This window comes from Streptomyces prunicolor NBRC 13075, from assembly GCF_000367365.1.
GTDB classification, from domain to species: domain Bacteria; phylum Actinomycetota; class Actinomycetes; order Streptomycetales; family Streptomycetaceae; genus Streptomyces; species Streptomyces prunicolor.
Genome location: NZ_BARF01000055.1, coordinates 1 through 56,397, shown reverse-complemented (window position 1 = coordinate 56,397; position 56,397 = coordinate 1). Strand labels below are relative to the sequence as shown.

Here is a 56,397-nt window from a genome sequence, read left to right as displayed (position 1 = left end):
CCCGATGGTCATCTTCCTGGCCGGGCTCAAGCAGGTACCGAGGGAGCTGTACGAAGCCGCCGCGATGGACGGGGCCGGGCCCTTCCGCCGGTTCTGGAACATCACGCTGCCGATGATCTCTCCGGTGCTGTTCTTCAACGTGCTGCTGGAGACCATCCACTCCTTCCAGATCTTCGGCTCCGCGTACGTCGTCTCCAACTCCCAGTGCGGACCGGCCGACGCCACGCTCGTCTACACCTGTTACCTCTACCAACAGGGCTTCAAGAACGCCCAGATGGGCTTCGCGTCCGCGATGGCCTGGATGCTGCTGCTCGCCGTGGCGCTCGTGACGGCCGTCCTCTTCTGGTCGCAGAAGAAGTGGGTGCACTACGAGGAGGACGCGCAATGAGTCACTCGATGAGGCGCCCGATGAGTGTCACCACTGCCAAGAAGTCACCGGGGCTGGGCCGCAGGCGCACCGGCTCGCTCGTCTGGCACGTCGGGGCGCTGGCCGTGCTCGCCGTCGTCCTGTACCCGGTCGTCTGGGTGATCGGCGCCTCGTTCAAGCCGAGCAAGGACGTCATCAACAGCCTGCAACTCTTCCCGGGCCACCCGATCCTCGCCAACTTCAAGGGCCTGGCCAAGGGCATCGCCGACATCTCGATCTGGACCTTCTTCCAGAACTCCCTTTTCTACGCGCTCGGTTCGGTCGCCGGCATCCTCATCTCCTGCTCCCTGACGGCCTACGCCTTCGCCCGCATCCGGTTCGCCGGCCGCAACCTGCTCTTCTCCCTCATGATCGGCACACTCCTGCTGCCGTACCACGTGCTGCTGATCCCGCAGTACGTGATGTTCCAGAAGCTCCAACTGGTCAACACCTACGTCCCGTTGCTGATCGGCAAGTACCTGGCGACCGAGGCCTTCTTCGTCTTCCTCATGGTGCAGTTCATGCGCAACCTGCCGAAGGAACTGGACGAGGCCGCCCGGCTCGACGGCTGCGGGCATCTGCGGATCTACTGGTCGATCGTGCTGCCGCTGTGCCGGCCGGCACTCATCACCAGCGCGATCTTCACCTTTATCAACGCCTGGAACGACTTCATGGGCCCGCTGATCTACCTCAACGAGCCCGGAAAATACACCGTTTCGCTGGGCCTGATGATGTTCCGCGACTCCGACGGCGTGGCCGCGAACTACGGCGGCATGATCGCCATGTCCCTCGTCGCGCTGCTGCCGGTGCTGCTGTTCTTCCTCGCCTTCCAGCGGTACCTGATCGACGGTATGGCGACCTCCGGACTGAAGGGCTGAGACGGTGGCCGAAGCACGCGTGAAGGCACGCAGGGAGTCGGTCTTCGCCGAGCGGTTCGGCGTGTTCGCCGAATGTCTCCTCACCGGGGTGTGGATCGCCGTCGCGTCGGCGGGAGTTGTCACGTACCCCGCCGCATTCGCCGCCGGAGCACGGCACTTGAGGCGCCGTACCGGTCATGTGGGCGGTGGCTGGCGGGAGTTCGTCGCGGACTTCCGGGTGGCGGTGCGCGGTGGGTGGGTCGTCGGGGTTGCCGGGTGGGGTGCGGCGGCCGCCGTATGGGTGGACGTCCAAGCCGTGCGCGCTGGGCTGCCGGGCGGGCAACTCGTAGGTGCCGTCGGGGTGTTCGCGTTGCTCGGGATCGTCGTCGCCGGGATGCGCGCGGCGGCAGTGTGGGCGCCGGGGGACACCTGGCGGGTACTGCTCGCCGAGGCCGGTCGCCGTACGGTGCTCGACCCCGCCGGTTCCTTCCTGCTCGTCGGCGGGCTGGTCCTCGTCGGCTGTTCCGCCCTGCTCATCGCACCGTTGGCGGTCCCCGTGCTGGGGGCCGTGGCCGCGGCGGCCGTCGCTGTGGAGGAGCGGTACCGGCACCGCTGACGGGCGAAGTCGGCGGGGCTGTCCGGAGCGCCGCGCCTCTATCTGTCATGCCCCTGATCAGACGGACTTGAAGAAAGCTTCCCGCACGGAAAGGAAAGGTGGAAACGTCATGTCTCCCATTCCCCGTAGGTCTCTGCTCAAGGCGGCGGCCGTCGCCGGAGCCGCCGCGCAGTTCAGCTGGGTGCTGGGCGCGAAGGATGCCCAGGCCGCGCCGAGAGCCGCGGCGGCCGACGCCGATCCGGTGACCCTCGACTGGCTGGAGGACGGCGGGCTCGGCGCCGCGCCCGGTTCGACGGTCGGGGTGCCGTGGCCGATGGGCACCTACCAGGAGGACCAGACCTTCGCGCTGACGGACGCCCAGGGTGCGGCCGTGCCGGTGCAGTCCTGGCCGATCGCCTACTGGCCCGACGGATCGCTCAAGTGGACGGCCCACGCGGTGAGTTCGGGCTCCGGCAAGCTCACCCTCACCGCCGGGGACACGGCCGCCCCCGACAAGAAGGTCACCGTCGACAAGAGCGGCGGCACCATCGACGTATCGACCGGGGTCATCACCGCGAAGATCGGCAAGAACGGCTCCACCCTCATCAAGTCGGTCACCCGGGGCGGCACGGAGATCGCCAAGAACGGCCGTCTCGTCCTCATCCGCCAGCCCGAGATCGAGGACGAGGACCAGGGTGCGGTGAAGACCGAGCGCTTCGACGGGGTGATCGGCGAGGTCACCGTCGAGCAGGACGGGCCGGTCCGTGCCGTCGTCCGCATCGACGGCAAACACCATAAGGGAGGCCGGAGTTGGCTGCCGTTCTCGATCCGCCTCTACTTCTACGCGGGCGCCGACTCCTTCCGTATGGTGCACACGATCACCTTCGACGGCACGGTGGAACCGGGCAAGGCGAGCGGCGACTTCATCCGCGGGCTGGGGGTTCGCTTCACCGTGCCGATGCGGGACGCGGCCTACGACCGGCACATCCGCATCGGCGGCGAGGGAACCGGCCTGCTGCGCGAGGCGGTTCAGGGCATCACCGGCCTGCGTCGCGACCCGGGCGCGACCGTCCAGGCGGCGCAGTACGCGGGCCAGAAGCTCGCCGACCCGTCGACCTGGGACCAGCGCGTCACGAGCCGCCTCCAGTACATCCCCCAGTGGGGCGACTACACCCTCTCCCAGCTCTCCGCCGACGGCTTCACCCTCCGCAAGCGCACCACGAAGGGCTACGGCTGGATCCCCGCCGGCGGTGGCGGACACGCCTCCGGGTTCGGGTACGTCGGCGGGGCGAGCGGCGGATTCTCCTTCGGGCTAAGGGACTTCTGGGAGAAGTTCCCCGCGCAGCTAGACATCCGCGACGCTCACACCGACGAGGCCGAGGTCACCCTTTGGCTCTGGTCGCCCGAGGCCCAGCCGATGGACCTGCGCTTCTACCACGACGGCATGGGCCAGGACACGTATGCCGAACAGCTCCAGGGCCTCGAAATCACCTACGAGGACTACGAACCCGAGTTCGGCACCCCGTACGGCATCGCCCGCACCTCCGAACTCCTCTTCTGGGCCAACGAGTCGACGCCGACGCCCGAGACCCTCGCCCAACAGGTCGACGCCGTAAGGGTGTTGCCCCAACTCGCCGCCCCGCCACAGCAGTTGATCAAGTCCAAGGTGTTCGGCCCAGGCCTCTACTCCGAACCCGACCGCTCCACCACCGCCAAGGCGAAGATCGAGGACCACCTCGACTTCCTCTTCACCTACTACAAGGATCAAGTGGCGCAACGCCGTTGGTACGGCTTCTGGGACTACGGCGACTTCATGCACTCGTACGACGCCGTACGCCACCAGTGGCGGTACGACATCGGCGGCTACGCCTGGGACAACTCCGAGCTGTCGCCCGATATTTGGCTCTGGTTCGCGTACATCCGCTCGGGCCGCTCGGACATCTTCCGGTTCGCCGAGGCGCTCACCCGGCACACCGGCGAGGTCGACGTCTACCACCTCGGCCAGTGGGCCGGTCTGGGCACCAGGCACGGCGTCCAGCACTACGCCGACAGCGCCAAGCAGCAGCGCATCGCCAACACCACCTACCGGCGCTACTACTACTTCCTCACCGCCGACGAACGCGTCGGTGATCTCATGGCGGCGAACGTCGACTCCGACGAGACCTTCCTCGTCCTCGACCCGATCCGCAAGATCCGCACCGAGCCGTACACGCCCGACCGGCACGCCCTGTCGATCGGATTCGGCACGGACTGGAGCGGGTTGGTGTCGGCGTGGCTCACCGAGTGGGAACGCAGGGGCCCGAAGTGGGAGAAGGCCAAGGCGCGCGTCCTGTCGACGATGGAGACAATCGCCGCCCAGCCCAACGGATTTGTGCAGGGGAGCGGGCTGTACGACCTCGACACCGGCAAGTTCGCCGTCGCCTCCACGCCCGTGATCTCCGTGTCGCACCTCTCGGCCGTCTTCGGCCTCAACGAGCTGTGCGCGGAGCTGATTTACCTAGTCGACATGCCCAAATTCAAGGAGGTGTACATGGATTACTGCCGCTACTTCAACGCCTCCAAGACCGAACAGGCGGCACGCTACGGCTCCAACTTCGGCACCCTGCTGCTCTTCCAGGGCCACTCACGCCTCGACGCCTACGCCGCCGTACAACTCGGCGACGCGACGCTCGCCAAGCGGGCGTGGACGAAGTTCTACAGTTCCGACGGCTACATGGAGTCGTCCCCGTGGAAGACGCAGCCGCTGACCGGACCGGTGACGCTCGTCCCGGGCAGCGAGGCCGCGTGGGTGTCCTCGAACGACACCGCGCTGTACGGCCTCGCCGCCATCGAGAACCTGGCGCTGCTCGGCGACAAGATGCCCTAGCGCAGGGCTAGTTCATCTTCCCCAGGACCTCCCGCACCCGCCGGGCGTCCCGGATCCGCTGCTCGTACGTCGCGCCGAGTGCGAGCAGCAGGACTCCGGCGAGTGCGGGCGGAGCCCAGCGGGGGAGGGCGCCGACGACCTGGGCGAGGTATGGGGCGAGTTCGTGCAGCGTGTCCAGTACGAGGGTGCCGCCGCCGAGGAGGAGCGGTGCCTGGAGGCGGTGCCTCGCGCCGATCAGTGTGACCAGCAGCGCGGCCGTACCCAGCAGGAGCGGGCGCGTCCAGTGCGAGTCGGCCCAGGCCGCGAGGAGGCTCGGCGCGAGGGTGGCGGCGAGCCCGGGGCCGTACGCCGTCCAGGACGAGGCGCTCGGATCGCGGCGCCTGCGCAACGCGCCCACCAGCAGCGCCGGGACGGTCACCGCCAGCGTGTACGCCTCGGGGCTGACGACGTCCCACGCGGACAGCCGTACCCAGGTGGCGAGGACGAAGAGGACGGCGGCCGCGTAGCCGACGGTCCTGCGCTCGGGCCGTAGGGCCGTGCCCGCCGCGATCACTCCGCACAGGGCCAACACCAGGGCCAGGATGGGTAGTTCGGCGCCCGCGAGACCGATCGCCAGCAGGCCCGCGACGGCACCCGAGATCTCGACCACCAGCGTTGTCACCGGATCGGCGAGGCGCGCGGCGAGCAGCGCGGCCGTCACCGGTACGGCGAGCACCAGCAGCGCGACGTGCTGCGGCTGCCAGTCGAGGGCGGCACCTGCCGCGCAGGCCAGGGCAGTTGCGTACCCCAGAGAGAAGCCGGCCGAGACCGGCGCGAGGCGCCCGCGCCAGGCCGCACCCGCCAACAGGGCGGTCAGCGAGGCGAGTACGGCGAGCGTGGCCGGTTCGGAGGCGAGGGAGAGGGCGGCGAGGACGAGGGAGGTGCCCAGGGCGAGGGCTGTGGCGATGCGGTACGTGAGCGAGAGCAGGGCCACGACGATGAGACCGTCCACCAACAGGCCGACGATGTAAGGAAGTTGCAGTGTGGTCGGGGTGATCATCGCCGTCATCCACGCCAGGGTCAGCGCGGCGGCCAGGGCCCGTTGCCGCCACGCGGTGCTGCGGACCGCGAGGGCCAACACCGCGGCGACCGCGATGAGTACCAGGGGAGCGGTGGTCTCGTGTGTGGGCCACGGGATGTCCATCGTCGCCGCGGCTCGCGCGTCGTCCGGCGCGCCGGCCCAGATGTGGGAGACCCACGCGGCCGGGCCGAACAGGGTGGTGACAACAGCCGGCAGGGTCAACAGCAGCGCGATCCCCTGTACGGCGGCGGAGGCCTGGCCGAGACCGTGGCGCACCGGCTCGGGCAGTGCGCCCCGGACGAGCGCCAACAGGCCGATGCCGCACGCCAGATACCCCAGAACCGCCCACTCGTAAGGCAGCGGAACACGCAGCACGCCACCGAGCGCGGCGACCACGAGCAGGCCGCCCGTCGCGGCCGTACCCGTCCGCAGCCCCGGGCCCGGGACGAGCCACGCGGCGCCGAACGCGCCCGCCGCGGCGAGCATCAGGAGCGCCGTCGCCTGGGCGGCTGCGCCCGGACCGGCCGCCGACAGGGAGATCAGTCCGGCCGCCAGTACACCCCAGCCGCCCACGCCGAACGCGCCGCCGATGGCGACGAAACGAACGGCCTTCGGGGAGACCCGGAGCGCGACCAGCATGTCGATCACGGCGGTCACCAGCACCGCCGCCGTGCTCGTGCGGAGGCCCCCGCCGGCCGCGATCACCCAGAGAATCAGGGGGAGTTGGGCGAGTACGAGTGCGGCGGGGAGCGGGAGGCGGAGAGCTGGTGAGTCCTGCGCGGAGGCCGGACTCGGGAGCGCCGCCGTACCGATGCCGTACGCCGCCCACAGCGCGGCCAGCAGTGTCGTCGCCGCTGCCGCGAACGTCATGCCGTCCCCGTCCGGGAACGCGACCTCGTGCAGCGCGTACGCGTCCAGCAGCGTCAGGACGAGACCGAGGCCCGCGAGCGACTCGGCCGTGGAGCGCAGGCCCCGGCGCAGCAGCGCCACCGGCGCGCCGAGCGTCGCCAGGGTCACCGCGCCGAGCACCAGTGCCCGGCCCGCGATCCCCATGCTCCCCCAACTGACCAGCGTGAACGCGATCGCGGCGAGGGTGAGGAGGGCGGCGCCGAGCAGGAGCAGCACGTTCTGCACGCTCGGTGCGGAGGCCTCCGGCCGGGGCGGTGCGGCGGGCGACGGTGTCACGGGCGCGGGCCGGGCCGGCTGGAGCACGGTCAGCAGCCAGGCGCGCCGGTGCAGCAACTGCGCGCGGCGGGCGTCGAGTTGGTGCAGCTCGGCGTCGAGGATCCGCAACTCGACGGCCGGGGGCGGGATGTGCGTCATGTCTCGGAGTGTGGTCGCGTGACCGCCGTACGACATGAGCGCCCGTACTCAAAACGTACTCAGGTACCGGGAGACGGGCCCCCGAACGGGCAGACTCCCGCCATGGACTGGACCCATTACCGCTTCCGCGCCCGGTGGCCCCTGCCCGTGTCGCCCGCCGTCGTGTACCCGGTCCTGGAGCGGGCCGAGGAGTACCCGCGCTGGTGGCCGCAGGTGCGCGAGGTCGACCGGATCGACGACACGACCGGCGTCATCCGCATCCGCGCGAGCCTGCCGTATGCCCTGACCTTCACCGCGCGCGAAGTGCGGCGTGATCCGGGCGCCGGGGTGCTGGAGATCGCGATGACCGGTGACCTGGAGGGCTGGGCACGCTGGACGCTCACGGCCGACGGCCCCGGCACGCTGGCCTGCTACGACCAGGAAGTCGACCTGAACCGGGCGCTGCTCAGGTGGTTCGCCGTACCCGGGCGGCCGGTGTTCCGGCTCAACCACGCGCTGATGATGCGGGCCGGACGGCGCGGGCTCCTCGCACACCTGGGCGCGGATTGATGGAAGCGGTTTGAAGGAAACCGGCGGGGGCCTGTATTGTTCGGTGCGTTCCCGGGCGATTAGCTCAGTGGGAGAGCGCTTCGTTCACACCGAAGAGGTCACTGGTTCGAACCCAGTATCGCCCACCATAAGAATTTCATTGGAACCCGGTACCTTCCAGGGGCCGCCCGCCAGGGCGGCCCCTGTTAGTTGCAGGCCAGCGCCCGTCCCAGGCTTGGGAGGGGCGCTTTGGCGTTTGGGGCCAGGTACGGCGGACAGGAGGCCGGGCAGGGCCTCCAGTGGCCCCGTGGGGGCCTGGTGTTGGCTCTGGGCCGCGAGCAGGATGCCGAACGGCTCCTTGAGCTTGTGCCTCACCTGCACATCACCGTTCGAGTCCTCGTCGATGTACAGGGCCTCGAAGAGAGTTTGGTTGAGTCGGCGGCGTTGCTGATCATTGCAGCGGCGGTACAACGCCTGCGGATCATGCAGTAGTTGCAAGCACGCCTCGATGATCTCGGCTGCCGTGCTGAGGTCCTCATCGACATCGTGGAGTCGGGCCGTCAACCGATCCCGCTGTTTGGTGATCTCCCGCAGCTTGGCCTTGATCTTGCCTTGGGGCAGGCTGTCATCGGCGGCCAGGTCGATGAGGTTGTTCTCCTTGGTGTCGAGCGCGCGAAGCTGCTTCGTGAGCTGGGCTTGGAGGATCTTGGTGGTGGTCTGCTGCTCGTCGACCGTGGCGGCTAGTTCGGCACGCATGGTCGCGATGAACTCTGGTGTGAAGCGCACTGTGGCGTAGTGATCATCGACAGCTTCCTCGGCCTGTTCGATCGGCACGTACGGTAGCTCACAGATGTGGTCAAAGCGGCCGTTGCAGAAGAAGTACCGGTAGACGTTACCGCTGCGGTTGGTGGCGTGCTGGACGATCATGCGACGCTGTTCGCCCCGGTTGCGGCGGCAGGAGCCGCAGAACAGCGATCCCTTCAGCTCGTGATGATGCACACGCCGCCTCTCACGAGCGGTGTTGCGGGAATCGGCGACCATCTGGACATGATCGAAGAGGTCTTGAGGAATCAGGGGAGTGTGACGGCCCTTGTACTTCTCTTCCTCATGAGTGATCCAGCCGCAGTAGTAGTCGTCGCGCAGGACGCCGTATAGCCGGTTGGTGGAGATCCCCCGCTCCTCGGGGTACCGCGCGTTGCGCGGCATACGCAGTCCACGGTCGTACAACTCTTGCGCTACCTCTTCCACGGAGTACTCACCTGTGGCGTACAGCTCGAACGCTAGGCGGATGAACGGGCCGCGCACCGGGTCGACGATGACAGTGCGAACCTTGCGATCGTCGATGACCTCGACTGTGTTCAAGTACCCGACCGGGGTGCGGGTGATTGTGCCGCCGTTGCGGGCCTTGTTGGCCATCTTGGCCTTGATGTCCTCGCCGCTTTGGCGGACAGCAAGCCAGTTGAAAACATCGGTGACCGCTTCCATTGCTTCGGCCATGTCGCCGTCGCCGAAGTTTTCTTTGGTGGATACCAGCTTGACGCCGAACTGCTCAAGCTGCCGCTTGGTTATAGCGGCGTCAATGTAGTTTCGGAAGACGCGCGACCGCATGTAGATGATGACGCAATCCACGTCACGCTGTTCCATGATGCGCTTTATCATCTGACGGAAGACTGGGCGCTTGGCGATCGTTTGTGCGGAGTTTCCGGGTTCGACGTACTCGTCGACTACGTCAGCCCCCAGTTCTTTTGCTTTTTGCTGCGCGTGTTTTCGCTGTGTGTTGATCGAGTTGCCCTCGGGGTCGAAGTCTGCGTCGGTGTCCATCTGACGCTTTGATGAAACACGCAAGTACAGAACAGCTCGCTTCACGGCAACTTCTTCACGACGCTTGTTCGATGTGTGAGATGCCATTTGTGTCTCCTTCCTGGCGCTATTGGTGTTTTGGTAGTCCTAATGGTAACTCCGTTATGGCTAATTACCGAGGGCTATTTTGGGCCGCCCGATATTAAATGGTGGGGCATAAATGCCGCGCCTTCAGCAATGAGGTGTGGAAAGCCCTCAGTCGTCAGTACGTGAAAGACCCCAGCAGTCACAAGGTCGCGCAGTCGCGGCTCGGCAACCAGTGCTGCGCAAATGACGGCTTGTCTTTTTTTGTCAGGCACAACCCAAATCACGAACGGAAACAATCCGTGTTCCTGCTGGTGCATTCCGGAGTTCGCGTACCGCTGGTACTGGAGGGCTTTGCGCACGATAACCGGGGCGTGTTCGGTGGCGTTGTCGGCCTCGATGAATAGGTGTTCTTCGTAGTCGCGCTTGGCCGTGATCGCGAACAAATCGGGTTTGAGCCACTGACGCGCACCGTGTGCGGATAGGAAAGTCCGCCAGCACTCCGGCTCAGCTTCCAGCCGCAGCAGCTCGACCTCGCGACCGCGGGCCAGCTCGTAGAGCTGTATAGCCAAGTCAGCGGCAACAAGCGTGTGGGCAATGAAACTCGGTGATGGCTCGCTGTAGCGGCGTCGGGCAGGGTCGCCGTGTCGAGCACGCAAGAGACGTTCGCCGCCTGCGCCCAGTTGCCAGACGATGCCAGTACTTCCGGCCCGCACGCCTCCGATTCGGCGATGCAGCCGGGTGATCAGACGGCGGGACTCCAGCCGGGTGAGGACGCGGATCGTGGCCACGGCGGCGGCCATCTCCGTCGCGTGGCTTTTTCCGGCTCCCGCTTCATGGGGTTCGCTGCTGATCGGAAAGTGCAGCCGCCGAATAAGTGCAGTGGTCAGTGCGCGGTGTGAACGCAGTGATTCAAGAATCGCTAGATCGCGCTCAGAGAGCGATTCAAGCAAACTTGCTATGTCGTTGTATTTCATAAGCATCTCCCTTTCTACTATATTTTTCCATTTCGTGCAAGATCTATTTCGCCAAAAAATTGCTGAGCTGAGGCTGTTCCGGCCTCGCCGAAGAGGTCGTGCTTGTTGGGAGTTCTTTTGTTCGATGCGGCTGGGCCGCTGGGGGACGCGAGTACAAGCGCTGAAATGCTTGTCAGTCCCCTCCCGTGTTTGTGTAGCGACCGGGGCTGTCCTGCGCGAACGCGTTGATGATCTCCGTCGTGGACAGAGGGGCGAACAGAGGGGCGAGGAAAGCATGGCTTGTATGTCGTGATGATCCTTCTCGTTCACGAGTTGTCAGGTTGACTCCGACGTTTACGGCCGAATTGCTGTGGGGTATTGCCGGGAGTCTGCGGTGGTTCGCTCGTAACCACCGCAGTGGCCGTTGGGCTGATTGGTGTGGGCGCGTAATTGGCGCGAGCGGTCCTCCGGATCGCCTCGGCGTCGGCGATGACCGGAGACGGCGGAAGCGTGCGAACCAGCCCCCAGCCGGACGGAGCACCATCCGCTACCAAGTTGGCGTAAGCGTGGAACCGGGGGAGCGCCATGAAGTCCACGGGCTCCAACTCTGGGGCGAGTTTGCTTGCGAGGTCGCGGGCGTCGTCATGCTCGGTGGCAAACGCGATCTTGCTCCGCGCGTTGATATCCACGGCCGTCCGCAACTCTGGCGGGAACTGGCTCCGGAACTGGGCGGCGAGGAACCAGCCGACAGATAGCGACCGGGAGATGGCCAAAGCATCCGCGAGCGAAGTCGGCAAGTGTACGAACCGCGGTGCCTCGTCGACGTAGACGACTCCAGGCCGCCGCTGCACGTTCGGTTCTCCGGCCCGTTCCTGTACGGCCTGCCAGACCTCGGCGATGATCAAGCTGCCCAAAAGTGATGCCACGCCAGGGCCGATAAGTCCCTCATTGAGGGGCACGAGCACGACCTTGTTATCCCGGAAGACGTCCCGCAGTCGAAACCGTCCTTCTCGCTGATCCAGCATCCGCACTACCGCCGGCCGCAGCAGGAATTGTCGTAGTTTGTTCATAGGGGCCGCCAGGACGGCCGCTTGTGCGGCTGGCCCTTGTTCTTCCCACGCAGCCCAGAACTGGGCCAGTGCTAGGTCACCTTGTACGCGGCCGACGTACGGGCGACGGAAGGCCGGGTCCGAGAACAACCTTGGCAGATCCGTCAAGGTCGCCGGAGCGTTCGGAAGGCTACCGCGTGCCAAAGTGCGCAAACCAGACGAAAAAATGTCCGCCGTACGGGGGCCGTAGCCATCCGCGAATATCGAGGCGAAGACGGCCAAGATGCCGTCGACCACCACGTCGGGGTCGCGGCGGCCAACATCCAGCGGGTTAAACCCGACCGGCTGGTCGTCGGCGGCGTTCAGCTCAATAATGTCGTCGACCCGATCCGGTGGCACCCGGGCCAAGATGTCGTCGATGAGCTGCCGCTTGGGGTCGAGCACAACCACCGGCCGGCCAGCATTTATGTCCGCGGTGATCAGGTGAAGCAAGACGTTCGTCTTACCCGACCCAGAAGGGCCGTATGCCACGCCGTGGAACGTCTGATCCTGCGCCGCGATACCCAACCGCCGATCGTCGCCTGGGCTTGCACTTCGGGCAAAGACCCGCTCGCCTTGGTGTACCCGTGCATCGGCCCGAAGCGGCCTCGGATGCAAGGGCGGTAGGCCGGGCAACTCCTCGTTGCCGAGCGGCCAGGCCAGCGGCCCGAGCAGCTCCGGCACCGACAAGCGAAGCGGCCACAGCCACGGCAGTCGACCGTGATTGAGTCGGGTCGCCGAGTCTTTCACAAGCCGTATCCGTGTGCCCGGCCCCTGGGCAACGGTCAGGCCGGACAGCACATTCAGGAGCAACGCACTGCGTCGCCGCCTTGTGCTGGCCGTCGCACCGACGCGAATCGTGGCCATAAAGCCGGGGTATTCGGTGCGCTTCCGTAGCCGGGCCCGAAGCTCTGCCCCCGCCGGCCTGGTGCCGGTCAGCAGTGTTCGGCTGAGCGGCAGACTGGGATCAGGGAACTCCGCGGGCAACACGCTGGGCAGGATGCGCGGGCCGAGCACGACTTGCACGACGAGCGCCTCGTCCTCCGCCAGTGGCACGGCCAAGGCGGACAGAACGGCCCTGGTGGTGTTCTCCGGGGCGTCCATGTTCAGCGGGAGGTAGGAGGGCCGGACGCGCAATCGTCCGGCCGACTTCATGTGAGGACGAGCGGGACGGTGCTCTGGTGAATCGTCCAGCTGGCAGCCCGGCAGAAAGTGCCCGAACAACCGGCCCAACCGCGCGATGTCTACCGGGCGTCCTCCGACCAGATGGCGGATGTGACCGCCTTCGGCGCGGACTTCCCATACCAGCCGTGCGACTTGGCGATCGGCGGCCAGCCGGCCCACTAGGGTGAGCGCGGTGTCGGTCTCGAGTGGGCGTGGCAGGTGCAGCCGAGCGAACTGGAGGCCCTGTGTTGGAGCTGTGGTCATCCCGTATTCCTCTCCTCAGCGGCCTCGGCCTCGCGTTGCTGTTCAGCGAGCACCACAGCGAGCAGTGCCTTGCTGAGCTTGCGGATATCGGGTTGTGCTCGCCGGACACCCTCGATGGTGAAGCGGCGTTCAGACCGCTTGGCCCGTGTTCTTCGTGAAGCCATAGATCACCTCCTCTCGTGTTCGGGGTTTTGCTGGTGCTGCTGGTCGCTGGGCACCCAGTAGCCGGGGACGCTGATGTCGGCGTCAATCTGGTTACCCCACACGAACCAGTCACGAGTGCTCGGCGGTCGCCTGCGGGCAAACAGTTCAAGGTACGGGCCGGCGGAAATTCGCTCGATGACCGCATACTGCTCATCGGGCTTGACCGAATGCTCCTGTACCGGCGCATTGATCCACGTCGGCTGCGACTTGAAGCCCACGGGGGCTTTGCCACGTGTGCAGAACAACAGGTGCTCGGTGGAATTCCGCAGATACGACCCCAGGCCGAGACGGAACTTCACCCAAGTGAGAGGCGAGCGCACGGTGAATCCCCAGGCTTCGGCGACGTCGTACGCGTCTCGAAGTGAGGAATTTGTGCACCAAAGCCACAAATGCGCGTTGTTCTCGGCCAGTTCGGCAATCGGCATTTCCTTGATGCGCTTCAGGCTCATAAGCCGGTAGTGCCGTTCGGCACCCTTCACGCCCTGTTGCTGGTGATCCCATGGCGGATCGGCCAGGATGGTGCGAAAGCGGGTGGGTACCACCCGCGATGATGAATCGTCTGTCACGTGCTTTGTTACCCTCCTTTCTTGGACCTCCAGCTTTTATCCGCCGGAAGTAGTTATACATGTAGAACATTCCAACAAGCTTGAAAATCATTTGCTCGCTCGAATAATCGTCCGAAAATTCAAGCGAACACACAGGTTGCTCAGGTTGTTGGAACGCTCATTTCGCGCACGAGCTGGACAGTGAGAAAAGCGTTGTGTTATGTGCATCAACACCTGCCCGAACGGGTGTTACCAGCGCCGTCGTTGGCGAATTTCCAGGACGGCCCAAACCAGCGCAACCACGACGGCTCCGCCGATGATGAACGGCACGACCGGCCGTACCAGCTCGTACGCCCAACGAATGCCATAGGCGACTGCCAGGAGAAGAACGAGCGCGTGCAGCGCTCGTTTCTCCCACCCCTGTCCGGTGTTCACTGGGGGCCGTACTCCTCGTATGCCGTGGAGTTGGCGAACGGGTCGCTAGACCCGAGCTCGGCCAGCAGCCGGCCCTTGGCCCGTTCCTTGCGGGCGCGTTCCTCGTCGTAGGTGGCCGTGAACGCCGCTTGGAACGAGTCCACGAGCACCGTGATGGTCTTGGACTTCAGCAGTTCCAGCGGGACGACAACGGCCGTTTGTGCAGCGGTCACTATTCTTTCTCCTTGATCTTGCGGACGATGTGCACCATGGCACCGGCTGTCTTGCGCTCTCCTCGGGCACGCCACCACTGCCGAACCCGGCCGCCGTAGTAGGCGGCGACCAGCAAGGCCAGCGCTGCGAGGTCATGCGTCGTCATGTGCGTGCTTTACGCAGCGACTTGACTTTGTCCTCGACGGTCAGCAGCCGGACGCCGTGCCTGCGGTGCTGCTGCTGGAGGGCCAGGAGCGTGAACCACATGCGGCAGGCCATGACCAGCTCGACGAGCGCCAGGACGATGAACAGTGCGAGCAACGCAGTGCTCCTCTCGGGTAGTTGCCGCCAACTCCCCTGGTGGGAGCGGCTGATGGGCACCACGTTGCAGCAGGCTGCTGCCCGAAGTCCGTACGAGGGCCGTGCAAGTTCCAGCGCGAAAACCGTGCATGATGGCTCGAAGACCGGGGAAAATCGTTGAACATCGTCAAGATCACGAATGCTGGACATGCCAGGGGGATGAATGGGGGCAAATGTCACGCCTGAAGATCCTTGGCCTCATGAGTGGTGGCCCGAGGAGCTGTGGCCAGAGGTCACCTTTGCCGCCGGAGATCTGAAGGAGATCGCCGCTAGGGAGTTGCCCCGTATTCGGCAGCGAAGCATCTGGAGAATCGACTTCAGTTCACACAACCAGCGACCAGTTAAGACCCCGGTCTTGGACTCCATGGCTGATCTCTATGCCAACCTCAATGATCAAGAGCGAGCGGACCGCCCGGAAAAACTGAGATGCCTGCTGTGGGAAGTACTCAATCAGTACGGCGAGCAGAAGCAGAACGCACAAGGTGCGGCGTTTGTACGTGAACTCTTCTTCGATCCTGATGACCCCGAGGTTCCGATAAGCCCCAAAACGCAAGTGGAGTCTCTACAGGGAAAGCTGGGATTCGGAGATGAGCACGCAAATATTTTCGCTCACCGAAGACGTAAAGAGTTCGCGGACTTCGCGGCCTACCTTGCCGTGTTCATCGTGCGCGAGATTGAGAAAGAGAACGAACGCATCAAAGCTGAGCGTATCAAAGAGAGGGGTGAGCAAGAGCGCCTAGAAGCCGAACGTATCAAGCAGATAGCTGAGAAAGAACGTGTAGAAGCAGAGCGCACCAAAAAAGAAGCTAAGAAGCAGAAGGAACGAGTCAAGAAGGAGGCGCAGAAGGAGAGGGTACGAGCTACCGACGATGAGGACGTCGTACCTACTGTCGTGGGTCCGGGAAAGGCCAAAGGCCGACGACGCCCGACGCCAGACCAGCGAAAACGACAACTGGCACGCGAGAAGTTCTTAAGGCAACAGCAACGTCGTGACGAGAAGCGAAAAAATGAGCGGGTGCGAAATTCGGTAATTGCAGCCGTTCTTGCTACGGTGTTTGGTGGCTCTCTGTTCTTCTACTTGACTGACTCCTTGCCGCAATGGCTTAGGTAGGCATCAAAAAAGAGGCCCCGCGTTTAGCGAGGCCGTGTGGGTGTGCGGTGTTACTTTTCCTCTAGCTTGTCGCTGGATAGTGCGATTTTTGCTCCACATATTGCACCGAGGAAACTGATCTTGGCATCGCCGGGGCTTGTCCATGCACCTCCACTCCTAGCGCTAGCTTTTATCCGCTCGCTCACCGTGCGCAAGTCGACCTGACGGGCTCCTTGTTCGTCATATGAGAAGGACAACGCTGGAAGCGTTTCTGGTCCCCTGTCTGTAAGTCTCCTCGCCCACTCGTTGCCGAGTCTCTCGGTTGCGTCAACCATGACCCATGCCATTGTGGCAAGTCGCGGTGTGCGGCCGGTCTCTTCGGCGAACCGCAGAAAATCGGCTTTGCTAACTGGTACGGGCTCTGGTTCCTCCTCTGGTGTGCTCAGGCTTTCCAGATCGGCAATGGCCGTCATGCGCAAACCGAGGCCACCAAGCATCTGGGAAATGGTCTCCAGACGGTCTGGCGTCATGTCACGCAAAGCGTCACCTGTAATAAGGAGTGCTTCGGGTGCCTCGAACGGCTCTGGTGTTGCGTTATGCGGCTGTTCCATAAATCAGCTTTATATTATGAACTATCAAGATCGAAAAGTCAATACTTGCGTGTTTTCTTCTCCGGCGCTGAAAACGCGCCCGCTGTTTTTAGCAAGCGCCCTAGTATACCGATCGCCCCACAGCGAAAACATGAACCATAGAACCAGATCACGGCGCCGGGCACGCTTCGTGTACTTCAGCGCGCGCGTCGAGGCACACAGCCTCATAGAACACCAGCCGTGCGATGGGGTGTTCACTCACGTGATCCATTGACGGCACGATGAGGTGCTGCGCACCACCGTCCAGAAGCCAATCAGCGAGGCCCGCAACACGGAGCACTCGATGGCGCTCACGGTAGATCTGCCGCAAGTTGAGGTCGTGCGCCTTGGCGTAATCGGGCAACTGCTTTTCCAGCAACGCTACTTCTTCGCTCGAAGCATCGTGTATGCGTAAGTACCCGAAAGCTGGCTCTAACTCGGGAGCAGGCATGAGGGAACTCCGGTAGCTGGACGAGACTTTGAGAGGCGCGACCCTTAGCCCGAATCGGTCGCCATGGGCTTGGTTCTATGTGTTGCTAGTCCAGCGCGAGCGAGCACCAAACGACTTTGCCGCCCGTCGGTGGGAAGTAATAGCCCCACTCTTTTGAGACGCTTTCCACGATGAGCAGCCCTCGACCGCTCTCTGCGGTTGGCGCTACCGCCCCCTGTAGCAGCGGCGGCCGAACATCCGGGTCGGCTACCTCCACGATCAGGTGCGTACCGCGGTGCCGCAACGTCAACGCCAACCGAACGGGCCTGGTGGCCGGCCTAACTTTGATGACGTGCTGCACGGCGTTCGTAACCAGCTCAGAGACAATCAGGGCGGTCGTCTCGGTGTGGTCGGAGGAAACGCGCCAGGCGCTCAGCACGTCATTGGCGTGCCGTCTCGCCCAGCGCACCGCGTCTTTCTGGGCGGCGAGCTCCAGTCGGCTGACGAAGTGTTCCGGGGGCATGTCGGCACTCCCTTGCGGTTTGCTGGTGGGGGTAAGCACCGCTAGGAGCATGGGGTTTGTGGCCTCCGGGGCGTCATGGCGCCACCGCATAGCCGGGTATGTATGGCCCGCATAGACAGGGCTACCCCGGCGGCCTAGAGTCCGTAGGCTTGGCTACCAGGCATAACCGGCAAGGCCCTTACGGAGTGCGGCACATGGCACAGCGGCACGTACGACACTGCGCTTGTGGAACGCGGCTGGCTCGTGACAACCATGCAGGTCGGTGCTCGGTGTGCGTGCGCAAGGAGCGAACCCTGGCGGTCGCCTATCCGCCCGCCGTGCCCTCGACGTTCTGGCAACACACCACCATGGCCGAAGCGTTCGCCAGTTGGCACATGGGGCAGGTGTTCTACGCCTACCGCACGCACCCGTGGCACGAACGAGCGCTCTCCCAAGAGGCCATGGCCACGTGGCTCGACCTGAACCAGGCTCAGCTAAGCCGGATCGAGAGCGGCAAGCCGCCGCAGGATCTCGGCAAGCTCATGAGATGGGCGCATAGCCTCCGAATTCCGGCAGACTTACTGTGGTTCAAGTTGCCCGCCCGCAAGGACACAGCCTCTACCGAGGCGACCCCTGTAGCGAAACGGCCCGAGGAAGCGCCGGAGACGACGCAGGCCGGTGGGCTGTTGCCGGTCGTTATCAACGGCCGCGCCGTACTCGTTCCCGTAGACGCTGAGACGATCGCAGCGAGCGGGTTGGGCAGCTTGGTTGGTTCCTCGGCGGACGTGTCCGCCACCCAAGCCGCAGAGCGAGATCCGATGAGTCCACTGAATCGCCGCGACCTCCTCAAAGGTGGGATCGCTGCGGTAGCACTGCCCGGTCTGGGGCTGGACGAGCTTCAGCACGTCGCGCACGCCCTTGACGATGCGCACCGCTACCTCGACGGCCCGGTCGTTGACTACTTCCGCCGCGTACTTGAAAAGGCCAAGCGCGACGACGGTGCGCTTGGCCCCAAGAAGACGTTGCCGGTCATGCTCGGTTTGCTCGGCGCGATCGAGAGCCAAGCGCGGGACGTGAAGCCGAGTGTTCGCCGTGAACTCCTCGCCCTGGGGGCGGACGGTGCCGAGTTCGCCGGTTGGTTGTACCGGGATATCCAGCAGCCGCAAGCGGCCGTGTTCTGGTACGACCGCGCGATGGAGTGGGCGCAGGAAGCCGACAACGCAGCCATGCAGGGGTACGTGCTGCTGAAGAAATCGCAGATGGCGTACGACGACCGGGATGCGCTTCGGATGCTGACGCTCGCCCAGGCCGCCGGACACGATCGGTGGCAGCTGCCGGCGCGGGTACGAGCAGAGGTGACGCAGCAAGAAGCCTTGGGACGAGCCATGCTCGGCGATCCGCTCGACATCGTTCGCGGCCAGTTGGCCGACGCCGAGACGTTGCTGACCAACGCTCCCGAGGACAAGCCCGATGCCCTCGGGGCGTACTTCAACCGGCACACCCGACTGCTTCGGGACGCCATTACCTATACCGAAGCTGGCAAGCCGAGTCTCTCGGCTGATCTGTTCAGTGACGTGATGAGCACCGGGACGCTGTCCCACCGTGATACGGGGTTCTTCAACGCACGGCGGGCCGCCGCCCTGGCGCTCAGTGGCGAACCGGACGAAGCGGCGAAGATTGGCACGGCGTCAGCAGTAGTGGCGCACGAGGTGAAGTCCGAGCGCACGGTGCGCGTCCTTGGTGAAGTCCTTCAGACCCTTGACCGCTGGCGTAGCCGGCCCGCCGTCCGAGAATTCCGCGAGTCTCTTACGGCGTAGCGGTGAGCCAGTCCGTCACAGTGCGGATGACGAAGGCCTGATACTCCTGGCTCTGGGGATTGAGGTACTGCGGGTCATCGTGGACGGCAAAGCCGTGCTGTGAGCCGTCCACGGGAACAAGCTGCACCGGTGCCGTGAAGCGTGGCACGGCGTCTCGGGACGACTCGAACGGCACCAGGGTGTCAGCCGTGCCGTGCACGATGAGGGTCGGAGCCTGTACCTCCCCGAGTGCTTCGTGCGGCTTGAGCCAGAACACCTCATTGAGCATCGGGCGTCCGTGGCGAAGGGTCGGCGTGAACTGGAGCGCGCCGCGCTCGGTGAGTTCGGCCGCCGCCTCTTCGCTGATGACGTCGTCCGTCCAATATTCCCGGCTGTCGATAGTCCGCCGCTTGTAGTTGAGTTGGGGGTTGAACAGCACGAGCCGCGAAACGTCTTCAGGATGCTTCGCGGCGTAGTAGGCGCAGATACCACCGCCGAAGCTGGCACCGAGCAAAGTGACTTCTTCGGCTCCGGTGGCCTTACGGACGTGCGCGAGCATGACGCGAATGTCGTTAAGGATCGTGGAGAGCGTTAGCTCCTCCTGCCGTCCTTCACTCTCGCCATGTCCACGCAAGTCGAAGCGCAGCGAGGCAATACCCGCCTGAGCAAGGCCAGTTGCGAGCCGACCGAAGAAGCCCCCCTCTTCGCGGGTGACGCCTCCGCCGTGCACGAGCAGCACGGCTTGCGTGCTGGGTTCCTGGGGACGAACGAGGGTGCCCGCCAGATGCAGGCCGTCAAGGGTGCGAACGCTCACGCTGTCAGTCGCCATGTCGGCAAGGGTAGTGATCTGAGAGGGCAGTCAACAGGTGGCGACCACATGGCGAACCAGTACCGGACGACCCCTCTGTCCGGGGAGACGGAAGGTGCTGTCAAAGCGATTCAAAGGGGTGCCGTTTGGTGCTGGCTACTGGTAGCGGACGAGCACAGCGCCAGCGGACATCGCGTCTGCAAGTTTGGCTATGGCGGAGTCGTCTAGTTCGGAAATGACGTAGATGGTTTGGAACTGTGTAACGCCTCCAAGGGCCGAAACTTCTTCAGGCAGTGCGAAATAGACGTCTGTGTCTGTCAGAGGTTGCGAGAGCGTCCGCATGGTGGTGCGTTCCATGCCATAGCACTGCTTGGCAAACACGGAAATGCGGAGCCGCAGGAGAGTACTGGCTTGCTCTTGCTTCGTGCGCCAGATGAGACGCCACCACTTCTTCATCACTGCGGAGAGGTAGTCTTTCGGCTGGTCCGTAATGACTAACGCGGGCCCCTCTGCGCAGCGCGCGTACAAGTGCCGAGCTATGTGCTGCGATGGTGAACGGCGTTGCGGTATTGTAGTGCAGTGCTCCACAAATACGCCTTGCTCCACAATTAAAGGCGTGAGTTCCGGCGATCCTATCGTGCCATTCTGATGCTGGCTAACGAGAAAGTTCGTCCAGCCTTCGACTAGCTCAAGGGGGTCGTCAAGGTGACTGCTACATATGAAGTTTCGGCGACCATCAAGGCCGGATCGACCCGTGGTCATAGAGCGAAGACGCTTCTTTTCACTGCATATTGCACAAGTGTTAGGGGTATTGAGGGTCAGAGTGTCAGGGCATAGAACTATGCTCATCACCTAGTCCCATGTACGTCGGTTGTCTTTATGCGACGCACGGTCACGACGTACGGAGCGCTGCCGAAATTGTGGAACTGGTAGAGCAGTAGGTAGCGGTTATTCCCTAGCGGCGGCGCCTCACGGGCGATACCTAGGAACTCATCCAATAGCGGCTCGGCAGTCACCTCGTACTCTGGCAACGCCTCACCGGTGAACACCCCCAGGCCCACGGACTTAGTAGCGCCAGGGCTGAGTGTAAACGTGCGCTTAGGAATCATCCTCTGTTTAGCGGCCGAGGAGTCAGCCGAGTTATCTGATGTCATACGGTGGCATCCTTTTCATCTCGCGGGCACGGGCCCGCGAATTACTTATTGAAGAAGATATGCCATGGCGAAAGCTAAGAGAATTTCCGACGTTTCCGATAGGCCAAGAAAGCCTTGAAGAAATTGGAAATAAGTGTTACGGTAAGTAACTGAAAGATACGTTTCAAATCGTGAACAGCTGTCCATATACATGTTATATGTTTTCATTAAAACATGTCAACTAAAACTTAATAGAGGAAACAATCGCGTGGCCGCTCATTATTTCACCAAACAAGAAATCACCGACACATATGGTGTGTCTGTTCCGACCGTCACGAACTGGATTCGCTCAACCAAAAATGGAAAGCTAGACTTGGAGCTTTTCGAGCAAGGCAGCAAGACATATGTTATACGTTCCGCGAAAAACGTTGAGATAATTAAGCGCCTGGTGGATGAGGGTAAAAAATATCGCCCTCGGCACTCATTCAAAGAAATTACGCCTCGCGATGAGTTTTACAACACCTACACCGAGGGTCAAGTGTATGACATCGTGGTCAACTTGGAAAAATACCGCGAAGTCGACTGCGAACTAAACTATTTTGATGGTGGCGCTGAAAACTGGGACAAGTACGTGCAGCGCTTAGCAACCGAGGACTCCTCGAACATCACCGAGACAGTGAAGCTTCTCGGTATGAGCACGCAATTCCTTGATGAACTGGCTGGCGAATACGACAAGGTTAATATTATTGACATAGGCGTAGGCAACGCCATGCCTGTACGTGGACTTATCGAGCACTACTTGGAATCTAAAAAGCTCGGGCGCTACGTAGGGCTTGATATTAGTCGCGAGATGCTCGACATCGCCGGGCGAAACATTAAGCAGTGGTTTGGCGGAACCGTGCAATACGACGCTTATGAACTTGACATCAAGCGCGAGCGTTTTGGTCACCTCCTAGCCGAGGACTACCTCAAAGATGAGCGCGTTGCCAATATTGTTCTTTTCTTAGGCGGCACATCGAACAACTTCCGTGATCCCGACGAAGCTTTTCGCACCATCTCTGAAAGTTTGAGGAAGGACGATATTTTCATCTACACCAGTAAGCTCGACACTGACAACACGCGAAGTTCAATCGACTTCAGCGCCGGCGACGCAAGCAACACGCTCATGGACCCGATTGTTCGTTTCGTATTTGATCTACTGAACATTGACGAGAAGCTATACGAGGTCGACAAGGGCTATGACGAAGAACTGAGACAGCGGTACTTGCGTATCCGGCTCACGTCAGCCGTGACAATGACGTTCGAGTTTGGTCGCGGCAAGCAAGTGTTGGAGTTCAACAAGGGTGACCGCATTCTTTTCTGGCGCGCATGGCACATGACGCCAAAGGATGTGTATGAGCGCCTAGAGCGCAACGGTTTCTATATGCTCAACGCCAACCAAAATCCCGATCGGCAATACGTGCTGACCGTCTCGCAGATTAAGCAGGACTAGACATCAGCATTTCGCTGTAGTTTTGTCTACAAAAGCTTGCAATTCGGACGAGCTTATCCCATAATCCGCGCCCAGTAAGAACTGGCGTGAACACTTTGCGCACAGTAGCGCTGAACACCTCGGCCATATGCCGAGGCTCTAGTTCGCGTGCATCTTACGCACCTACAAAAACCCTGAAGGGGACCGTCATGGCCATGGGACCATGGAAAGGGCGCAAATCGCATCCGCGGCTCGCCGCAATCCTCGTCATACTGGCGCTGCTCTTCGGAGCGACCGCAGTCACAGTGGGAACGGCTACGCCGGCAGCAGCGGACACTACGCCCGAAGCTGTCATCGGAATGCCGTTTACCGGCAAGTGGGCTTGGAACGTGGGTATCAGTCCGCCATATACGGACGAAAACTCCAGTCACCCGTCCGTGCATCACACGCCTGGAGGCGGCGACTGGGCAACCGACATCTATGCTTCCGAGGGCACTGCCGTTCGGCTTATGGTGCCCTACGCTACAGCCGCGCTTAGCTTCAGCTGGGGAACCAGTTCGACAAGTTGCGGCACCAGCACCCGCCTGAATGTATTTGTCGGCGGCACCAATGTGGGCTGGCTGTACTTCGCCCACCTGCAAGGTGCCGTAACGAGCGGGGCCCTAACCAACGGCATGACGTTGGGGACGGTGCACAACTGGGGCGGCTGCAACCCGGGCACACATGTGCACGTCGAGTTCCACAACACGACGAACCACTCGTGCTATGTGGACCTCGGAAACCCCGGCTCCACCAATGTCCCGTTGGGCGATGCCTTTGGTGTACTCGGCTCCAGCAACGCTGGAACACGGGAAGCCTGCGACAGCGTGCCTAGCGGTACCACAACCCCCACCGACCCCTCGCAGCTCGGTGTCAGCGTTGCCTTCAATCCCACGAACGGCCAACCAATGGTCGCAGCGCAGGGACCGAACAACTCGCTGTACGTCTACTGGCAGACCAGTAGCGGGTCGTGGGCTGGGCCGTTGGGAATCGGTGGGGCGGGAAGCACCTACTCGGCGCCCTCGGTCGCCTTCAACCCAGTGACCGGGTCCCCGGTCATTGCGGCGCGTGGGCCAGGCAGCCGACTGTGGATCTATTGGCAAAATGCCAACGGGTCATGGTCGGGGCCACTCGGTGTTGGTGCAGCCGGTAGTACATATACTGCCCCAGCACTGGCGTTCAGTCCGAGCGGAAATCCCACAATCGCCGTACAGGGTCCCAGTAACACCTTGTGGACGTACTGGACGAGTGGCAGTTCGTGGGTCGGACCGTTGGGCGTTGGCGCCTCGGGGAGCACGTTTTCGGCGCCCTCGATTGCGTTCAACCCAGTCAGCGGTTTGCCGACGGTGGCCGTGCAAGGTCCGAGCAACACGCTCCGGATCTACTGGCAGCTTGGCGGCGGAGCCTGGACAGGGCCTTTGGGCGTTGGGGTGGTTGGGAGTACCTTCACTACACCTTCGCTGGCGTTCAATGCCAGCGGCCAAGTCACCATTGCGGCCCAAGGCCCCAGCAATTCGCTGTACGTCTACTGGCAAACCAGTAGCGGGTCGTGGGCTGGTCCACTTGGTGTTGGCGCGTCTAGCAGTACCTACTCCGCGCCGTCGATTGCGTTCAATACCGGCGCAGCAGCTCGCCCTACAATCGCAGCCCAGGGTCCGAGCAACACGCTCCGGATCTACTGGCAGCAAACCAGTGGTGTCTGGACGGGCCCGCTTGGCATCGCTGGCTCGGGGAGTACGTACTCCATGCCCTCGATCGCCTTCAGCTCTACCAGTAGCAGCCCAACCATTGTCACCGAGGGCCCCAGCCATTCGCTGTGGGCCTATTGGTCGAGCAGCGGTTCGTGGTACGGCCCATTGGGGATCGGCGGCGTGGGCAGCACGTATCACTGATCTGACTGGACACTCACATGAGGCGCCAGCAGAACACCACGTGCCGGGAAGATTTTGTAGGTGCAATTAAGATCGAGCCGTGCCATTGGTACGTACGCTTGATCTGCGCGGGAATGAGAATATGAAGTGTTCCGGGCAAACCAGCCTGTCGAACTCCTCTTCTCATTCCCGCGTTAGCAACACTCAGTATTATTTACCGGTAGCTTCTGCTATCCTAAATGTAAAATGTAAACAAGGCTTCACCAATATGAAGAACAAACAACTCAACACCAAAGGCTTTGGACTCGTTGGCATTCTGGCCGTCGTTGTAGTTGTGGCACTCATTGGCTTTAGCGGCTGGTATGTGTGGCACAAGAATCACGACACCAAGAAGAGTACTAGCACGGCAAGCAGCTCAACGCCTAAGTCTAACGCAAAGACGTCAAATGATAAAGAATCCACTGTGACCGAAGAAACGGCGGACTGGGTAACAGTGACGACCCAGGGTGGGGCGTTTAGCATGAAAGTGCCGGATGGCTGGAAAATGACACGGTACCCAAATGATTTCCTTGGCAGCATGAGCGTTTCTTATCAGGCTGGAGTTCCTGCCACGGTTAACACATTGGCCACCGAATACGCAGGCGATAGCCTTCGCTTCCGTGCGAGCGTTTCAGAAGTCATCGATACAGGACTAGGCCCGCAGTGGTCCTCCCCTCAAACTGGACTTACGGAGACAACGGAAGACTTTTCGATCGGCAGTCTGCACGGTAAGCGCTACAAAGGTGTGTTTAGTGTTGATCTGCACCAGACGGTCTATGAATACGTCTTTGGCTTGGGGAACGGCAAGAAGCTTGACATTGTCTATACCGTTTACCAGGACGAAGGTGAAACAGACGGTGTGACTACGGTAGAGAAAGCGATCAAGTCGCTCACTTACAACAATTAGTCGATTAGCAGTCGCATGCAGAACTATGACGACCTCACGGGGTCGTCTTTTCCTTTACCGCTCGACTGTAGCCCAGCGTCCTGCGGTGTACTGAGCCCGCGCACAAGCTCAGCAGGGTCAACCTGTAAGGCAGTTGACAACCCTCAGGATGACACGTTGCGCTGTCCGCGCTCCGCGTGGCTTATGGCCATAGAACAGCCGGATGGTGGGACATCAGTGATTCTGACTTCTCTGTCTCTACGGAGCGATGCCTAGATCGCGTCGCATGATGGTTCGCATCGCGGCCAACAGTTCCCACGTCCCCACACGCAACTCAGCTGCCATCTCAATGGTTTCGCCTGGCTCAGGCTCTCCGAGATCGAGTCGGCGCAAGATTCCGTACAAAATACTGAGGTGACTATTTACCTTACCGGCCGCAATCAACACATCGTCTGGTACGAGCATCTGAGCTTCCGCGTCACGAGCTCTGTGACCTCGCCTCATCTCGTCTACGTCGATGCGTATCTCATCGGTCACGGCACCGGAGCGAATGGCAATAAGGTAGTTAGTCAATGCCGTCTGATATAAACGGGCGGCGATGTTCAGCGCGACATAGCAGGAACGTCGAGCTTCAACGATTGCCTGCTTGGTTTGGTGGCCACGCTCTTCTCGCCGTTGCTGATCGGCCCGCTCAAGTTCTCGTAACGTGTTGCTGCTGGCGCTCCGTTGGGTAAGAAGCGCAGAAGCGAGTGTGCCTATGATTCCTACGAGGGCAATGACCAGTGCGCTAGTGGATGAGCTCATATTCCCCCGATACTCAAGCGGTTAGGCGAACGGGTTGTCGTTGCCTGGCGGCAACGGTTCGTATTCTCGCTTGATCTTGAACGTACTCAATGATGCAGCGTCAATTTTCAGATGAAGCTTGTCACCTGCGAAGCGCTCGATTTCGTCGTCCTGATTGATGCATCGCTTGTTGGGTACGTCGAACACGACGCAGGTCTTTCCTGTCACGGCAGAGGTATACATCAGGCCGTCAATAGTGCCGCCACCCGACGGCTCGTGCATCTTAAGTAGGTACTCCATCAAGATCTGAGTCGGTACATATTCGATCTGCTCGAAAGTTGGCCGCACTTCCCTGGTTAGATCTTTCGTGAAGTCCTTAAGGAACAGGATGCCGTACCTTTCAGTAAGCCGTTCGACAGCGAATTCCGAGGGGGGCTCGGGAAGCCTGCTTCCTGTCAGATCGACTACCTTAAAGCGCTGCGTTCCATGGAACGCAGCGACACTGACGTGTGTGTCGGAGGTTCTTACGAGGCTTTCCCTCACGGCTGTGTCAGCGTCTTCGGCACCGTAGAACATAGGGATGCCGGCAGGACTCATACGGTTCGCTTGTCTCGCGTGCTCCCGACCTGCTGTTCCTAGGTCCTTTGCCCCCCAGGAAACTTCGGTCTCTGTACGGGTACGGGCTCGCCAGAAAGCGTCAGTCACCTCGATGATGCGGTAAAGGCCGTGATCGTCGATGTGCTCGCTCAGTGATTTCATGATTCTGGCCGGGTGAACGCCGTCTGCATCGTATTCCTGGTCTTGCCAGTCCTTGCGCTGCCAGAACACGTAACGAGACTCGTACATGACGGCTTCACGGAATCGTTCCCAGCCAGCAGAGAGCGCTTCGGTTGGTGAGGTATACCAGCCATGCAAGTCGGTCCAAAGTTTATCATTAGTGATCGCATCGGCCACTGCCTCCTGAAGCAGTGGCTCGCGGAAGACATGACAGTATTCACCGACCATTTCTTCAGTGTCTAGGGTGGTGCCGATATAAACACCGTCCTCACTGTCGTACGGAAGTGTCCCGTCTGCATCTCCGTATCGGGCAAATATTCCTTGAGTGAAGGCGTCAACGAAAATGTCCAGCTCGGCAGCCGGACTTTCGCCACAGTAACTACACTCCTTACCCTCGTCGGCTGCGTCCCTGACTATTGCTGCGAGGAAGGGTTCGTTGACGCACTGCTCGCAGACCCATGCGTTGTCCGTTGGGGCCCAGCCTTGTTCTTCGATTTCCATAGCATGACGTTTTGCAAGTCCCATGCTGCCCCGATTCTGGATCGCGACTCGCTACTTCGTTGTGCCTGCGGGTTCGGTCTCCGGAGCTGTGAGCCCGCACACGAGCTTGGCCCGGCCAGCCGAAGGGACGACCAGCTCTACATCGTGAGCCTTGGTGATGAAGTCGAGCGCGGCCAACACGTCCCCGTGGCGCTGCCTACTGAGTCCCGGTTCAGCGGGATCCTACGTACAGCATGTGGGTCTGGTTCAACTGATCAAGGACTTTATGGCTGAACTTCAGTACGTCAATTGCAGTAGCTGACACGGGTGTTCTGGCCTACCGGTTCACTTGCTGAAGTCTGCATAGGTCGTGACTTGCTGTAGTCGTTCGATCCCCGTGTGTCTAGGTGTTGGTTCCGAGCTGGGTGTTTGCTGTGGACCTAGGTTTTTGCGTGGCTGTTGGGGTGAGGGGTACGGACGGTCACCACGCAACAGAAGTGATCACAAATGGTCACGTCTGAGTGGTGGTCTATTCCTTTTGCCTGCCCAAGGTTTGACGGAGCGTGAAGAAGTGGCGGACCGCCGGGGTTACTCTGCGTTGGTAGTTGGCCGAAGGTACGGGGGTGCGACGGCCGTCTCTTTGTGTGATGCGCCAAAGCGCCTGGAGCCAAGGAATCAACATGGGGTACGAGATCGACTTCCTCCCGGTGGGGAATGAATCCAAGGGTGGCGATGCCATCGCCTTCCGGTACGGGAACCTTCACGGACTGCGCCGCGAGCAGACCGTCGGCATCATCGACGGCGGGTACACCGAGTGCGGTGACGCCCTGATCGAGCACGTCGAGAAGTACTACGCCACTGACAGGGCCGACTTCGTGGTGTCGACGCACACCGACCAGGACCACATCTGCGGTCTCAAGACGGTGCTGGAGAAGATGCGCGTCGAGCAGCTGCTGATGCACCTGCCCTGGGACCACTCAGCGGCGATGGAGCGCGCGCGGACTTCGTCGTACTGGCGCAACAAGCTGAACGACCCGGCCCGCCGGATGCTGGAGGCGGCGCTGGAGTTGGAAGCCATCGCGCGGGCACGTCGTGTCGAGGTCGTCGAGCCGTTCGCCGGCGTGAGCACGAAGGACGGTGTCTTCTCTGTGCTCGGGCCGACCGAGTTGTACTACGAGGAACTCGTCACGGAGCTTGCAGCGGAGACCGTCGAGGCGAGGAAGCAGGAGGTGCCGAAGAAGCTCGTCGGCGAGGGTCTGTATAACGAGACCCTTCGGGACGACGGCGAGACGTCGCTGACGAACAACACCAGTGTTGTGACCCTGTTGGATGTCGACGGTAAGAAGCTGCTGCTGACCGGTGACGCTGGAATCCCTGCACTTAGCCATGTGGTCGACGAGCTTGAGGAGAATGGATTCTCCCCTGGTGACCTCCGGTTCGTTCAGGTGCCCCACCATGGGAGCCGTAACAACGTCGGGCCGACCATCCTGGACCGTCTGCTCGGAGCCAAGGGGCAGAGCGATGTGGGAACGGCGTTCGTGTCAGCGCCGAAGAAGAACCCCGACAACCGGCACCCGGCGAAGAAGGTAACCAACGCCTTCCGTCGGCGCGGTTACCCCGTCCACGCGACCCAGGGCAGTACGAAGTGGCATCACAGCTCCGACGCCCCTGGCCGTTCGAGCTACAGCCCGTCGCAGGCACTTCCCCTGCACACACTCGTCGAGGACGACGGTGGCGCATGACTGTGGAGATCCTCAATGCATACGAGCGCCGGGCGCGGCTAGTGCCTGGCGTGCTCGCGATCGTTCCGCTGATCGTTCTCTTCGCAGTGCTGGGGTTGCGGCAGATATCGGGAGTCTCCTATGTCCTCGGAATCCTTGCTGTTGCGGGTGTCGGTCCCGTACTGATTGTCGGCGCCGTCCGTAATTTCGGGAAGGCTGTTGAAAAACGCCTTTGGGAGAGTTGGGGTGGACCACCAACGACCGTATGGCTGCGGTTGGGCGCACAAACAAAAAGTGCAGCGCAGCGCGAATCGTGGCGGAAGGCGGTTGAGGCCGTATCTGGTGTCTCGTTGCTCTCCTTGGAAGCTGAATGCCAAGACGCGGCCGGGGCGAATGATGCGATTGGGCGGGCAATCGAGCGTGTGCGCAAAAAGACCCGAGACAAGGAGAAGTTCGAGCTTCTCTTTTTTGAAAACCGAAACTACGGCTATGAGCGCAACGTCTATGGTGTTCGGTGGGCCGCAAGAGGCATAAGTCTTCTCTCTGGGTTTACTTTGGTGGGCTACATGGTGTGGGTAGCGCCATTGGTGGACCGGCCGCAGGTATCAGCCGCGAACTTGCTTGGTCTTGCGCTCTGCCTGGTCTGCCTCTTCGGTTGGTTCATTCTGCCGTCTAAGAATCGCGTAAAAGATGCTGCCGATCGATACGCCAACGAGTTGCTTCACGCAGCAGTGACGTTGCAAGAGGAGTCCGAAGCTCCCGACCAAAACGCAAGTGCTGCGTCGTGAAAAACCGCCCCAATTGTGGGGCGGTTTTCGCTTATGGCGCTATTGGCCTTTCGGCTGCCTTCCGCGTCTAGTGATCGGCTCGGGAGGGTCTTCGGTTCCGCCCGCTGCCGCCGTCTGTCCCAGGATGCCCGCAATGGAGGCTCGTCGTTCCTGGAGCCGTCGTTCCTCGGCGTCAAGCTCGGCCATGGCTTTCTCTTGGACTGTTTCATCCTCAAGCGTCTTTGCGACCCAGCCTTTGAGTGCCACAACGCCAACGTCATTGACGCTTTGCTCGGTTATGCTGCGCAGCCCCTCGATCTGCTCTCGCAGAACCGGATCAATGCGCACAGCGAACACCACTGGCTTGCGTTCTTCCTCGACCGCTAGCTCCTGTGCTTGCATGTCTGGTGCTTGTTCTTCCATTCAAACCTCCTTCCGATTTACTGGTTGGCAGGAGGTATTTATAGCGGGCGGATCTGAAAAATTGGTTGGTAGGCACTGATTGACCCCACCGATCATGTGAAAGGTGGGGCCAATCTGGAGGTTCGATCGTTGCTAGGGCCGATCGTGCGGATCCCGCATTTTTACACCGCGCTTTCGTAGGCGCAGGCGCACTGTCTCCGGATCAACACTCAGTCGGTCGGCAATGCGGGCTGTTGACAAACCTTGATGTACATAAAGCCGTTCGGCTTCGTCAACGTTTGCCTCGGTGAGCCGACGCCAGCGAGGCGTAATGCCGTGGCGCTTGAGGATGCCGCTCACTGTCTGCCGCTTGATTCTGAAGCGGTCGGCGAGTTGGTAGGTGGTCGCCCCAGACCTGTACGCCTTAACCAGCTCTGCGACTTCGGGAGCTTTGAGCCGCTTGGCAACGCGACGCGGTGGCTTCGGCACGCGCTCAATGGGTGGAGCTTCGGGCCCTGGCAGGCTGGCAAGAAGGTTTCGGAGGGCTTGCAGCCTGTACTTCGTGTTCCAGTCAAGTACCTTGTCGCCCACCGGGAAAGACCGGTCCGCATCAGCGGGCCGGTTTTTTCGTGTCCGGGCACGTCTTCGTGTCCGCTGTGCGTCTTGAGGGGGGCGTCATGAGTGGTGGGGAAGGCAAGAGACGGAGAGGGAGACGGGGGAAGGTGACTTCCCTACGGCGGCGCCGAGTTCGGTCGTTGATCGTCATGGTCGTCGGTCTGGTCGTGTTCGGTGGGGTCGCCGCCGGCGTACAAGCCCTCGCGAACACGGAGCGGGTCACCTCGATGTGGGTCGGTGCCGAGATCCGCGCCGACGGGAGCGCCCGGATCACCGAGGTCATCGACTACGACTTCGGGCACTCGGGCACAACGCACGGCATCTACCGTGACGTACCGGACGCGAACTTCCTGACCGATGACGTCCGGGCCACCATGGACGGGCACAAGGTTCCCTACGCCACCACCTTCGGCGCCTCCTACCGGGACGTGAACGGCAGGGAGTCCGTCGCCGACCGGCTCAAGGTGGGCGACCGTGACCGCACGGTCGGGGGAGTGCACCGCTATCGACTCCAGTACACGGTCGCCGACGTGGTGAAGGACGGCAAGCTCGCCTGGGACGCCGTCGGCACCGGCTGGAAGGTCGACCGGGCGAATGTGGAGATCCATGTGGTGGACGCGTACGGGTTCACCGATCTCCGCTGCGAGCACGGGAGTTGGGACCACGGCAAGCCCTGTACGGCCGAGCAGAGCGAGCCGGGGCACCTTGTCGTCAAGCTCGGCAAGCTCAGCGGCCATGAAGGCCTCACGCTGTACGCCACCGCCGCCAAGACCAAGGCCGTGACCGCGGCAGCGCTGCCAACGGCGCCCACCGGCAAGGCCGTTGGCACCTCCCTTCCGCAACCGCTGTACAACAGCGGGCTGTTCCTCGCCCTCGGGCTGGCCTGCGTCGCACTGACCCTGGGCGTGCTGCGGTTCCTCGGGCGGGACCGGGTGCTGGAGGACGGCGGGCGGGTGCGGCGCGTCGAGGTCGAGCGGCTCGCCCGGTCGGTCACTCCGTCCGCCACACCGCCCGAGGGCCTGACGCCTGCCCAGGCCGGCGTCCTGCGCGTGGAAGCGGTCATGGACCAGCACAAGGTGGCCTGGCTGCTCGACGCCGCGGCCGACGGTCATCTCACCATCGAGGGCGACGATCAGCATCCGGTCCTGAAGCGGCACGGGCGTCCGGTGAACCGGGAGATCAGGGACGTGCTGGACCGGATGTTCGCCGGCGGCACCGGCCTGGTCCTCGGCAGGCGTGACCAGTCGTTCAAGGCGGGCTGGGAGGACCTCTCCTGGAAGCTGGGCAACTGGCGCAAGGCGAGCGACCTGTGGGACACCACCCTCACCGAGCGTCTCGCGCGGTGGGGTCGGGCCCAACTGGCCGTGCTGCTGCTCGCGTTCGTCCTCGTGGTCACCGGCGGTGTGCTGAACGGCCATCGCATCGCGGCCGGACTGCCCGTCCTGCTGGCGGGTGCCGTGGCCGCCGGTCTCGGTCTCGCCGTAGTCGCCCGGGGCTGGGAGTTGGACCGACGTACCCCGCACGGCGCCGCCCGCTGGCTCCAAGTCGAGGCGTTCCGGCGCTACTTGGCCGACCCCGGCACCTGTCCCGACGAGCTGCCCGTCGGACCGGAGGCGGATCGCTACGCGGCATGGGCGGTTGCCCTGGGGGTCGAATCCGCCTGGGAACAGGCCATCGGCGCTTCGACTTCGGCACCGAGAGCAGGGCGGCGTTTCTCGCTCGATCTCGGCGATGTGCTGCTCGCCGCCGTCGTGGTCTCCGCGGCCAGCCAGTCCTCCGGTTCCGGTGGAGGTGGCTCCGGCGGCGGTGGTTCCTCCAGCGGCGGAGTCGGGGGCGGCGCCGGTGGTGGGGGCGGCGGCTCCTGGTGAGGTGCGGGGCGCCGGTGCCGGCGCCCCGTTCGGTCAGGCCGCCGCGTCCAACTCCGGGCGCAGCGGCCAGGACTGGTCCACGGACTCAGGGGTGCCGCTGCGGGCGAACCACGCCTGGAGGCCTCGGGCCTGTGCCGCGTGCCATGTCGACTGCAGGGTGTGCAGTTCGGCGGGGGACAGGCGTTCCAGGCGGGTCGCGAAGCGGCGGCCGAGGGCTCGTACGACCTCCAGGGAGGCCAGCGCGTCCGCGCCCGCGTCGTGCGCGCCGTCCAGCGTGACGCCGTAGTGCGCGCACAGGTCGGTGAGGGTGCGGCGGCCCTTGCGGTAGCGGTCCAGGTGTTTGTCCAGGACCCGGGGGTCCAGGACCTGTAGCGCCGTCGACTCGAACCAGTGGTCCAGCGTGCACGCGCGGTGGCGGCGCAGCTCGCGGTCCAGCAGGGTCAGGTCGAACGGTGCGTTCATGACCACCAACGGGCGTCCCATCGCGGCCTGTTCGGCCAGCTCGTCGGCTATCTCGTGCATCACCGGCGCGGGCCAGCGGCCGTTGCGCTGAAGATGCTCATCCGTCAGTCCATGGATCGCCGTCGCCCCGGCGGGCACCGGCACCCCCGGGTTCACCAGCCACCGGGTCACCCGGGGACGGGTGCCGGGGGCGTCCTGGACGACGATCGCGGCCGACACGATCCGGTCGGTCTCCACATCCACGCCCGTGGTCTCCGTGTCGAACGCGGCCAACGGGCCCTCGTACCAGCACGTCATACGTACACAACTCCTCGTTCACCCACGGCAGCTGACGTACCGTCTTCTGCCTGTTTGGTGATACCCGGGCTGTTTGCGCCGTACGCCGGAAGGACACAACAGGAGTGCGGGTCTTTGCAGTTCAGCGACCCGATCAGGCATTCAGCACAGCAATTCACCTGAACTCGGAAGGCTGTTGGCCATGGTGATAGCGCAGCCCGAGCGGGGCGGGCTGCTGCCCGAACGGACGGCACCCCAGCGCGGATCGCTCGCCACCACCGCCTGCATGGAGACACTGCAGGTGGGCTATCTGCACGCCGTCGCCGCGGCGGCCGGCTGCTCGCTGTCGCAACCCTTTCCGGACAACGGCATCGACTGGCACGTCAGTCACGGCTCGCCCGGGCACACGGTGGACGACGAGGTCACGATAAAAGTGCAGCTCAAGTGCACTTATCAGATCCCGCCGAACCCGCCGGGACGCTCCTTCTCCTTCACGCTCGACAACGACCATCTGCGCAAGCTCGCCCGCACCCCGGTCTCGGTGCACAAGATCCTGGTCGTGATGCTCGTCCCGCGTTCCCAGGACGACTGGCTGCGCGCCAGCCACGACCGGCTCGACCTGCGGCACTGCTGCTACTGGGTCAACCTCGCCGGTCACGCGATCACCGGCCGGACCCGGACCACCGTGCGGATACCGACCTCGCGCATCTTCGACGACCGGGCGCTGTGCGAGATCATGACGCGGGTCGGGACGGGAGGCAGGCCATGAGGCACCGCTCGGTCGAGGAACACCTGCGGTCGGTACGACCGCATCCCGAGGACGGCACGTTGTGGGACCGTGCGCCGGAAGCCGATCAGGTCGACCCCGCCGTCCTCGGCGCCCTGCTGCGCCGGCACGGCTGGCAGCGCCGCGGCGGAGCCGCCGGACGGTACGGCCGCTGGACCCCACCCGGGCCCGGCGGCTCGGGCATCAGCCTGCTGGTCCCCGAGAGCCGGGCCTTCCCCGACAGCGACGACCTCCTCGGCGAGGCACTCATCGCGCTCGCCCGCAGCAACACCCCCTCCGCCCGCGAGGTCCTCGTCGGCCTCGCCGTACCGAGCGACGAGATCCGCTGGTGGCGCGACATCCCGACCGGACCGGCCGGCGCCGCGGCCTGGACCGTGGAGGAGCAACTCCGCGCCGCCGCCCGCCAGATGCTGCTCGCCGCCGCACTCGCCACCCGCGCGCGTGCCGGCTACTACGGCGCCCGCCACCGCCGCCCCGCCGCCGCGTCCCTGGACCACGTCCTCGTCGGCTCCGCACCCGGCGGCCGTCAGCTCACCGCGTTCGTCCCCGTCGACACCGGCCGCGCCCTCGCCGTACGTCTCCACCAGGCCCTGTACGCAACCCGCGAGGCCATCGACTACGAGCGGGCCACCGGCGGCATGGACGCCTTCGACGGGGCCGTGGAGGCGGGCGTCAGCCGGGAGTTGACCGAAGCTGTCGTCGCGCTGGTGCGTGGCACCGAGGGCGCGCGGATCGCCGTCGAGTGGGCACCCGGCGCGGGTGTCCCCGAGGGCTGTGCCGCGCAGGCCGAGGCCGTCGAGTTCTCGCCGGGTGACCTGCCCGTGCTGCGCGCGGCCGGGGCCCGCTATCTGCGCGAGGAACCGGCCATGCCCGTGCGCATCACCGGCTCGGTGGTGCGGATGCGCAGGTCGGGGCCGCGCGGCGAGGGCACGGTACGGATGCAGGTGATCGCCGGCGCCGAGGTCGGGCACGTCCGGATGACCCTGGACGAGGAGTCGTACCGGATAGCCGGGCACGCCCACCTCGTCGGGCTGCCGGTGCGGGTGCACGGGCGGCTGGAGAGCCGGGGCGGCTTCCGTCGGCTGACCGGCGCCTCCGGGGTCGTACCCGTGCAGGTGGACGAGGCGGAGCGGGACCGGCTGATGAAGTCGATCCAGGGGCACGGGGAGAGTGCTGCCTTCTTCGAGGAGGCGTGCAGCGGGGAGGACTGAGGGAGCGCAGGGGAGTGGGGCCGGTCCGGTCCCGGGCCTGGGCCCGGGGGCGACCGTTTCGCGGTGGGGCCCGTAGGGTCGGTACGATCCCCTATTGCGCGCGCTCACGGTATGGCGCCGCATCCACCCTGTAGTCAGGAGAGACCCGTGTCAGACGTCCGTGTGATCATCCAACGCGATTCCGAGCGGGAAGAGCGCACGGTGACGACGGGCACGACGGCCGCCGAGCTCTTCGCCGGCGAGCGCTCGATCATCGCCGCGCGCGTGGCCGGAGAGCTCAAGGACCTGGCGTACGAGGTGAAGGACGGGGAGGAGGTCGAGCCCGTCGAGATCTCCTCCGCCGACGGCCTGAACATCCTGCGCCACTCCACCGCGCACGTCATGGCGCAGGCCGTGCAGGAGCTGTTCCCCGAGGCCAAGCTGGGCATCGGCCCGCCGGTCAAGGACGGCTTCTACTACGACTTCGACGTCGAGCGGCCGTTCACGCCCGAGGATCTCAAGGCCATCGAGAAGAAGATGCAGGAGATCCAGAAGCGCGGGCAGCGGTTCTCGCGCCGTGTGGTGACCGACGAGGCGGCTCGTGAGGAGCTGGCCTCGGAGCCGTACAAGCTCGAACTGATCGGCATCAAGGGCTCCGCGTCGACCGACGACGGCGCGGACGTCGAGGTCGGCGCCGGCGAGCTGACGATCTACGACAACCTCGACGCCAAGACCGGCGACCTGTGCTGGAAGGACCTCTGCCGAGGCCCGCACCTGCCGACCACGCGCAACATCCCGGCGTTCAAGCTGATGCGCAACGCAGCCGCCTACTGGCGCGGCAGCGAGAAGAACCCGATGCTCCAGCGCATCTACGGCACCGCCTGGCCCTCCAAGGAGGAGCTGAAGGCGCACCTCGACTTCCTGATCGAGGCCGAGAAGCGCGACCACCGCAAGCTGGGCAGCGAGCTGGACCTGTTCTCCATCCCGGAGCAGATCGGTTCCGGCCTCGCGGTCTTCCACCCCAAGGGCGGCATCATCCGCCGCACGATGGAGGACTACTCGCGGCGCCGGCACGAGGAGGAGGGCTACGAGTTCGTCTACACCCCGCACGCGACGAAGGGGAAGCTCTTCGAGACGTCCGGGCACCTGGACTGGTACGCCGACGGCATGTACCCGCCCATGCAGCTCGACGAGGGCGTGGACTACTACCTCAAGCCCATGAACTGCCCGATGCACAACCTGATCTTCGACGCGCGCGGCCGCTCGTACCGTGAACTGCCGCTGCGGCTCTTCGAGTTCGGGACCGTGTACCGGTACGAGAAGTCGGGCGTCGTGCACGGTCTGACCCGCGCGCGCGGCTTCACGCAGGACGACGCGCACATCTACTGCACGCGCGAGCAGATGGCCGACGAGCTCGACAAGACGCTCACGTTCGTCCTCAACCTGCTGCGGGACTACGGCCTGAACGACTTCTACCTGGAGCTGTCGACCAAGGACCCGGAGAAGTTCGTCGGCTCGGACGAGGTCTGGGAAGAGGCCACGGAGACGCTGCGCCAGGTCGCCGAGAAGCAGGGGCTGCCGCTCGTTCCGGACCCGGGTGGCGCCGCGTTCTACGGCCCGAAGATCTCCGTCCAGACGAAGGACGCGATCGGCCGGACCTGGCAGATGTCCACCGTCCAGCTGGACTTCAACCTGCCGGAGCGGTTCGATCTGGAGTACACCGGGCCCGACGGTTCCAAGCAGCGGCCGGTCATGATCCACCGGGCGTTGTTCGGGTCCATCGAGCGGTTCTTCGCGGTACTGCTCGAGCACTACGCGGGTGCGTTCCCGGCGTGGCTGGCGCCGGTGCAGGCGGTCGGGATTCCGATCGGGGACGCGCACGTCGAGTACCTGGAGAAGTTCGCCGTGGCGGCGAAGAAGAAGGGGCTGCGCGTCGAGGTCGACTCGTCCTCGGACCGCATGCAGAAGAAGATCCGCAACGCGCAGAAGCAGAAGGTCCCGTTCATGGTCATCGTCGGCGACGAGGACATGAACGGCGGGACGGTGTCCTTCCGTTACCGCGACGGTTCGCAGGAGAACGGCATCGCGTTCGACGACGCCATCGCGAAGATCGAGCAAGTCGTGGCGGACCGGGTGCAGGTCTGACCCTGTTGCTTTTGGGAGGCCCTCGGGGAGTTCAGATCCCCGGGGGCCTCTCGTCGTCCTCCCGTGTGAAGATCTGGAGCAGCCAGGAGGCGAAGGTTCCGGTGACCGCGCCGAGCAGGGCCAGGCCGATGGCCATCATTCCTACGGCGATCAGGCGGCCGAGCGGGGTGATGGGTGCTACGTCGCCGTAGCCGACGGTCGCGAAGGTCGCGCAGGTCCACCACACGGCGTCGCCGAACGTCCTGATCGTCGCGCCCGGGGCCGCGTGCTCCTCGTGGTAGACGGAGAGAGCGCCGGCGAAGCCCAGCAGGACGGTGGACAGGCCGGCGTACACGATCACGCGCGCGTGGAGGGCGAGTCGGGGTTGTCCGTGCCGGCGCTGCACGGCCTCGTAGACCCTGACGACGCGGAGCGGTCGCAGTAGGGGCAGGAGCAGGACCAGGGTGTCCAGCCAATGGGTCCGGACGAAGCGCAGCCGCTGCCCGCTCAGCCGCCAGCGGACCGCGTAGTCGACGGCGAAGAGCGCCCACGCGGCGAACAGCACGGCGAGGCAGAGGTCCTGCCAGGTGTCCGGCAAGCTGTGGGCCAGGATGCGCACGGCGTACGCGGCGAGGAAGACCAGGGACGCCACGGCGAGGGGGACCTCTGTGCGCTGCTCCCAGCGGGCCTTGCGGCTGTCGTCGTCCATCGGCCCAGCTTGGCGCGGGAGGGGTTTCGCGCAACCCCGGCGACACGCCGCGAACGGGCGAAGCCATATGCTTCCCTGCATGACGAGTGAGCCGGAGCAGCAGATCGGAGTGGGCACGCCGGACGCGTTCCAGCGCCTCTGGACGCCCCACCGGATGGCCTACATCCAGGGTGAGAACAAGCCGACCGGCCCCGGTGCCGACGACGGTTGCCCCTTCTGCTCGATCCCGGCGAAATCGGACGAGGACGGGCTGATCGTCAGGCGCGGTGAGCTGGTGTACGGGGTGCTCAATCTGTACCCGTACAACGGCGGCCATCTGATGGTCGTGCCCTACCGTCACGTCGCGGACTACACCGACCTGACCGACGCGGAGACCGTGGAACTCGCGGCTCTCACGAAGCAGGCGATGACGGCCCTGCGCACCGCGTCCGGCGCCCACGGCTTCAACATCGGCATGAACCAGGGGAGCGTGGCGGGCGCGGGTATCGCCGCCCACCTCCACCAGCACATCGTCCCGCGCTGGGGCGGCGACACGAACTTCATGCCGGTGGTCGGCCACACGAAGGTGCTGCCGCAACTCCTCGCGGACACACGGAAGATGCTCGCCGATGCGTGGCCCACGGCGTGAGCCACGCGACGGGGGCCGGCTACGCGTCGTAGAGGTCCGCCTTCTTCGGTGACACCTCCTGCACGCCTCCGCTGAGGGCCGACGATCGGCTGCTGAACTTCTCCGTGTCCACGCCGTTCTCGTCGAGGACGCGGATCGCGGCGGCGTGCACCACGCGCAGGACCGGTGTCGCGGCGCGCAGCGCGTCGTCCGCCATGAAGCGGTGGCGCCAGGGCTGGTCGGCCCAGGCGTGCCGCAGGCCGAACGGCTCGGGCAGGGATATGGAACCGCCGAGCCAGTTCAGCAGCGGCGGGTACCAGGTGAACGGGGCGCGGACCGCGAGACGTATCACCTCGTCGGTGGGGACGAGCGGGAGCTTGACCTTGCGGGTCTCCCACGGCTTGAGGGTCTTCTGGACGTCCTTCGTGGGGGCCTCGGGCTTGCCGGTGAACAGCGAGTTCACCGGCCCGAGGGCGTGTCCGGTGATCTCGATGCGTAGCGTCTTGTGCAGCACGGTCACCGTGATCATCATGGTCATGACCAACTGGCCTTCCCAGAGCGTCCACTGGACACCCAGGTAGTGCCGGTCGCCGCTGCCGAACTGCTGCTTGTTGCAGATGTCCTGTATGGCGTGCGTCTTGACCTGGTACGCGTCCACGTCCGTGCCCTCGGGCCGGGACACCGCCTTGGCACTCTCTCCGACATGCGTGACGACCCAGTGGCGTATGGACGCCTTGGGAAAGCCGCCGGTGTTGATCGTGTTCCGCTCCAGCATGCGCAGGTCGTCGTGGATGTTGCGGATGACGTCCCAGCTGCGGAAGGGGTGGATCTCCCGGTTCTCGTCGCGCGCGATCAGGTCCTCGGCGAGCTGCCAGCTGCCCCAGCGGGTGCCCATGCCGAGGATGCCCTTGGGCCCGGCGTAGAAGACCGAGTTGGACTGCTGCTCGGCGCTGAGCTTGGCCAGGGACTGGCGGAGCTGCTCGGCCTGGGTCTCGCCGGGGCTGGTCGGCACCGCCTCGGGGACCTTGGCGCCGACGCTGCTGCCCGACAGCAGGCTGTCCCAGCGCCCGCGCAGATCCTTCGCGGTCTTCTCGCAGACCTGCTTGGCCCACAGCCAGCCGACGACGGGCAGGACGACGCACGCGCGTGCGTACCAGGACCAGAAGCCGTGGAACGGCATCTTGATCAGGAAGATCACGGCGACGGCGCCCACCGCGACGAGCAGGGTCGTGGCGATCGCGCCGGCCCGCTTGTTGGTCTGGGTGCGCTTGTCGACCAGGCTGCGCAGCTGGAAGACCAGCAGCCAGACGATGAGTCCGGGCAGGAACAGCACGCCGCACAGGACCATGATCGTGGACAGCCTGTTGTCCCGGGCCCGGCGGATGTTGTTGGCCGCCAGGGCGTGCTCGACGACGGCCTGCGGTTCGGTGCCGAACGACTGGATGAGCGGCTTGCGGCCGGCGCCGAGCATGCGGGCGATCACGGCTCCGGAGAACGCCTCACCGAGGTTGGGGCGGAACAGCGACGCCCACTTGCCCTCGTTGACGGCCGTCTGGTGCCATTCGTTGTCGGCCTTCTTGATGTCTGCGACCGGGTTGTCCCGGTAGGCCGCCGAGGCCAGCGCGAAGGTCGCCGTCTGCCCCTCGTCGCCGGTACGCGGCACCTGTGGTCCAAAGATGTCCGCGTAACCGCTGTCAACGGTCATTCCCGCCCCCGATCGCCGCTGTTCCCGCTTCTGCGGCTTTCCCGACTTCCGTGCTCCGCACACCTGTTGATCAGGTCATCAGCGTATCGGCCATCACTGACATCCGTCGGCGGACAGCCGAAGCTGCCGGCCAACCCGGAAGAAAGCGTTCCGTTTGGGCCACTTGTGGGTCGTCGCACGCCACACGTGAGCCCCACGGCATCAACTGCTAGGCGTCGCCCGCCTCTTCGCGGATCCGCTCGGCGATCTGCGGAGGCATCGGCTCGTGGCGGGCGTAGGCGCGGTTGAAGCGGGCCGTGCCGTGCGAGAGGGAGCGGAGGTCCACGGCATAGCGGCCGATCTCTATCTCCGGCACCTCCGCGCGGATCAGCGTGCGCCCACCGGTCGTCTGCTCGGTGCCGAGCACCCGGCCCCGCCGCCCGGACAGGTCGCTCATCACCGCGCCCACGTAGTCGTCGCCGACCAGCACGGTCACCTCGGCCACCGGTTCCAGGAGATGGATCTTCGCGTCGACCGCGGCCTCCCGCAGGGCGAGCGCCCCGGCCGTCTGGAACGCGGCGTCCGAGGAGTCCACGGAGTGCGCCTTGCCGTCCAGGAGCGTGATCCGTACGTCCAGAAGCGGATGGCCGGCCGCAACTCCCCTTGCCGCCTGGGCCCTTACGCCCTTCTCCACCGACGGGATGAACTGCCGCGGCACCGCGCCCCCGATGACCTTGTCCACGAACTCGATGCCCGTGCCGCCCGGCAACGGCTCGACCTCGATCTCGCAGATCGCGAACTGCCCGTGCCCGCCCGACTGTTTGACGTGCCGGCCGCGCCCCTGCGCCTTGGCGGCGAACGTCTCCCGTAGGGAGACCTTGTGCGGCACGAGGTCGACCTGGACGCCGTAGCGGTTGCGCAGCCGCTCCAGGGCGACGTCCGCGTGGGCCTCGCCGAGGCACCACAGGACGACCTGGTGGGTGTCCTGGTTCTGTTCCAGGCGCATGGTGGGGTCCTCGGCGACGAGCCTGCTCAGGCCCTGCGAGAGCTTGTCCTCGTCGGCCTTGCTGTGCGCCTGGATGGCGAGCGGCAGCAGCGGGTCGGGCATCTCCCAGGGCTCCATGAGCAGCGGATCGTCCTTGGCCGAAAGCGTGTCGCCGGTCTCCGCGCGGCCCAGCTTCGCCACGCACGCGAGGTCGCCCGCGATGCAGTGCGTGAGCGGCCGCTGCTGCTTGCCGAAGGGTGCGGACAGGGCGCCGACGCGTTCGTCGACGTCGTGGTCCTCGTGCCCGCGGTCGGCGAGCCCGTGCCCGGAGACATGGACGGTCGCGTCGGGCCGTAGCGTCCCGGAGAAGACGCGCACCAGGGAGACCCGGCCGACGTACGGGTCGGAGGCGGTCTTCACGACCTCGGCGACCAGCGGGCCGTTCGGGTCGCACGCCTTCAGCTCCCGCGCCCTGCCGTCGACCGTGGTGACCCCGGGCGCCGCGCGCTCCAGCGGGGTCGGGAAGCCGCAGGTGATCAGCTCCAGGAGCTCGACCGTGCCGAGGCCCTGCCGGGAGCCCTCCGCGGCCGGAGCGGCGGCCAGCACGGGGAAGAACACCCCGCGCGCGACGGCCCGTTCCAGGTCGCCGATCAGCGTCTTGACGTCGATCTCCTCGCCACCGAGATAGCGGTCCATGAGGGTCTCGTCCTCGCTCTCCGCGATGATCCCCTCGATGAGCCGGTTGCGGGCCTCCTCGATCCGCGGCAGCTGGTCGGGCCCGGGCTCCGACTCCTTGCGCTCCCCGGACGCGTAGTCGAACACCTTCTGCGACAGCAGCCCGACAAGACCGCTCACGGGCGCGTGCCCGTCCGGCCCCGGCACGCCGTGCAACGGCAGATACAGCGGGAGTACGGCGTCGGGGTCGTCCGCGCCGAAGACTTCCGCGCAGGTCCGGGTCATCGATTCGAAGTCCGCGCGCGCGGACTCCAGGTGCGTGATGACGATGGCGCGCGGCATGCCGACCGCCGCGCACTCCTCCCACACCATGCGGGTCGAGCCGTCCACGCCGTCGGAGGCCGAGACGACGAAGAGGGCCGCGTCCGCCGCACGCAGACCGGCCCTCAACTCGCCGACGAAATCGGCGTACCCGGGGGTGTCGAGAAGATTGACCTTGTACCCGTCCCAGTCGACGGGCACCAGGGAGAGCTGCACCGAGCGCTGCTGCCGGTGCTCGATCTCGTCGTAGTCGGAGACGGTGCCGCCGTCCTCCACGCGGCCCGCCCGGTTCACCGCCCCCGCGGTCAGCGCGAGGGCCTCCACCAGAGTGGTCTTGCCCGATCCGGAGTGGCCGACCAGCACCACATTCCGTACGGACGCGGGGTGGTCGGCCGCTGTAGCCCTGCCGGCGGCTCCGGGGTGTGCGTTCGCCTTGTCACCCATGGCCTTGCCTCCCGTACACGGTGAGGTCACTGTGGGCGCGGACACACGCAGCCGCGTGCGGTGGCGGCTCCGATGACGCCCGCGGTGCTTCGAGCTTTCCACTCCCGTCACGGTGCGTCCATACACCGGACGCGATCCGGCCGTGACACCGATGGCCTCGCGTCGTGCCGCAGCCATTCAAAACATGGGCACGCGGGTGCCCGGCCGTCGCCCACGCGCGCGCGTGGCTACGATGGGCCAGCCGGTGGCCAGCAGGGGCCGCGCGGCGACACCGACCCTCGGGAAGGCCATGCTGAACAAGTACGCGCGTGCATTCTTCACGCGTGTCCTCACGCCGTTCGCCGCATTTCTGATCCGCCGGGGCGTCAGCCCCGACACGGTCACCCTCCTCGGCACCGCCGGAGTGGTCGCGGGCGCGCTGGTCTTCTATCCCATGGGCGAGTTCTTCTGGGGCACGGTCGTGATCACGCTGTTCGTGTTCTCGGACCTCGTCGACGGCAACATGGCCCGCCAGCTGGGCCGCTCCAGCCGCTGGGGCGCCTTCCTGGACTCCACGCTCGACCGGGTCGCCGACAGCGCGGTCTTCGGCGGCCTGGCCCTCTGGTACGCGGGCGGCGGCGACAACATCGCCCTGTGCGCCGTCTCGATCTTCTGCCTGGCCAGCGGCCAGGTGGTGTCGTACACCAAGGCGCGCGGCGAGTCGATCGGCCTGCCGGTCGCCGTCAACGGCCTGGTCGAGCGCGCCGAGCGGCTCGTGATCTCGCTGGTCGCGTGCGGTCTCGCCGGACTGCACAAGTTCGGCGTCCCGGGCATCCAGTGGCTGCTGCCCGTCGCGCTGTGGATCGTCGCAGTCGGCAGCCTGGTCACGCTGATCCAGCGCGTCGTCACGGTCCGCCGCGAGGCCGCCGAGGCCGACGCCACGGCGGCCCAGGAGGCCCCGGAGCAGCACAGCAGCGGGGCGACTCCGTGAGCAGTGCCCAGGAGCGGCTGACGGACGCGCTCTACGGCCTCGGCTGGGGCGCCGTCAAGAAGCTCCCCGAGCCGGCCGCCGTCCGGCTCGGCCGCACCGTCGCCGACCTCGCCTGGAAGCGCCGCGGCAAGGGCGTACAGCGACTGGAGAGCAACTACGCGCGCGTGGTGCCCGACGCGAGCCCCGAGCGGCTCGCCGAGCTCTCGCGCGCGGGCATGCGGTCGTATCTCCGCTACTGGATGGAGTCGTTCAGGCTCCCCGCCTGGAGCGCCGAACGGATCCGCACGGGCTTCGACCCCAAGGACGTGCACCACCTGACCGACGGCATCGCCTCCGACCGCGGTGTCATCCTCGCGCTGCCCCACATGGCCAACTGGGACCTCGCCGGCGCCTGGGTCACCACCAAGCTGGAGACCCCGTTCACCACGGTGGCCGAACGCCTCAAGCCGGAGACGCTCTACGACCGCTTCGTCGCCTACCGCGAGGGCCTCGGCATGGAGGTCCTGCCGCACAGCGGCGGCACCGCCTTCGGCACGCTGGCCCGCCGCCTGCGCGACGGCGGCCTGGTCTGCCTGGTCGCCGAACGCGACCTGTCCGCCTCAGGCGTCGAGGTCAAGTTCTTCGGCGAGCCCACCCGCATGCCCGCAGGACCGGCCCTCCTGGCCCAGCAGACCGGCGCGCTGCTGCTCCCCGTGACCCTCTGGTACGACGACTCACCGGTCATGAAGGGCCGGGTCCATCCGCCGGTCGAGGTGCCCGAGTCAGGTGACCGGGCCGAGAAGACGTCTGTCATCACACAGGCGCTGGCAGACGCTTTCGCCACCGGCATCGCCGACCACCCGGAGGACTGGCACATGCTCCAGCGCTTGTGGCTCGCGGACCTCGATCCCAGCAAGGGGCCCTCGTGAGGATCGGCATCGTCTGCCCCTACTCCTGGGACGTGCCGGGCGGCGTCCAGTTCCACATCAGAGACCTCGCCGAGTACTTCATCCGGCTCGGCCACGAGGTGTCCGTCCTGGCTCCGGCCGACGACGACACCCCGCTGCCGCCGTACGTCGTCTCGGCCGGCCGCGCGGTCCCGGTGCCGTACAACGGCTCGGTGGCCCGGCTGAACTTCGGCTTCCTGTCCGCCGCCCGGGTCCGACGCTGGCTGCACGACGGCGAGTTCGACGTCATCCACATCCACGAACCGACCTCGCCGTCCCTCGGACTGCTCGCCTGCTGGGCCGCGCAGGGCCCGATCGTCGCCACCTTCCACACCTCGAACCCGCGCTCCCGGGCGATGATCGCCGCGTACGCCATCCTCCAGGCCGCGCTGGAGAAGATCAGCGCGCGGATCGCCGTGAGCGAGTACGCCCGCCGCACGCTCGTCGAACACCTCGGCGGCGACGCGGTCGTCATCCCGAACGGCGTCGACGTCGACTACTTCGCCCGCGCCGAACCCAAGCCCGAGTGGCAGGGCGAGACCATCGGCTTCATAGGGCGCATCGACGAGCCCCGCAAGGGCCTCCCGGTACTGATGAACGCCCTCCCGAAGATCCTCGCCGAGCGTCCGAACGCCCGACTCCTGATCGCCGGCCGCGGCGACGAGGAGGAGGCCGTCGAGTCACTCCCCAAGGAGCTGCGTTCACGCGTCGAGTTCCTCGGCATGGTCAGCGACGAGGACAAGGCCCGTTTCCTGCGCAGCATCGACCTCTACGTAGCCCCCAACACCGGCGGCGAGAGCTTCGGCATCATCCTCGTAGAGGCCATGTCGGCAGGCGCCCCGGTCCTCGCCTCCGACCTCCCCGCCTTCGCCCAGGTCCTCGACCAGGGCGCGGCCGGCGAACTGTTCGCCAACGAGGACCCGGACGCCCTCGCCGAGGTAGCCGTACGGCTCCTGGGGGACCCGGAGCGCTTGGCGGAGCTGCGGCGGAGCGGGAGTTCCCATGTACGTCGCTTCGACTGGTCGACGGTCGGGGCGGACATCCTGTCCGTGTACGAGACGGTGACGGCGGGGGCGGCGGCGGTCGCCACCGACGAACGCACCGGACTCCGGGCGAGGTTCGGGTTGGCGCGGGACTGAGAGGCGGCAACTTCTTGATGCGGGCCGGTATATCCAGCCCGTCCGGCGTTTGAGGACGAGGCCCCTTCAGGGCCGAGGGGGTCTGGGGGCGGCAGCCCCCACAACGCCCACACCAGCACCCAGCACGGCACCCCGGCCAGCTCAGTGGAACGCCCCGCACGAGACTCGGCCAACCCAAGTGGAACGGCCCCGTAGGCTTGCCGCCCGTGACGCCAACCCTGATCTGGATCCTCGTCGCCCTCGTGGCGGTCGGCCTGTACCTGAGCTGGACCGCGGGGCGGCTCGACCGGCTGCACGCCCGGATCGACGCGGCCCGCGCGGCACTCGACGCCCAACTCCTGCGCCGCGCCTCGGTGACCCAGGAACTGGCCACCTCCGGCGTCCTCGACCCGGCCGCCTCGATCGTCCTCTACGAGGCCGCGCACGCCGCCCGGCAGGCCGAGGAGGAGCAACGGGAGGTCGCCGAGAGCGAGTTGAGCCAGGCCCTGCGCGCCGTCTTCGCCGAGGCCCCGCAGGTCGAGGGCGTCCGCGAGGCACCCGGGGGAGAGGCGGCGGCCCGCGAACTCACCGAGGCGGTACGGCGGGTGCCCATGGCGCGGCGCTTCCACAACGACTCCGTACGCGCCGCCCGTGCCCTGCGCCGACACCGCAAGGTCCGCTGGTTCCGGCTGGCGGGACACGCCCCCTTCCCGATGGCCTTCGAGATGGACGACGAGCCACCGGCGGCACTGGTGGACCGGGCCGCGTAGAAAACAGCGGTGCAGCACAGCCGTAGACCACAGCCGTAGACCACAGCCGTAAGGCACACCGGTTCGAAAACGATCCACCGCCTACCCATTGGCCCTTGCTGTGGCCTGCATCTCTGACGTTTCCTCGGTACTGCAGCAACCCTCTTTCACCGAGTGAGGTCACCCCGTGTCCAGCACCCCCAGCTCCGCCCAGACTCCCGAGACCGGCACCGCGCGCGTGAAGCGCGGTATGGCCGAGCAGCTCAAGGGCGGTGTGATCATGGACGTGGTCAACGCCGAGCAGGCGAAGATCGCCGAGGACGCCGGCGCCGTGGCCGTCATGGCCCTGGAGCGGGTCCCCGCCGACATCCGCAAGGACGGCGGCGTGGCCCGTATGTCCGACCCGACGATGATCGAGGAGATCATCGAGGCGGTCTCCATCCCGGTCATGGCCAAGTCCCGCATCGGCCACTTCGTCGAGGCCCAGGTCCTGCAGTCCCTCGGCGTCGACTACATCGACGAGTCCGAGGTCCTCACCCCGGCCGACGAGGTCAACCACTCCGACAAGTGGGCCTTCACGACCCCCTTCGTCTGCGGTGCCACCAACCTTGGCGAGGCCCTGCGCCGCATCGCCGAGGGCGCCGCGATGATCCGCTCCAAGGGCGAGGCCGGCACCGGCAACGTCGTCGAGGCGGTCCGCCACCTGCGCCAGATCAAGAACGAGATCGCCAAGCTGCGCGGCTTCGACAACAACGAGCTGTACGCCGCCGCCAAGGAGCTGCGCGCCCCGTACGAGATCGTCCGCGAGGTCGCCGAACTCGGCAAGCTCCCGGTCGTGCTGTTCTCCGCCGGTGGTGTCGCCACCCCCGCCGACGCCGCGCTGATGCGCCAGCTCGGTGCCGAGGGCGTCTTCGTCGGCTCCGGCATCTTCAAGTCCGGCGACCCGGCCAAGCGCGCCGCGGCCATCGTGAAGGCGACCACCTTCTTCGACGACCCGAAGATCATCGCGGACGCGTCCCGCAACCTCGGCGAGGCCATGGTCGGCATCAACTGCGACACCCTCCCCGAGGCCGAGCGCTACGCCAACCGCGGCTGGTAGTCACGTAGATGAGCGACACAGCCCCTGTCATAGGCGTCCTGGCCCTCCAGGGCGACGTACGGGAACACCTGATCGCCCTGGCCGCGGCCGACGCTGTGGCCAGGCAGGTCAGGCGCCCCGAGGAACTCGCCGAGGTGGACGGTCTCGTCATCCCCGGGGGTGAGTCGACCACCATCTCCAAGCTGGCCGTCCTCTTCGGGGTCATGGACCCCCTTCGCGCACGCGTGCGTGCCGGTATGCCGGTCTACGGCACCTGCGCGGGCCTGATCATGCTCGCCGACAAGATCCTCGACCCGCGCTCGGGTCAGGAGACGATCGGCGGCATCGACATGATCGTGCGCCGCAACGCCTTCGGCCGGCAGAACGAATCCTTCGAAGCAGCTGTCGACGTCCGGGGCATCGAGGGCGATCCTGTGGAAGGCGTCTTCATCCGCGCCCCCTGGGTCGAGTCCGTCGGTGCCGAGACCGAGGTCCTCGCCGAACACGGGGGCCACATCGTCGCGGTCCGCCAGGGCAACGCGCTCGCCACGTCGTTCCACCCGGAACTGACCGGCGACCACCGCGTGCACTCCCTGTTCGTCGACATGGTGCGCGCGAACCTGACTCCGGGGTCCTAGTAGGATCTCTGGGGTTCGTAAAGAGTTGGGTTACGCGAAGGAGACAGGCAGATGTCCGGCCACTCTAAATGGGCTACGACGAAGCACAAGAAGGCCGTGATCGACGCCAAGCGCGGCAAGCTCTTCGCGAAGATGATCAAGAACATCGAGGTCGCGGCCCGTACCGGTGGTGCCGATGTGTCCGGCAACCCCACGCTGTTCGACGCCATCCAGAAGGCCAAGAAGAGCTCGGTCCCGAACAAGAACATCGACTCTGCGGTCAAGCGCGGCGCCGGTCTCGAAGCCGGTGGCGCCGACTACGAGACGATCATGTACGAGGGTTACGGCCCGAACGGTGTCGCCGTGCTCATCGAGTGCCTCACCGACAACCGCAACCGCGCCGCCTCCGACGTGCGCGTCGCCATGACCCGCAACGGCGGCAACATGGCCGACCCCGGTTCCGTCTCGTACCTCTTCCACCGCAAGGGTGTCGTGATCGTCCCCAAGGGCGAGCTGGGCGAGGACGACGTCCTCGGTGCCGTGCTCGACGCGGGTGCCGAAGAGGTCAACGACCTGGGTGAGTCCTTCGAGGTCGTCTCCGAGGCCACCGACCTGGTCGCGGTCCGCACCGCGCTCCAGGAGGCCGGCATCGACTACGACTCCGCCGACGCCAACTTCGTCCCGACCATGCAGGTCGAGCTCGACGAGGACGGCGCCCGCAAGATCTTCAAGCTGATCGACGCCCTGGAGGACAGCGACGACGTGCAGAACGTCTTCGCCAACTTCGACGTCAGCGACGAGGTCATGGAGAAGGTCGACGCGTAGCGCTGCCGCGAGCTGAAGTCGAACAAGCGGTTCAACGGGCCGACGGGACACACCCCGTCGGCCCGTCGCTTTGTCAGTGACACCCGATAGCCTGCACAAACAGGCGATCGAACGAGGGGGGTTGGAGTGCGGGTACTCGGGGTGGACCCCGGACTGACGCGATGCGGTGTCGGTGTAGTCGAAGGCGTCGCGGGCCGGCCGCTCACCATGGTCGGCGTCGGTGTCGTACGGACCCCGGCGGACGCCGAGTTGGGGCTGCGCCTCATCGCCATCGAGCAGGGCATCGAAGCGTGGCTGGACGAGCACCGGCCCGAATTCGTCGCCGTGGAGCGGGTGTTCAGCCAGCACAACGTGCGCACGGTGATGGGCACCGCCCAGGCCAGTGCCGTGGCGATGCTCTGTGCCGCCCGCCGCGGCATCCCCGTCGCCCTGCACACCCCCAGCGAGGTCAAGGCCGCCGTCACCGGCAGCGGCCGCGCCGACAAGGCCCAGGTCGGCGCCATGGTCACCCGGCTGCTGCGGCTCGACGCACCGCCCAAGCCCGCCGACGCGGCCGACGCCCTCGCCCTCGCCATCTGCCACATCTGGCGCGGCCCCGCGACCAACCGCCTCCAACAGGCCGTCGCCCAGAACCGGTTGCAACAGGCGGTCGCCCAACACGCGGCCAAAGCATCGAACGCATCGAACGCATCGAAAGGCCGTACCGCATGATCGCCTTCGTCAGTGGCACGGTCGCCGCACTCGCCCCCGACGCCGCGGTGGTCGAGGTCGGCGGTGTCGGCATGGCCATCCAGTGCACGCCGAACACGCTGTCCACGCTCCGCCTCGGCAAGCCCGCCAAGCTCGCCACCTCCCTCGTCGTCCGCGAGGACTCGCTCACCCTGTACGGCTTCGTGGACGACGACGAACGCCAGATCTTCGAGCTGCTCCAGACCGCGACCGGCGTCGGCCCCCGGCTCGCGCAGGCCATGCTCGCCGTGCACACCCCGGACGCATTGCGCCGAGCGGTGGCCGCCGGGGACGAGAAGGCGCTGATGGCGGTCCCGGGCATCGGCAAGAAGGGCGCCCAGAAGCTGCTGCTGGAGTTCAAGGACCGGCTCGGCGCCCCCGTGGGATCCGCCCCGGCGATCGGCGCCCCGGTCACCAGCGGCTGGCGCGATCAGCTGCACGCCGCGCTCATCGGCCTCGGGTACGCCACCCGCGAGGCCGACGAGGCCGTGGCCGCCGTAGCACCGCAGGCCGAGGCCGCCGAAGGGGCGCCGCAGGTGGGGCAGTTGCTCAAGGCCGCCCTGCAGACCCTGAACCGCGCCCGCTAGGAGACGTCAGTGAACTGGGACGACACGACCGACGAGACCGCCGCCGAGCGGCTGGTGGGCTCGGTCGCCGACCGCGAGGACCAGGCCGTCGAGGCCGCCCTGCGCCCCAAGGACCTGGGCGAGTTCATCGGCCAGGAGAAGGTCCGCGAGCAGCTCGACCTGGTGCTGCGCGCCGCACGCGCGCGTGGCGCCACCGCCGACCACGTGCTGCTCTCCGGTGCTCCCGGCCTCGGCAAGACCACCCTCTCGATGATCATCGCGGCCGAGATGGAAGCCCCGATCCGCATCACCAGTGGCCCCGCCATCCAGCACGCCGGCGACCTCGCCGCGATCCTCTCCTCCCTCCAGGAGGGCGAGGTCCTCTTCCTCGACGAGATCCACCGCATGTCACGGCCCGCCGAAGAGATGCTCTACATGGCGATGGAGGACTTCCGCGTCGACGTCATCGTCGGCAAGGGCCCCGGCGCCACCGCGATCCCGCTCGAACTCCCGCCGTTCACCCTGGTCGGCGCCACCACGCGCGCGGGACTGCTGCCGCCCCCGCTGCGCGACCGCTTCGGCTTCACCGCGCACATGGAGTTCTACGAACCCACCGAGCTGGAGCGCGTCATCCACCGCTCGGCGAACCTCCTCGACGTGGAGATCGACCCCGCCGGCGCCGCCGAGATCGCCGGACGTTCGCGCGGCACCCCCCGTATCGCCAACCGCCTGCTGCGCCGCGTCCGGGACTACGCGCAGGTCAAGGCCGACGGATTCATCACCCAGGACATCGCCGGGGCCGCGCTCAAGGTCTACGAGGTCGACGGGCGCGGCCTCGACCGGCTCGACCGCGGTGTCCTCGAAGCGCTGCTCAAGCTGTTCGGCGGCGGACCGGTCGGCCTGTCCACGCTCGCGGTCGCGGTGGGGGAGGAGCGCGAGACCGTAGAGGAGGTCGCCGAACCCTTCCTCGTCCGCGAGGGACTGCTCGCCCGCACCCCGCGCGGACGCGTCGCCACCCCCGCCGCGTGGGCGCATCTGGGCCTCACCCCGCCCCGCTCGTCAACCGGGGGAAACGGACAAGGGGACCTGTTCGGGGCGTGACGGCGGGGGCGCTGGCCGGGTCAGGAACCCCGGTGCCATGCTGAGCGTTGTTCCATCAGCGTGGACTCGCTTAGACTCCGCCGATGCCGCCTTTGTGGGCGGCGCCGACCACCCCCATCCACCAGGCCGCTCACCGCCGCGGTCGTGCGAAGGAAATTCCGTCCCGTGAATATCGTGACCCTCCTCCCCTTCATCGTGCTCATCGGGGCCATGTTCCTGATGACCCGCTCGGCCAAGCGCAAGCAATCCGCGGCCGCGTCGATGCGTAATGACATGCAGCCCGGCACCGGCGTCCGCACGATCGGGGGCGTGTACGCGACGGTCAAGGAGGTCAACGAGGAGACGGTTCTCCTCGACGCCGGCCCGGGCATCGAACTTCTCTTCGCGAAGAACGCGATCGGCGCCGTCCTCACCGACGACGAGTACAACCGCATCGTCCACGGCATCGAGCACGACCTGAAGGACGATGCCGACATCGTCCCGGACGACGCCTCCTCCCTCACCGAGACCGACGAGCCCGCCGCCGACTCTTCCGACGACAAGCCCATCGACCTCGGCAAGAAGGACGCGGCCGACGAGCCGGCCGACGCCACCGAGGAGCCGGCCGACGCGGCCGAGGCGAAGACGGAAGAAGAGCCGAAGAAGTCCGACGGCGAGTCCGACGCGAAGTAGTCACGTCCCGGGAGCGCGGCGCGACCCGCTCGCGCCCCGCGCACCCCGGGTACGTGCGTCGCTCGCACGGGATCCCGACACCATGTCATGGCCGTAGCCACGCTGACCCGGCGCGGAGCGGCCCGAGAGGGAGTACGAGAAGGTGGCAGCACCTAAGAGGGGCCGCAGCGCGAGCGCCCAGAGCAAGCCGTGGCGCTCGCTGGCCCTCATCCTGATCGCCATCGTGGCGCTCACCGGTGGCATGTTCGCATCCGGGCACAGCACTCCGCGTCTCGGCATCGACCTGGCCGGCGGCACGAGCATCACCCTGCGGGCGGTGGCCCAGCCCGGCGAGGAATCGTCGATCAACAAGACCAACATGGACACCGCGGTCGACATCATGAACCGCCGTGTCAATGGTCTTGGTGTCTCGGAGGCCGAGGTCCAGACCCAGGGCTCCAAGAACATCATCGTCAACATCCCCAAGGGCACGAACTCGGACGAGGCACGGCAGCAGGTCGGTACGACGGCCAAGCTGTACTTCCGCCCGGTCCTGGCCACGGAGGCCTCCACGGGCGCCGCGACGACGAGCCCGTCGCCGAGCGCGTCCGGCAGTGCCTCCAGCAGCCCGTCGAGCTCGCCCAGCTCCAAGGCGAGCGCTTCCTCGTCGAAGACCGGCTCCGCGACCCCGACGGCCACCGCCACCTCGCAGGGCCGTGCCGCCAGTGACGCCCTGAAGGCCGACGCCAGCTCGTCCGCGAGCCCCAGCGCCTCGGCCAGCGCCACCCCGTCGGCGAGCAGCAGCGCCGCCGCCAGCGCGGCGGCCGCCAAGCTGGAGGCCCAGTACACCGCCCTCGACTGCACCAAGAAGGCGTCCCAGAACGTCGGCAAGAACGCCAAGGCCGAGGACGCGACCGTGGCCTGCGGCCAGGTCTCGGGCGTCTGGTACAAGTACGTGCTCGGCCCCGCCGCCGTGGACGGCACCGACGTCAAGAAGGCCGCGGCCGTCCTGAACACGACGACCGCCGCCGGCTGGCAGGTCACCATGGACTTCACCGGCAAGGGCGGCTCCAAGTTCGCCACCATCACCGGTGAACTGGCGAAGAACACCGCCCCGCAGAACGAGTTCGGCATCGTCCTCGACGGCCAGGTCGTCTCCAGCCCCTCCGTCAGCTCGTCGATCACCGGCGGCAGCGCGGAGATCTCCGGCAGCTTCACCCAGGAAGAGGCCCAGAGCCTCGCCAACATGCTGTCGTACGGCGCCCTGCCGCTGACCTTCAAGACGGACAGCGTCACCACGGTGACCGCGGCCCTCGGCGGTGAGCAGCTGCACGCCGGTCTGATCGCGGGCGCGATCGGCCTCGCGCTGGTCGTCATCTACCTGCTGATCTTCTATCGCGGTCTGTCGGTCATCGCGATCCCCTCGCTGCTGGTCTCCGCGATCCTCACGTACGTGATCATGGCGCTGCTCGGCCCGGGCATCGGCTTCGCGCTGAACCTGCCGGCGGTCTGCGGTGCGATCGTCGCGATCGGTATCACCGCGGACTCGTTCATCGTGTTCTTCGAACGCATCCGGGACGAGATCCGGGAGGGCCGCTCGCTGCGTCCCTCCGTCGAGCGGGCCTGGCCCCGTGCCCGACGCACCATCCTGGTCTCCGACTTCGTGTCGTTCCTCGCCGCCGCGGTGCTGTTCATCGTCACCGTCGGCAAGGTCCAGGGCTTCGCGTTCACGCTCGGTCTGACCACCGTGCTCGACGTCGTCGTCGTCTTCCTCTTCACCAAGCCGCTGATGACCATCCTCGCCCGCCGGAAGTTCTTCTCGGACGGCCACAAGTGGTCCGGCATCGACCCGAAGGCGCTGGGTGCCAAGCCGCCGCTGCGTCGCACCCGCCGTCCCGCCGGTTCTGCCGCGGGCCCTGTCGACCCGAAGGAGGCGTGAGATGTCGAAACTCGGCAACCTCGGCGCCCGACTGCACCGTGGCGAGGTCGGGTACGACTTCGTCGGCAATCGCAAGATCTGGTACGGCATCTCGATCCTGATCACCATCACGGCCATCCTCGGCCTGACGGTGCGCGGCCTGAACATGGGCATCGAGTTCCAGGGCGGCGCCGCCTTCACCACGCCGAAGGGCATGAGCGCCTCGGTGAGCCAGGCGGAGAAGTACGCCGAGGACGCCTCCGGTCACGACGCGGTCGTCCAGAAGCTCGGCGACGGCAGCCTGCGCATCCAGATCGCCGGCATCGACACGGACAAGTCCGACAGCATCAAGAAGCAGCTGTCGAAGGACCTGAACGTCGACTCCGAGAGCATCGCCGCCGACCTGGTCGGCCCCAGCTGGGGTGACCAGGTCGCCAACAAGGCCTGGGAGGGCCTGGCGATCTTCATGGTGCTGGTCGTGATCTATCTGGCGATCGCCTTCGAGTGGCGCATGGCCCTGGCGGCGCTCGTCGCCCTGATCCACGACATCACCATCACCATCGGGATCTACGCCCTCGTCGGCTTCGAGGTCACGCCCGGCACGGTGATCGGTCTGCTGACCATCCTCGGTTACTCGCTCTACGACACGGTCGTCGTCTTCGACAGCCTCAAGGAGCAGACCAAGGACATCACCAAGCAGACCCGCTGGACCTACAGCGACATCGCCAACCGGTCGATCAACGGCACCCTGGTGCGGTCCATCAACACCACGGTCGTCGCGCTCCTGCCGGTCGCGGCCCTGCTGTTCATCGGCGGCGGCTTCCTCGGCGCGGGCGTGCTCAACGACATCTCGCTGTCGCTGTTCGTCGGCCTCGCGGCCGGTGCGTACTCGTCGATCTTCATCGCCACGCCGCTCGTCGCCGACCTCAAGGAGGCCGAGCCGCAGATCAAGGCGCTCAAGAAGCGCGTCCTCGCCAAGCGCGCCCAGGCCGCCGCACAGGGCGAGCCGGCGGAGTCCCCGGCCGCCAACGTCTCGGACGACGACTACGACGACGAGCCCGAGGACGCGGCAGCCGTCGTAGGCCCGCGCACCCAGCCGGCGTCCCGCAACCGCGGTCGCGGCCGTCCCTCGGGGAAGCGCCGATGACGGACGTCCAGGAGCTGCTGCTCAGCCGTATCCGCGATGTGGCCGACTACCCGGAGCCGGGTGTGATGTTCAAGGACATCACCCCGCTCCTGGCGGACCCGGCCGCGTTCACGGCGCTCACGGACGCGCTCGCCGAGATCGTCGTGCGCACCGGTGCGACGAAGGTCGTGGGCCTGGAGGCCCGCGGCTTCATCCTCGGCGCCCCGGTGGCCGTCCGCGCGGGCGTCGGCTTCATCCCCGTGCGCAAGGCGGGCAAGCTCCCCGGAGCGACCCTCAGCCAGACGTACGACCTGGAGTACGGCTCCGCCGAGATCGAGGTGCACGCCGAGGACCTGAGCGCCGCAGACCGCGTCCTGGTCATCGACGACGTCCTGGCCACCGGCGGCACCGCCGAGGCCTCCCTCCAGCTGATCCGCAGGGCGGGCGCGCAGGTCGCCGGCCTCGCGGTCCTGATGGAGCTTGGCTTCCTCGCGGGCCGCGCGCGCCTGGAACCGGCACTCGACGGCGCCCCGCTGGAGGCACTGCTCGTAGTCTGACGTGAACGCGTGACGCAACGGCCGTCCCTCCACCACGGGGACGGCCGTTGCGCATGTCACGGGCGCCCTGAGGGGGACCGCACGGCCCGTCCGCGCAACCTCACGCACACCCCCGGAACAACCCCAGGACAGCCCCAGGACACCGCAGAGCTGCCTCCCGGAATGCCGGCGGCAGCCCCTCGCGTTTCACCCGTAGACGGCCCTCACATCGGCCTGAAGGCGAGCCCGGAGCCCGGGATCGCTACCATGGGCACTCCGGAGCCTGACCGGGGGACCCGGATCGCGCACGAGGAGTCCTCTTGGCAGACGAGGCCCAGCCCCTGACCGCCGCCAAGCCCGAGCCCACCCCGGGCCCCGCGGCGGAGCCC

Annotated in this window: 55 protein-coding genes, 1 tRNA gene and 2 pseudogenes (1 of these 58 only partly in view); 35 read left to right on the top strand and 23 right to left on the bottom strand. The window is 65.6% G+C overall.

Annotated elements, in window-relative coordinates; translation table 11 throughout:
- The 4 genes from SPR02S_RS25375 to SPR02S_RS25360 all read left to right on the top strand — a co-directional run.
- Positions 1–388, top strand: partial view of a carbohydrate ABC transporter permease gene (locus SPR02S_RS25375; RefSeq protein WP_019059820.1) — the end only. 581 nt of this gene lie to the left of the window's left edge; only the last 388 of its 969 coding nucleotides appear in the window; the start codon falls outside the window, past its left edge; it ends in the stop codon at positions 386–388.
- Positions 389–408: 20 nt separating this feature from the next.
- On the top strand, positions 409–1,284 hold the full coding sequence (locus tag SPR02S_RS25370) for a carbohydrate ABC transporter permease (RefSeq protein WP_019059819.1): 876 nt from the start codon (positions 409–411) through the stop codon (positions 1,282–1,284).
- A 4-nt stretch (positions 1,285–1,288) separates the two neighbouring features.
- Positions 1,289–1,879 (top strand): hypothetical protein, encoded by a 591-nt coding sequence (locus SPR02S_RS25365; protein ID WP_019059818.1) that lies wholly within the window; start codon positions 1,289–1,291, stop codon positions 1,877–1,879.
- A 109-nt stretch (positions 1,880–1,988) separates the two neighbouring features.
- Positions 1,989–4,724 (top strand): exo-rhamnogalacturonan lyase family protein, encoded by a 2,736-nt coding sequence (locus SPR02S_RS25360; protein WP_019059817.1) that lies wholly within the window; start codon positions 1,989–1,991, stop codon positions 4,722–4,724.
- A gap of 7 nt (positions 4,725–4,731) precedes the next feature.
- Here the strand turns inward: SPR02S_RS25360 and SPR02S_RS25355 are convergent, their stop codons facing one another.
- Positions 4,732–7,143, bottom strand: coding sequence for an SCO7613 C-terminal domain-containing membrane protein (locus SPR02S_RS25355; protein WP_019059816.1), 2,412 nt, complete (start codon positions 7,141–7,143; stop codon positions 4,732–4,734).
- Positions 7,144–7,209: 66 nt separating this feature from the next.
- On the opposite strand from SPR02S_RS25355, the gene SPR02S_RS25350 reads away from it, so the two are divergent.
- The 5 genes from SPR02S_RS25350 (at position 7,210) to SPR02S_RS64495 (ending at position 8,790) form a co-directional block, all read left to right on the top strand.
- Positions 7,210–7,656: an SRPBCC family protein gene (locus SPR02S_RS25350; protein ID WP_019059815.1), complete on the top strand. Its 447-nt coding sequence runs from the start codon at positions 7,210–7,212 to the stop codon at positions 7,654–7,656.
- 53 nt (positions 7,657–7,709) lie between these two features.
- A tRNA-Val gene (locus tag SPR02S_RS25345) sits at positions 7,710–7,784 on the top strand.
- 169 nt (positions 7,785–7,953) lie between these two features.
- Entirely contained in the window at positions 7,954–8,127 is a 174-nt protein-coding gene (locus SPR02S_RS64505) for a hypothetical protein (protein WP_158697866.1), read from the top strand.
- On the top strand, positions 8,128–8,379 hold the full coding sequence (locus SPR02S_RS64500; protein ID WP_026150851.1) for a hypothetical protein: 252 nt from the start codon (positions 8,128–8,130) through the stop codon (positions 8,377–8,379).
- 108 nt (positions 8,380–8,487) lie between these two features.
- Complete coding sequence (locus tag SPR02S_RS64495) at positions 8,488–8,790, top strand: hypothetical protein (RefSeq protein ID WP_158697865.1); 303 nt, start codon at positions 8,488–8,490, stop codon at positions 8,788–8,790.
- Here the strand turns inward: SPR02S_RS64495 and SPR02S_RS66180 are convergent.
- The 9 genes and pseudogenes from SPR02S_RS66180 to SPR02S_RS63225 all read right to left on the bottom strand — a co-directional run.
- Positions 8,728–9,456: pseudogene (locus SPR02S_RS66180) on the bottom strand (recombinase family protein); the annotation flags it as partial. The gene SPR02S_RS64495 and the pseudogene SPR02S_RS66180 sit on opposite strands and share 63 nt — an antisense overlap.
- A gap of 161 nt (positions 9,457–9,617) precedes the next feature.
- Positions 9,618–10,496, bottom strand: coding sequence for a replication-relaxation family protein (locus tag SPR02S_RS56250; protein WP_052347045.1), 879 nt, complete (start codon positions 10,494–10,496; stop codon positions 9,618–9,620).
- A 305-nt stretch (positions 10,497–10,801) separates the two neighbouring features.
- The gene (locus SPR02S_RS25320; RefSeq protein ID WP_026150850.1) at positions 10,802–12,991 is read right to left on the bottom strand and encodes a type IV secretory system conjugative DNA transfer family protein; all 2,190 of its coding nucleotides are present in this window, start codon (positions 12,989–12,991) and stop codon (positions 10,802–10,804) included.
- Entirely contained in the window at positions 12,988–13,155 is a 168-nt protein-coding gene (locus SPR02S_RS63235) for a hypothetical protein (protein ID WP_158697864.1), read from the bottom strand. Before SPR02S_RS63235 ends, SPR02S_RS25320 begins: the two co-directional genes overlap by 4 nt.
- A gap of 3 nt (positions 13,156–13,158) precedes the next feature.
- Positions 13,159–13,761 carry an MT-A70 family methyltransferase gene (locus tag SPR02S_RS56245; protein WP_106437007.1) on the bottom strand — a complete coding sequence of 201 codons (603 nt, stop codon included), beginning with the start codon at positions 13,759–13,761 and terminating at the stop codon, positions 13,159–13,161.
- A gap of 228 nt (positions 13,762–13,989) precedes the next feature.
- Entirely contained in the window at positions 13,990–14,175 is a 186-nt protein-coding gene (locus tag SPR02S_RS25310) for a hypothetical protein (RefSeq protein WP_019059809.1), read from the bottom strand.
- Complete coding sequence (locus SPR02S_RS25305) at positions 14,172–14,387, bottom strand: hypothetical protein (RefSeq protein WP_019059808.1); 216 nt, start codon at positions 14,385–14,387, stop codon at positions 14,172–14,174. Before SPR02S_RS25305 ends, SPR02S_RS25310 begins: the two co-directional genes overlap by 4 nt.
- A complete protein-coding gene (locus SPR02S_RS63230; protein ID WP_019059807.1) occupies positions 14,387–14,533 on the bottom strand; it encodes a hypothetical protein in 147 nt (48 codons plus the stop codon). Before SPR02S_RS63230 ends, SPR02S_RS25305 begins: the two co-directional genes overlap by 1 nt.
- A complete protein-coding gene (locus SPR02S_RS63225) occupies positions 14,530–14,688 on the bottom strand; it encodes a hypothetical protein (RefSeq protein WP_019059806.1) in 159 nt (52 codons plus the stop codon). The genes SPR02S_RS63230 and SPR02S_RS63225 overlap by 4 nt, the downstream gene beginning before the upstream one ends.
- Before the next feature lie 931 nt (positions 14,689–15,619).
- Between SPR02S_RS63225 and SPR02S_RS66175 the strand changes: the two are divergent.
- Positions 15,620–15,820 (top strand): annotated as a pseudogene (locus SPR02S_RS66175) (hypothetical protein); the annotation flags it as partial.
- A 68-nt stretch (positions 15,821–15,888) separates the two neighbouring features.
- Here the strand turns inward: SPR02S_RS66175 and SPR02S_RS63215 are convergent.
- The 3 genes from SPR02S_RS63215 to SPR02S_RS25275 all read right to left on the bottom strand — a co-directional run bounded on the left by SPR02S_RS63215 (position 15,889) and on the right by SPR02S_RS25275 (position 17,399).
- On the bottom strand, positions 15,889–16,428 hold the full coding sequence (locus SPR02S_RS63215; protein ID WP_158697862.1) for a hypothetical protein: 540 nt from the start codon (positions 16,426–16,428) through the stop codon (positions 15,889–15,891).
- Between the two features lie 148 nt (positions 16,429–16,576).
- The gene (locus tag SPR02S_RS63210; protein WP_158697861.1) at positions 16,577–16,825 is read right to left on the bottom strand and encodes a hypothetical protein; all 249 of its coding nucleotides are present in this window, start codon (positions 16,823–16,825) and stop codon (positions 16,577–16,579) included.
- A gap of 157 nt (positions 16,826–16,982) precedes the next feature.
- The gene (locus SPR02S_RS25275; RefSeq protein WP_019059802.1) at positions 16,983–17,399 is read right to left on the bottom strand and encodes an ATP-binding protein; all 417 of its coding nucleotides are present in this window, start codon (positions 17,397–17,399) and stop codon (positions 16,983–16,985) included.
- Between the two features lie 275 nt (positions 17,400–17,674).
- Here SPR02S_RS25275 and SPR02S_RS25270 point away from each other — a divergent pair, with 275 nt between their 5' ends.
- Positions 17,675–19,195 carry a helix-turn-helix domain-containing protein gene (locus tag SPR02S_RS25270; RefSeq protein WP_245607613.1) on the top strand — a complete coding sequence of 507 codons (1,521 nt, stop codon included), beginning with the start codon at positions 17,675–17,677 and terminating at the stop codon, positions 19,193–19,195.
- On the opposite strand, the gene SPR02S_RS25265 is transcribed toward SPR02S_RS25270, so the two are convergent.
- Both SPR02S_RS25265 and SPR02S_RS25260 read right to left on the bottom strand, forming a co-directional pair.
- Positions 19,185–20,003: an alpha/beta hydrolase gene (locus SPR02S_RS25265; RefSeq protein WP_026150849.1), complete on the bottom strand. Its 819-nt coding sequence runs from the start codon at positions 20,001–20,003 to the stop codon at positions 19,185–19,187. The genes SPR02S_RS25270 and SPR02S_RS25265 overlap by 11 nt on opposite strands.
- Positions 20,004–20,138: 135 nt before the next feature.
- Positions 20,139–20,441, bottom strand: a complete 303-nt coding sequence (locus SPR02S_RS25260) for a hypothetical protein (protein ID WP_158697860.1) — start codon at positions 20,439–20,441, stop codon at positions 20,139–20,141.
- Positions 20,442–21,383: 942 nt separating this feature from the next.
- Here SPR02S_RS25260 and SPR02S_RS25255 point away from each other — a divergent pair.
- The 3 genes from SPR02S_RS25255 to SPR02S_RS63205 all read left to right on the top strand — a co-directional run bounded on the left by SPR02S_RS25255 (position 21,384) and on the right by SPR02S_RS63205 (position 25,442).
- Positions 21,384–22,607, top strand: coding sequence for an L-histidine N(alpha)-methyltransferase (locus SPR02S_RS25255; RefSeq protein ID WP_158697859.1), 1,224 nt, complete (start codon positions 21,384–21,386; stop codon positions 22,605–22,607).
- Positions 22,608–22,795: 188 nt separating this feature from the next.
- Positions 22,796–24,517 (top strand): DUF8189 domain-containing protein, encoded by a 1,722-nt coding sequence (locus SPR02S_RS66545; protein ID WP_506409886.1) that lies wholly within the window; start codon positions 22,796–22,798, stop codon positions 24,515–24,517.
- Positions 24,518–24,596: 79 nt separating this feature from the next.
- Entirely contained in the window at positions 24,597–25,442 is an 846-nt protein-coding gene (locus SPR02S_RS63205; RefSeq protein WP_158697858.1) for a hypothetical protein, read from the top strand.
- Between the two features lie 237 nt (positions 25,443–25,679).
- Here SPR02S_RS63205 and SPR02S_RS63200 read toward each other — a convergent pair whose 3' ends face one another.
- On the bottom strand, positions 25,680–26,225 hold the full coding sequence (locus SPR02S_RS63200) for a hypothetical protein (protein WP_158697857.1): 546 nt from the start codon (positions 26,223–26,225) through the stop codon (positions 25,680–25,682).
- Between the two features lie 21 nt (positions 26,226–26,246).
- Positions 26,247–27,482 (bottom strand): HEPN-associated N-terminal domain-containing protein, encoded by a 1,236-nt coding sequence (locus tag SPR02S_RS60430; protein ID WP_158697856.1) that lies wholly within the window; start codon positions 27,480–27,482, stop codon positions 26,247–26,249.
- Between the two features lie 659 nt (positions 27,483–28,141).
- Between SPR02S_RS60430 and SPR02S_RS25245 the strand changes: the two genes are divergently transcribed.
- Positions 28,142–29,203, top strand: coding sequence for a ComEC/Rec2 family competence protein (locus tag SPR02S_RS25245; RefSeq protein ID WP_019059796.1), 1,062 nt, complete (start codon positions 28,142–28,144; stop codon positions 29,201–29,203).
- Positions 29,200–29,970 carry a hypothetical protein gene (locus tag SPR02S_RS63195; RefSeq protein WP_158697855.1) on the top strand — a complete coding sequence of 257 codons (771 nt, stop codon included), beginning with the start codon at positions 29,200–29,202 and terminating at the stop codon, positions 29,968–29,970. The genes SPR02S_RS25245 and SPR02S_RS63195 overlap by 4 nt, the downstream gene beginning before the upstream one ends.
- 39 nt (positions 29,971–30,009) lie before the next feature.
- Here SPR02S_RS63195 and SPR02S_RS63190 read toward each other — a convergent pair whose 3' ends face one another.
- Together SPR02S_RS63190 and SPR02S_RS60425 are read right to left on the bottom strand one after the other, a co-directional pair.
- Positions 30,010–30,372: a hypothetical protein gene (locus SPR02S_RS63190; protein ID WP_158697854.1), complete on the bottom strand. Its 363-nt coding sequence runs from the start codon at positions 30,370–30,372 to the stop codon at positions 30,010–30,012.
- Positions 30,373–30,504: 132 nt separating this feature from the next.
- Positions 30,505–30,942 (bottom strand): hypothetical protein, encoded by a 438-nt coding sequence (locus SPR02S_RS60425; RefSeq protein WP_078622986.1) that lies wholly within the window; start codon positions 30,940–30,942, stop codon positions 30,505–30,507.
- 131 nt (positions 30,943–31,073) lie between these two features.
- Here SPR02S_RS60425 and SPR02S_RS63185 point away from each other — a divergent pair, with 131 nt between their 5' ends.
- On the top strand, positions 31,074–32,834 hold the full coding sequence (locus tag SPR02S_RS63185) for a DUF2207 domain-containing protein (protein ID WP_158697853.1): 1,761 nt from the start codon (positions 31,074–31,076) through the stop codon (positions 32,832–32,834).
- Between the two features lie 33 nt (positions 32,835–32,867).
- Here SPR02S_RS63185 and SPR02S_RS25230 read toward each other — a convergent pair whose 3' ends face one another.
- Complete coding sequence (locus tag SPR02S_RS25230) at positions 32,868–33,593, bottom strand: 3'-5' exonuclease (protein ID WP_019059793.1); 726 nt, start codon at positions 33,591–33,593, stop codon at positions 32,868–32,870.
- Positions 33,594–33,774: 181 nt separating this feature from the next.
- Here SPR02S_RS25230 and SPR02S_RS25225 point away from each other — a divergent pair, with 181 nt between their 5' ends.
- From SPR02S_RS25225 to thrS, 3 genes are all read left to right on the top strand, one after another.
- Entirely contained in the window at positions 33,775–34,341 is a 567-nt protein-coding gene (locus tag SPR02S_RS25225; protein ID WP_019059792.1) for a DUF4365 domain-containing protein, read from the top strand.
- Entirely contained in the window at positions 34,338–35,570 is a 1,233-nt protein-coding gene (locus tag SPR02S_RS25220) for a hypothetical protein (RefSeq protein ID WP_019059791.1), read from the top strand. Before SPR02S_RS25225 ends, SPR02S_RS25220 begins: the two co-directional genes overlap by 4 nt.
- 147 nt (positions 35,571–35,717) lie before the next feature.
- Positions 35,718–37,694 carry a threonine--tRNA ligase gene (gene thrS / locus SPR02S_RS25215; RefSeq protein ID WP_019059790.1) on the top strand — a complete coding sequence of 659 codons (1,977 nt, stop codon included), beginning with the start codon at positions 35,718–35,720 and terminating at the stop codon, positions 37,692–37,694.
- A 31-nt stretch (positions 37,695–37,725) separates the two neighbouring features.
- Here the strand turns inward: thrS and SPR02S_RS25210 are convergent, their stop codons facing one another.
- Positions 37,726–38,382 carry a potassium channel family protein gene (locus SPR02S_RS25210; protein ID WP_019059789.1) on the bottom strand — a complete coding sequence of 219 codons (657 nt, stop codon included), beginning with the start codon at positions 38,380–38,382 and terminating at the stop codon, positions 37,726–37,728.
- A 67-nt stretch (positions 38,383–38,449) separates the two neighbouring features.
- Between SPR02S_RS25210 and SPR02S_RS25205 the strand changes: the two genes are divergently transcribed.
- A complete protein-coding gene (locus tag SPR02S_RS25205; protein ID WP_033282250.1) occupies positions 38,450–39,010 on the top strand; it encodes an HIT family protein in 561 nt (186 codons plus the stop codon).
- Between the two features lie 19 nt (positions 39,011–39,029).
- Here the strand turns inward: SPR02S_RS25205 and SPR02S_RS25200 are convergent, their stop codons facing one another.
- Positions 39,030–40,694: an AbeC-like domain-containing protein gene (locus SPR02S_RS25200; RefSeq protein WP_019059787.1), complete on the bottom strand. Its 1,665-nt coding sequence runs from the start codon at positions 40,692–40,694 to the stop codon at positions 39,030–39,032.
- A 208-nt stretch (positions 40,695–40,902) separates the two neighbouring features.
- Positions 40,903–43,098, bottom strand: a complete 2,196-nt coding sequence (locus SPR02S_RS25195; RefSeq protein ID WP_019059786.1) for an elongation factor G-like protein EF-G2 — start codon at positions 43,096–43,098, stop codon at positions 40,903–40,905.
- A 232-nt stretch (positions 43,099–43,330) separates the two neighbouring features.
- On the opposite strand from SPR02S_RS25195, the gene pgsA reads away from it, so the two are divergent.
- The 14 genes from pgsA to SPR02S_RS25125 all read left to right on the top strand — a co-directional run bounded on the left by pgsA (position 43,331) and on the right by SPR02S_RS25125 (position 56,029).
- The gene (gene pgsA, locus SPR02S_RS25190; protein ID WP_078622984.1) at positions 43,331–44,068 is read left to right on the top strand and encodes a phosphatidylinositol phosphate synthase; all 738 of its coding nucleotides are present in this window, start codon (positions 43,331–43,333) and stop codon (positions 44,066–44,068) included.
- A complete protein-coding gene (locus SPR02S_RS25185; RefSeq protein ID WP_019059784.1) occupies positions 44,065–44,976 on the top strand; it encodes a phosphatidylinositol mannoside acyltransferase in 912 nt (303 codons plus the stop codon). Before pgsA ends, SPR02S_RS25185 begins: the two co-directional genes overlap by 4 nt.
- Entirely contained in the window at positions 44,973–46,133 is a 1,161-nt protein-coding gene (locus SPR02S_RS25180) for a glycosyltransferase family 4 protein (protein ID WP_019059783.1), read from the top strand. Before SPR02S_RS25185 ends, SPR02S_RS25180 begins: the two co-directional genes overlap by 4 nt.
- 206 nt (positions 46,134–46,339) lie before the next feature.
- On the top strand, positions 46,340–46,882 hold the full coding sequence (locus SPR02S_RS25175; RefSeq protein ID WP_019059782.1) for a membrane protein: 543 nt from the start codon (positions 46,340–46,342) through the stop codon (positions 46,880–46,882).
- A 166-nt stretch (positions 46,883–47,048) separates the two neighbouring features.
- The gene (gene pdxS, locus SPR02S_RS25170; RefSeq protein ID WP_019059781.1) at positions 47,049–47,960 is read left to right on the top strand and encodes a pyridoxal 5'-phosphate synthase lyase subunit PdxS; all 912 of its coding nucleotides are present in this window, start codon (positions 47,049–47,051) and stop codon (positions 47,958–47,960) included.
- Between the two features lie 8 nt (positions 47,961–47,968).
- A complete protein-coding gene (pdxT, locus tag SPR02S_RS25165) occupies positions 47,969–48,577 on the top strand; it encodes a pyridoxal 5'-phosphate synthase glutaminase subunit PdxT (protein ID WP_019059780.1) in 609 nt (202 codons plus the stop codon).
- A gap of 51 nt (positions 48,578–48,628) precedes the next feature.
- Entirely contained in the window at positions 48,629–49,381 is a 753-nt protein-coding gene (locus SPR02S_RS25160; RefSeq protein ID WP_019059779.1) for a YebC/PmpR family DNA-binding transcriptional regulator, read from the top strand.
- 126 nt (positions 49,382–49,507) lie between these two features.
- Positions 49,508–50,092, top strand: a complete 585-nt coding sequence (gene ruvC / locus SPR02S_RS25155) for a crossover junction endodeoxyribonuclease RuvC (protein WP_019059778.1) — start codon at positions 49,508–49,510, stop codon at positions 50,090–50,092.
- A complete protein-coding gene (gene ruvA, locus SPR02S_RS25150; RefSeq protein ID WP_019059777.1) occupies positions 50,089–50,697 on the top strand; it encodes a Holliday junction branch migration protein RuvA in 609 nt (202 codons plus the stop codon). Before ruvC ends, ruvA begins: the two co-directional genes overlap by 4 nt.
- 9 nt (positions 50,698–50,706) lie before the next feature.
- Positions 50,707–51,777 (top strand): Holliday junction branch migration DNA helicase RuvB, encoded by a 1,071-nt coding sequence (ruvB, locus tag SPR02S_RS25145; protein WP_019059776.1) that lies wholly within the window; start codon positions 50,707–50,709, stop codon positions 51,775–51,777.
- Positions 51,778–51,942: 165 nt separating this feature from the next.
- Positions 51,943–52,449 (top strand): preprotein translocase subunit YajC, encoded by a 507-nt coding sequence (gene yajC / locus SPR02S_RS25140; protein ID WP_019059775.1) that lies wholly within the window; start codon positions 51,943–51,945, stop codon positions 52,447–52,449.
- A gap of 142 nt (positions 52,450–52,591) precedes the next feature.
- Positions 52,592–54,367 (top strand): protein translocase subunit SecD, encoded by a 1,776-nt coding sequence (gene secD, locus SPR02S_RS25135; RefSeq protein WP_019059774.1) that lies wholly within the window; start codon positions 52,592–52,594, stop codon positions 54,365–54,367.
- Position 54,368: 1 nt separating this feature from the next.
- Positions 54,369–55,493, top strand: coding sequence for a protein translocase subunit SecF (gene secF / locus SPR02S_RS25130; RefSeq protein WP_019059773.1), 1,125 nt, complete (start codon positions 54,369–54,371; stop codon positions 55,491–55,493).
- On the top strand, positions 55,490–56,029 hold the full coding sequence (locus SPR02S_RS25125) for an adenine phosphoribosyltransferase (RefSeq protein WP_019059772.1): 540 nt from the start codon (positions 55,490–55,492) through the stop codon (positions 56,027–56,029). The genes secF and SPR02S_RS25125 overlap by 4 nt, the downstream gene beginning before the upstream one ends.
- Positions 56,030–56,397: the final 368 nt, after the last annotated feature.

Bases quoted from the DNA above. Each gene is read 5' to 3' on its own strand.
- SPR02S_RS63190 (WP_158697854.1), bottom strand. From the start codon at position 30,372: ATGGAAGAACAAGCACCAGACATGCAAGCACAGGAGCTAGCGGTCGAG.
- SPR02S_RS25275 (WP_019059802.1), bottom strand. From the start codon at position 17,399: ATGCCCCCGGAACACTTCGTCAGCCGACTGGAGCTCGCCGCCCAGAAA.
- SPR02S_RS25360 (WP_019059817.1), top strand. From the start codon at position 1,989: ATGTCTCCCATTCCCCGTAGGTCTCTGCTCAAGGCGGCGGCCGTCGCC.
- ruvA (WP_019059777.1), top strand. From the start codon at position 50,089: ATGATCGCCTTCGTCAGTGGCACGGTCGCCGCACTCGCCCCCGACGCC.
- SPR02S_RS25320 (WP_026150850.1), bottom strand. From the start codon at position 12,991: ATGACCACAGCTCCAACACAGGGCCTCCAGTTCGCTCGGCTGCACCTG.
- SPR02S_RS63230 (WP_019059807.1), bottom strand. From the start codon at position 14,533: ATGACGACGCATGACCTCGCAGCGCTGGCCTTGCTGGTCGCCGCCTAC.
- SPR02S_RS25355 (WP_019059816.1), bottom strand. From the start codon at position 7,143: ATGTCGTACGGCGGTCACGCGACCACACTCCGAGACATGACGCACATC.
- SPR02S_RS25225 (WP_019059792.1), top strand. From the start codon at position 33,775: ATGGTGATAGCGCAGCCCGAGCGGGGCGGGCTGCTGCCCGAACGGACG.
- SPR02S_RS25125 (WP_019059772.1), top strand. From the start codon at position 55,490: ATGACGGACGTCCAGGAGCTGCTGCTCAGCCGTATCCGCGATGTGGCC.
- SPR02S_RS25350 (WP_019059815.1), top strand. From the start codon at position 7,210: ATGGACTGGACCCATTACCGCTTCCGCGCCCGGTGGCCCCTGCCCGTG.
- SPR02S_RS66545 (WP_506409886.1), top strand. From the start codon at position 22,796: ATGGCCATGGGACCATGGAAAGGGCGCAAATCGCATCCGCGGCTCGCC.
- SPR02S_RS63195 (WP_158697855.1), top strand. From the start codon at position 29,200: ATGACTGTGGAGATCCTCAATGCATACGAGCGCCGGGCGCGGCTAGTG.
- SPR02S_RS25245 (WP_019059796.1), top strand. From the start codon at position 28,142: ATGGGGTACGAGATCGACTTCCTCCCGGTGGGGAATGAATCCAAGGGT.
- secF (WP_019059773.1), top strand. From the start codon at position 54,369: ATGTCGAAACTCGGCAACCTCGGCGCCCGACTGCACCGTGGCGAGGTC.
- SPR02S_RS25205 (WP_033282250.1), top strand. From the start codon at position 38,450: ATGCTTCCCTGCATGACGAGTGAGCCGGAGCAGCAGATCGGAGTGGGC.
- SPR02S_RS25370 (WP_019059819.1), top strand. From the start codon at position 409: ATGAGTGTCACCACTGCCAAGAAGTCACCGGGGCTGGGCCGCAGGCGC.
- SPR02S_RS25195 (WP_019059786.1), bottom strand. From the start codon at position 43,098: ATGGGTGACAAGGCGAACGCACACCCCGGAGCCGCCGGCAGGGCTACA.
- SPR02S_RS25220 (WP_019059791.1), top strand. From the start codon at position 34,338: ATGAGGCACCGCTCGGTCGAGGAACACCTGCGGTCGGTACGACCGCAT.
- SPR02S_RS56250 (WP_052347045.1), bottom strand. From the start codon at position 10,496: ATGAAATACAACGACATAGCAAGTTTGCTTGAATCGCTCTCTGAGCGC.
- pgsA (WP_078622984.1), top strand. From the start codon at position 43,331: ATGGGCCAGCCGGTGGCCAGCAGGGGCCGCGCGGCGACACCGACCCTC.
- SPR02S_RS63215 (WP_158697862.1), bottom strand. From the start codon at position 16,428: ATGGAACAGCCGCATAACGCAACACCAGAGCCGTTCGAGGCACCCGAA.
- SPR02S_RS25200 (WP_019059787.1), bottom strand. From the start codon at position 40,694: ATGACCGTTGACAGCGGTTACGCGGACATCTTTGGACCACAGGTGCCG.
- SPR02S_RS25265 (WP_026150849.1), bottom strand. From the start codon at position 20,003: ATGGCGACTGACAGCGTGAGCGTTCGCACCCTTGACGGCCTGCATCTG.
- SPR02S_RS25210 (WP_019059789.1), bottom strand. From the start codon at position 38,382: ATGGACGACGACAGCCGCAAGGCCCGCTGGGAGCAGCGCACAGAGGTC.
- SPR02S_RS25230 (WP_019059793.1), bottom strand. From the start codon at position 33,593: ATGACGTGCTGGTACGAGGGCCCGTTGGCCGCGTTCGACACGGAGACC.
- SPR02S_RS60430 (WP_158697856.1), bottom strand. From the start codon at position 27,482: ATGGAAATCGAAGAACAAGGCTGGGCCCCAACGGACAACGCATGGGTC.
- SPR02S_RS63235 (WP_158697864.1), bottom strand. From the start codon at position 13,155: ATGGCTTCACGAAGAACACGGGCCAAGCGGTCTGAACGCCGCTTCACC.
- pdxT (WP_019059780.1), top strand. From the start codon at position 47,969: ATGAGCGACACAGCCCCTGTCATAGGCGTCCTGGCCCTCCAGGGCGAC.
- SPR02S_RS25160 (WP_019059779.1), top strand. From the start codon at position 48,629: ATGTCCGGCCACTCTAAATGGGCTACGACGAAGCACAAGAAGGCCGTG.
- SPR02S_RS63200 (WP_158697857.1), bottom strand. From the start codon at position 26,225: ATGAGCTCATCCACTAGCGCACTGGTCATTGCCCTCGTAGGAATCATA.